Source organism: Waltera intestinalis, from assembly GCF_009695995.1.
Taxonomy (GTDB): Bacteria; Bacillota; Clostridia; order Lachnospirales; family Lachnospiraceae; genus Acetatifactor; species Acetatifactor intestinalis.
In genome coordinates this window covers 57,672-115,342 of record NZ_VUMU01000008.1, presented here as the reverse complement: position 1 = coordinate 115,342, position 57,671 = coordinate 57,672, and the positions used below count along the sequence as shown (strand labels likewise).

At 46.3% G+C, this 57,671-nt stretch carries 54 protein-coding genes, 1 tRNA gene and 2 pseudogenes (2 of these 57 cut by a window edge); 50 read left to right on the top strand and 7 right to left on the bottom strand.

Going from position 1 to position 57,671, the window contains the following annotated elements; genetic code table 11:
• The 5 genes from glyA to FYJ59_RS08385 all read left to right on the top strand — a co-directional run.
• Window positions 1-809: the 3' portion of a serine hydroxymethyltransferase gene (gene glyA / locus FYJ59_RS08405; RefSeq protein WP_154496439.1), read on the top strand. It extends 430 nt beyond the left edge of the window; 809 of the gene's 1,239 nt are visible here — the last part of the coding sequence; the start codon falls outside the window, past its left edge; the stop codon is at window positions 807-809.
• A gap of 28 nt (window positions 810-837) precedes the next feature.
• Window positions 838-2,478, top strand: coding sequence for a sulfatase-like hydrolase/transferase (locus tag FYJ59_RS08400; protein WP_205839498.1), 1,641 nt, complete (start codon window positions 838-840; stop codon window positions 2,476-2,478).
• Between the two features lie 119 nt (window positions 2,479-2,597).
• On the top strand, window positions 2,598-3,041 hold the full coding sequence (locus tag FYJ59_RS08395) for an ACT domain-containing protein (RefSeq protein WP_154496435.1): 444 nt from the start codon (window positions 2,598-2,600) through the stop codon (window positions 3,039-3,041).
• Window positions 3,042-3,077: 36 nt separating this feature from the next.
• Complete coding sequence (locus FYJ59_RS08390; RefSeq protein WP_154496433.1) at window positions 3,078-4,289, top strand: homoserine dehydrogenase; 1,212 nt, start codon at window positions 3,078-3,080, stop codon at window positions 4,287-4,289.
• 52 nt (window positions 4,290-4,341) lie between these two features.
• Window positions 4,342-5,661, top strand: a complete 1,320-nt coding sequence (locus FYJ59_RS08385; protein ID WP_154496432.1) for an aspartate kinase — start codon at window positions 4,342-4,344, stop codon at window positions 5,659-5,661.
• Window positions 5,662-5,703: 42 nt separating this feature from the next.
• On the opposite strand, the gene FYJ59_RS08380 is transcribed toward FYJ59_RS08385, so the two are convergent.
• A complete protein-coding gene (locus tag FYJ59_RS08380; protein WP_154496431.1) occupies window positions 5,704-6,255 on the bottom strand; it encodes a TetR/AcrR family transcriptional regulator C-terminal domain-containing protein in 552 nt (183 codons plus the stop codon).
• Window positions 6,256-6,469: 214 nt separating this feature from the next.
• On the opposite strand from FYJ59_RS08380, the gene FYJ59_RS08375 reads away from it, so the two are divergent.
• From FYJ59_RS08375 to FYJ59_RS08235, 29 genes and pseudogenes are all read left to right on the top strand, one after another.
• The gene (locus FYJ59_RS08375; RefSeq protein ID WP_154496430.1) at window positions 6,470-7,045 is read left to right on the top strand and encodes a manganese efflux pump MntP; all 576 of its coding nucleotides are present in this window, start codon (window positions 6,470-6,472) and stop codon (window positions 7,043-7,045) included.
• Window positions 7,046-7,090: 45 nt separating this feature from the next.
• Complete coding sequence (locus FYJ59_RS08370; RefSeq protein WP_154496429.1) at window positions 7,091-8,470, top strand: radical SAM protein; 1,380 nt, start codon at window positions 7,091-7,093, stop codon at window positions 8,468-8,470.
• Window positions 8,471-8,624: 154 nt separating this feature from the next.
• Window positions 8,625-9,017, top strand: coding sequence for a hypothetical protein (locus tag FYJ59_RS08365; RefSeq protein WP_154496428.1), 393 nt, complete (start codon window positions 8,625-8,627; stop codon window positions 9,015-9,017).
• 66 nt (window positions 9,018-9,083) lie between these two features.
• Window positions 9,084-9,914: a DUF5685 family protein gene (locus FYJ59_RS08360; RefSeq protein WP_154496426.1), complete on the top strand. Its 831-nt coding sequence runs from the start codon at window positions 9,084-9,086 to the stop codon at window positions 9,912-9,914.
• Between the two features lie 15 nt (window positions 9,915-9,929).
• Window positions 9,930-10,604, top strand: a complete 675-nt coding sequence (locus FYJ59_RS08355; RefSeq protein WP_154496425.1) for a DnaJ domain-containing protein — start codon at window positions 9,930-9,932, stop codon at window positions 10,602-10,604.
• 206 nt (window positions 10,605-10,810) lie between these two features.
• Entirely contained in the window at window positions 10,811-12,937 is a 2,127-nt protein-coding gene (gene nrdD / locus FYJ59_RS08350) for an anaerobic ribonucleoside-triphosphate reductase (protein ID WP_154496423.1), read from the top strand.
• Between the two features lie 32 nt (window positions 12,938-12,969).
• The gene (gene nrdG / locus FYJ59_RS08345) at window positions 12,970-13,491 is read left to right on the top strand and encodes an anaerobic ribonucleoside-triphosphate reductase activating protein (RefSeq protein ID WP_154496421.1); all 522 of its coding nucleotides are present in this window, start codon (window positions 12,970-12,972) and stop codon (window positions 13,489-13,491) included.
• A gap of 69 nt (window positions 13,492-13,560) precedes the next feature.
• Entirely contained in the window at window positions 13,561-15,975 is a 2,415-nt protein-coding gene (locus FYJ59_RS08340; RefSeq protein WP_154496419.1) for a histidine kinase N-terminal 7TM domain-containing diguanylate cyclase/phosphohydrolase, read from the top strand.
• A gap of 222 nt (window positions 15,976-16,197) precedes the next feature.
• A complete protein-coding gene (locus tag FYJ59_RS08335; RefSeq protein WP_154496417.1) occupies window positions 16,198-16,701 on the top strand; it encodes an SEC-C metal-binding domain-containing protein in 504 nt (167 codons plus the stop codon).
• A gap of 82 nt (window positions 16,702-16,783) precedes the next feature.
• Complete coding sequence (locus FYJ59_RS08330; protein ID WP_205839497.1) at window positions 16,784-17,386, top strand: HdeD family acid-resistance protein; 603 nt, start codon at window positions 16,784-16,786, stop codon at window positions 17,384-17,386.
• Between the two features lie 31 nt (window positions 17,387-17,417).
• Entirely contained in the window at window positions 17,418-17,852 is a 435-nt protein-coding gene (locus FYJ59_RS08325; protein WP_328597220.1) for a CBS domain-containing protein, read from the top strand.
• A gap of 35 nt (window positions 17,853-17,887) precedes the next feature.
• The gene (locus tag FYJ59_RS08320) at window positions 17,888-18,412 is read left to right on the top strand and encodes an adenine phosphoribosyltransferase (protein WP_022313203.1); all 525 of its coding nucleotides are present in this window, start codon (window positions 17,888-17,890) and stop codon (window positions 18,410-18,412) included.
• Between the two features lie 35 nt (window positions 18,413-18,447).
• Entirely contained in the window at window positions 18,448-20,766 is a 2,319-nt protein-coding gene (locus tag FYJ59_RS08315) for a RelA/SpoT family protein (protein WP_154496414.1), read from the top strand.
• Between the two features lie 56 nt (window positions 20,767-20,822).
• Window positions 20,823-21,488 (top strand): MBL fold metallo-hydrolase, encoded by a 666-nt coding sequence (locus FYJ59_RS08310; RefSeq protein ID WP_154496413.1) that lies wholly within the window; start codon window positions 20,823-20,825, stop codon window positions 21,486-21,488.
• Window positions 21,489-21,556: 68 nt separating this feature from the next.
• Entirely contained in the window at window positions 21,557-23,017 is a 1,461-nt protein-coding gene (gene hemZ, locus FYJ59_RS08305; RefSeq protein ID WP_154496411.1) for a coproporphyrinogen dehydrogenase HemZ, read from the top strand.
• 103 nt (window positions 23,018-23,120) lie between these two features.
• The gene (locus FYJ59_RS08300) at window positions 23,121-23,888 is read left to right on the top strand and encodes a zinc ribbon domain-containing protein (RefSeq protein ID WP_154496409.1); all 768 of its coding nucleotides are present in this window, start codon (window positions 23,121-23,123) and stop codon (window positions 23,886-23,888) included.
• A gap of 94 nt (window positions 23,889-23,982) precedes the next feature.
• Complete coding sequence (locus tag FYJ59_RS08295) at window positions 23,983-24,141, top strand: hypothetical protein (RefSeq protein WP_235897963.1); 159 nt, start codon at window positions 23,983-23,985, stop codon at window positions 24,139-24,141.
• Window positions 24,141-24,899 carry an SAM-dependent methyltransferase gene (locus FYJ59_RS08290; RefSeq protein ID WP_235897961.1) on the top strand — a complete coding sequence of 253 codons (759 nt, stop codon included), beginning with the start codon at window positions 24,141-24,143 and terminating at the stop codon, window positions 24,897-24,899. The genes FYJ59_RS08295 and FYJ59_RS08290 overlap by 1 nt, the downstream gene beginning before the upstream one ends.
• A 107-nt stretch (window positions 24,900-25,006) precedes the next feature.
• Entirely contained in the window at window positions 25,007-25,639 is a 633-nt protein-coding gene (locus FYJ59_RS08285) for a TetR/AcrR family transcriptional regulator (RefSeq protein WP_154496405.1), read from the top strand.
• On the top strand, window positions 25,617-25,799 hold the full coding sequence (locus tag FYJ59_RS08280; RefSeq protein ID WP_154496404.1) for a cysteine-rich KTR domain-containing protein: 183 nt from the start codon (window positions 25,617-25,619) through the stop codon (window positions 25,797-25,799). Before FYJ59_RS08285 ends, FYJ59_RS08280 begins: the two co-directional genes overlap by 23 nt.
• 615 nt (window positions 25,800-26,414) lie before the next feature.
• The gene (locus tag FYJ59_RS08275) at window positions 26,415-26,699 is read left to right on the top strand and encodes a hypothetical protein (protein WP_235897959.1); all 285 of its coding nucleotides are present in this window, start codon (window positions 26,415-26,417) and stop codon (window positions 26,697-26,699) included.
• 10 nt (window positions 26,700-26,709) lie between these two features.
• On the top strand, window positions 26,710-27,174 hold the full coding sequence (locus FYJ59_RS08270) for a GNAT family N-acetyltransferase (RefSeq protein ID WP_205839496.1): 465 nt from the start codon (window positions 26,710-26,712) through the stop codon (window positions 27,172-27,174).
• A gap of 7 nt (window positions 27,175-27,181) precedes the next feature.
• Window positions 27,182-27,568, top strand: coding sequence for a hypothetical protein (locus tag FYJ59_RS08265; RefSeq protein ID WP_205839495.1), 387 nt, complete (start codon window positions 27,182-27,184; stop codon window positions 27,566-27,568).
• A 64-nt stretch (window positions 27,569-27,632) separates the two neighbouring features.
• On the top strand, window positions 27,633-29,225 hold the full coding sequence (locus FYJ59_RS08260) for a methyl-accepting chemotaxis protein (protein WP_154496402.1): 1,593 nt from the start codon (window positions 27,633-27,635) through the stop codon (window positions 29,223-29,225).
• Window positions 29,222-29,683 carry a LytTR family DNA-binding domain-containing protein gene (locus FYJ59_RS08255; RefSeq protein ID WP_154496400.1) on the top strand — a complete coding sequence of 154 codons (462 nt, stop codon included), beginning with the start codon at window positions 29,222-29,224 and terminating at the stop codon, window positions 29,681-29,683. Before FYJ59_RS08260 ends, FYJ59_RS08255 begins: the two co-directional genes overlap by 4 nt.
• Complete coding sequence (locus tag FYJ59_RS08250) at window positions 29,667-30,110, top strand: hypothetical protein (RefSeq protein WP_154496398.1); 444 nt, start codon at window positions 29,667-29,669, stop codon at window positions 30,108-30,110. Before FYJ59_RS08255 ends, FYJ59_RS08250 begins: the two co-directional genes overlap by 17 nt.
• Before the next feature lie 14 nt (window positions 30,111-30,124).
• A pseudogene (locus tag FYJ59_RS14505) lies at window positions 30,125-30,220 on the top strand (DUF1697 domain-containing protein); the annotation flags it as partial.
• A gap of 707 nt (window positions 30,221-30,927) precedes the next feature.
• Window positions 30,928-31,298, top strand: a pseudogene (locus FYJ59_RS08240) (ATP-binding cassette domain-containing protein); the annotation flags it as partial.
• Between the two features lie 99 nt (window positions 31,299-31,397).
• On the top strand, window positions 31,398-32,999 hold the full coding sequence (locus FYJ59_RS08235) for a hypothetical protein (RefSeq protein WP_154496396.1): 1,602 nt from the start codon (window positions 31,398-31,400) through the stop codon (window positions 32,997-32,999).
• 358 nt (window positions 33,000-33,357) lie between these two features.
• On the opposite strand, the gene FYJ59_RS08230 is transcribed toward FYJ59_RS08235, so the two are convergent.
• From FYJ59_RS08230 to FYJ59_RS08215, 4 genes are all read right to left on the bottom strand, one after another.
• Window positions 33,358-33,828: a hypothetical protein gene (locus tag FYJ59_RS08230; protein ID WP_154496394.1), complete on the bottom strand. Its 471-nt coding sequence runs from the start codon at window positions 33,826-33,828 to the stop codon at window positions 33,358-33,360.
• Window positions 33,829-33,850: 22 nt separating this feature from the next.
• The gene (locus FYJ59_RS08225; protein WP_154496392.1) at window positions 33,851-34,144 is read right to left on the bottom strand and encodes a hypothetical protein; all 294 of its coding nucleotides are present in this window, start codon (window positions 34,142-34,144) and stop codon (window positions 33,851-33,853) included.
• Between the two features lie 19 nt (window positions 34,145-34,163).
• Window positions 34,164-34,451 carry a Dabb family protein gene (locus tag FYJ59_RS08220; protein WP_154496390.1) on the bottom strand — a complete coding sequence of 96 codons (288 nt, stop codon included), beginning with the start codon at window positions 34,449-34,451 and terminating at the stop codon, window positions 34,164-34,166.
• A gap of 98 nt (window positions 34,452-34,549) precedes the next feature.
• Window positions 34,550-35,836 carry a CapA family protein gene (locus tag FYJ59_RS08215; protein WP_154496388.1) on the bottom strand — a complete coding sequence of 429 codons (1,287 nt, stop codon included), beginning with the start codon at window positions 35,834-35,836 and terminating at the stop codon, window positions 34,550-34,552.
• Window positions 35,837-36,080: 244 nt separating this feature from the next.
• Here FYJ59_RS08215 and FYJ59_RS08210 point away from each other — a divergent pair, with 244 nt between their 5' ends.
• The 13 genes from FYJ59_RS08210 (at window position 36,081) to FYJ59_RS08150 (ending at window position 51,595) form a co-directional block, all read left to right on the top strand.
• Window positions 36,081-37,322 (top strand): C40 family peptidase, encoded by a 1,242-nt coding sequence (locus FYJ59_RS08210; protein WP_154496387.1) that lies wholly within the window; start codon window positions 36,081-36,083, stop codon window positions 37,320-37,322.
• A 201-nt stretch (window positions 37,323-37,523) separates the two neighbouring features.
• On the top strand, window positions 37,524-38,417 hold the full coding sequence (locus FYJ59_RS08205) for a transporter substrate-binding domain-containing protein (RefSeq protein WP_154496385.1): 894 nt from the start codon (window positions 37,524-37,526) through the stop codon (window positions 38,415-38,417).
• Window positions 38,418-38,555: 138 nt separating this feature from the next.
• Window positions 38,556-39,215 carry an amino acid ABC transporter permease gene (locus tag FYJ59_RS08200; protein ID WP_118546660.1) on the top strand — a complete coding sequence of 220 codons (660 nt, stop codon included), beginning with the start codon at window positions 38,556-38,558 and terminating at the stop codon, window positions 39,213-39,215.
• Window positions 39,196-39,870 carry an amino acid ABC transporter permease gene (locus FYJ59_RS08195; RefSeq protein ID WP_154496383.1) on the top strand — a complete coding sequence of 225 codons (675 nt, stop codon included), beginning with the start codon at window positions 39,196-39,198 and terminating at the stop codon, window positions 39,868-39,870. The genes FYJ59_RS08200 and FYJ59_RS08195 overlap by 20 nt, the downstream gene beginning before the upstream one ends.
• A gap of 37 nt (window positions 39,871-39,907) precedes the next feature.
• The gene (locus tag FYJ59_RS08190) at window positions 39,908-40,669 is read left to right on the top strand and encodes an amino acid ABC transporter ATP-binding protein (protein ID WP_154496381.1); all 762 of its coding nucleotides are present in this window, start codon (window positions 39,908-39,910) and stop codon (window positions 40,667-40,669) included.
• A gap of 72 nt (window positions 40,670-40,741) precedes the next feature.
• Window positions 40,742-41,323: a chromate transporter gene (locus FYJ59_RS08185; protein WP_154496379.1), complete on the top strand. Its 582-nt coding sequence runs from the start codon at window positions 40,742-40,744 to the stop codon at window positions 41,321-41,323.
• Complete coding sequence (locus FYJ59_RS08180; protein ID WP_154496377.1) at window positions 41,320-41,895, top strand: chromate transporter; 576 nt, start codon at window positions 41,320-41,322, stop codon at window positions 41,893-41,895. The genes FYJ59_RS08185 and FYJ59_RS08180 overlap by 4 nt, the downstream gene beginning before the upstream one ends.
• Window positions 41,896-41,984: 89 nt before the next feature.
• On the top strand, window positions 41,985-43,247 hold the full coding sequence (gene hisS, locus FYJ59_RS08175; protein ID WP_117466233.1) for a histidine--tRNA ligase: 1,263 nt from the start codon (window positions 41,985-41,987) through the stop codon (window positions 43,245-43,247).
• A gap of 26 nt (window positions 43,248-43,273) precedes the next feature.
• Window positions 43,274-45,037, top strand: coding sequence for an aspartate--tRNA ligase (gene aspS, locus FYJ59_RS08170; protein ID WP_154496376.1), 1,764 nt, complete (start codon window positions 43,274-43,276; stop codon window positions 45,035-45,037).
• Between the two features lie 25 nt (window positions 45,038-45,062).
• On the top strand, window positions 45,063-45,848 hold the full coding sequence (locus tag FYJ59_RS08165) for a 4'-phosphopantetheinyl transferase family protein (RefSeq protein WP_154496374.1): 786 nt from the start codon (window positions 45,063-45,065) through the stop codon (window positions 45,846-45,848).
• A gap of 24 nt (window positions 45,849-45,872) precedes the next feature.
• Window positions 45,873-47,621, top strand: a complete 1,749-nt coding sequence (locus FYJ59_RS08160) for an ABC transporter ATP-binding protein (RefSeq protein WP_154496372.1) — start codon at window positions 45,873-45,875, stop codon at window positions 47,619-47,621.
• The gene (locus tag FYJ59_RS08155; protein WP_154496370.1) at window positions 47,621-49,366 is read left to right on the top strand and encodes an ABC transporter ATP-binding protein; all 1,746 of its coding nucleotides are present in this window, start codon (window positions 47,621-47,623) and stop codon (window positions 49,364-49,366) included. Before FYJ59_RS08160 ends, FYJ59_RS08155 begins: the two co-directional genes overlap by 1 nt.
• 903 nt (window positions 49,367-50,269) lie before the next feature.
• Window positions 50,270-51,595 carry a glycoside hydrolase family 3 N-terminal domain-containing protein gene (locus tag FYJ59_RS08150; protein WP_205839494.1) on the top strand — a complete coding sequence of 442 codons (1,326 nt, stop codon included), beginning with the start codon at window positions 50,270-50,272 and terminating at the stop codon, window positions 51,593-51,595.
• A 228-nt stretch (window positions 51,596-51,823) separates the two neighbouring features.
• On the opposite strand, the gene FYJ59_RS08145 is transcribed toward FYJ59_RS08150, so the two are convergent.
• Window positions 51,824-51,895: transfer RNA gene (locus FYJ59_RS08145), tRNA-Gly, on the bottom strand.
• Between the two features lie 135 nt (window positions 51,896-52,030).
• Window positions 52,031-53,098 (bottom strand): acyltransferase family protein, encoded by a 1,068-nt coding sequence (locus tag FYJ59_RS08140; RefSeq protein WP_205839493.1) that lies wholly within the window; start codon window positions 53,096-53,098, stop codon window positions 52,031-52,033.
• 170 nt (window positions 53,099-53,268) lie between these two features.
• Here FYJ59_RS08140 and FYJ59_RS08135 point away from each other — a divergent pair, with 170 nt between their 5' ends.
• The 3 genes in view from FYJ59_RS08135 to FYJ59_RS08125 are tightly spaced (at most 40 nt apart) and all read left to right on the top strand, a layout consistent with a single transcriptional unit that may run on beyond the window.
• Window positions 53,269-54,876 (top strand): tetratricopeptide repeat-containing diguanylate cyclase, encoded by a 1,608-nt coding sequence (locus tag FYJ59_RS08135; protein ID WP_154496366.1) that lies wholly within the window; start codon window positions 53,269-53,271, stop codon window positions 54,874-54,876.
• A 40-nt stretch (window positions 54,877-54,916) separates the two neighbouring features.
• On the top strand, window positions 54,917-56,677 hold the full coding sequence (locus FYJ59_RS08130) for an ABC transporter ATP-binding protein (RefSeq protein ID WP_154496364.1): 1,761 nt from the start codon (window positions 54,917-54,919) through the stop codon (window positions 56,675-56,677).
• 24 nt (window positions 56,678-56,701) lie between these two features.
• Window positions 56,702-57,671, top strand: the 5' portion of a protein-coding gene (locus tag FYJ59_RS08125; protein ID WP_154496363.1) for an MBL fold metallo-hydrolase RNA specificity domain-containing protein. 632 nt of this gene lie beyond the right edge of the window; the window shows 970 of its 1,602 coding nt (coding positions 1-970); it begins with the start codon at window positions 56,702-56,704; its stop codon lies off the right edge, out of view.

Genomic DNA, 57,671 nt, shown 5'->3' with positions numbered 1-57,671 from the left:
ACGGTGTAGATGACAACGGATTCTTAGATTACGACAGAATGAGAGAACTGGCACTGGAATGCAAGCCTAAGATGATCATTGCCGGTGCTTCTGCGTATGCCAGAACCATTGATTTCAAGAAGTTCCGTGAAGTAGCAGACGAAGTGGGTGCCGTATTGATGGTAGATATGGCACATATCGCAGGACTGGTGGCAGCGGACCTTCATCCCAGTCCCATCCCTTATGCGGATGTAGTGACCACTACGACTCACAAGACCCTGCGCGGACCCAGAGGCGGTATGATCCTCTGCAATAAGGAAGCCAATGAGAAGTTCAACTTCAACAAAGCCATCTTCCCCGGCATCCAGGGCGGCCCTCTGATGCATGTGATCGCTGCCAAGGCAGTCTGCTTCGAAGAAGCATTAAGCGACGACTTTAAAGTATATCAGAAGAATATCATTGACAATGCCCAGGCATTGTGTAAGGGACTGATGAGCCGGGATATCAAGATCGTATCCGGCGGTACCGATAACCATTTAATGTTAGTGGATCTGACTCCTTACGGTCTGACCGGTAAGGCAGTGGAGAAACTGTTGGATGCAGCGCACATCACTGCTAACAAGAACACCATCCCCAACGATCCTCAGTCTCCGTTTGTGACCAGCGGTATCCGTCTGGGAACCCCCGCGGTTACTTCCAGAGGTCTGAACACCGAGGACATGGATCAGGTGGCAGAAGCCATTGCCCTGGTCATCAAGGGCGGCGAAGAGCAGGTTCCTGCAGCCAGAGCCATCATTCAGAAATTAACTGACAAGTATCCTTTGATCTAAAATGAGAAACGACAAAATTAAAAAAATTATGAAGGAAAGAATCAGGGTGGCAATTCCGGGACTGCTTGTCGCCCTGACGACTTGCTTTCTGCTGTTTATTTACGCGCCGCTGGAATTGTATGTTGCAAATCAGACAGAGTTCTGGTTTGACTTTTATAAAATCCTGAAAGCGGCAGCACAGAATTTCTTGATCTTTTATGCAATAAATGTTGTGGGAGTGCTTTTGAGCGCCTGTCTGTCCGAGAGACTTTGCCGCGTTGTCACCGTAACGGAACTGGTGGCACTATTGACTTTGTATGTGCAGGGGAATTTTCTGGTGAGTAATATGCCTCCTTTTGACGGTACCGAGATCGTCTGGGAGAACTATCGGAGCGAGAATATAAAGACAGCCATCGTGTGTATCCTGATTGCGGCAGCAGCTGTCGTGGTCCGGAAACTGTTCGGTGCGAAGCGTATGGAGACATTCTGTAAGGCAGCGAGTGCCGGACTGGGAGGAATCCTACTGTTAACTCTGGTCACGATCATTCTGACCACCGGTGCGTATCGGGAGAGAACCACGTATTACGCATTGGAGAATGGGCAGTACAGTTTATCCGAAGATACGAACTTTTTGATTCTGTTACTGGATGCGGTGGATGCAAAATCTTTTGAGAAAGTTATGGATTCGGATCCGGCGTATGAAGACACATTTTCGGATTTTACCTATTATCCGGATATGGTAGGAGCTTATCCGTGGACTGCCTTTTCCACACCCTATATTTTATCCGGAAAATGGTACGAGGGGCAGGATTATTATCTGGATTATACGGCATCGGCGGTGGATGAATCCCAATTGTTTTTTGAATTATCGAATCGGGGATATGATATTGCGCTATACGAATCTGATCCGTGGGTAACATCTTATACCTACCGGTTCTCCAATATGGTGGAGCTCCAGCATGAGGCATATGTATGGAAATATTTCAGACGGGCAATCTGTAAATTGGGTGGTATTCGCTATGCTCCGTTTTTTATGAAAGAATATTGTTACAAAGCAATCGAACAGACCCAGGGACAGCATAATGCTTTTGTGGATGAAAGTAATCCTCTGTATACTTGGGATTTGCGGGAATTTTCCGTCCATATGCAGGAAGAAGAGGTAACCTGTCGGGAAGAAAAATGTTTTAAGTATTATCATCTGCAGGGAGGACATGTTCCTTTTTTGTATGATGCAGATCTGAATACGGTGGGAGATTCTTCCTATGCAGAGACGTTGGAAGCCAATATTAAGGTGCTCGGTCAGTTTCTTCAGAAACTGAAACAGGCAGACGTCTATGATAATTCTGTAATTATCATTATGTCAGATCATGGTTTCAATCCGCAGGATGAGACTTCGGCATATGACAGGCAGAATCCGCTGTTCCTGGTAAAAGGAGCAGGAGAAAGTCATCCGCTGAAAAAGTCATTGGTTCCTGCATCCTACGAGGACTTGGAGGATGCTTACGTCCGATTGCTGGACGGAGAAAGTGGAGATGAAATTTTCCCTTATAAAGAGGGAGAAAACAGAGAACGCCGTTATATCTTTTATGAGAATACGAACCATGTTATGTATGAATGGATGCAGACGGGACCGGCATGGAATTTTGAGGATTACCGGGTAACCGGAGTAACCTATCAGCGTAAAAATTAAGGACAACCCCTATTTTGGATAAAAATAGGGGTTGTCTTTCGTACTTTACTGTGCTAGAATATCCCTCAGTGAAAAACAAGTGTCCGTACTACAGATACGAACTGCAGAAAGGATAACATATGGGAGAAACGACCAAGTATTTCGTGGTGAAGCAGAAGGCGATCCCCGAGGTGCTGTTAAAGGTAGTGGAAGCAAAGCGGCTTCTTGAGTCAGAGAAGGTTCTGACCATACAGGAAGCGGTTGATGCAGTTGGCATCAGCCGCAGTTCTTTTTATAAGTACAAGGATGATATCTTTCCGTTCCATGACAATTCTCAGGGAACGACCATCACGCTGACTTTCCAGATGGATGACGAACCGGGAATTCTGTCGGATGTGCTGAAGATCATCGCAGAGTACCGTGCGAATATCCTGACGATCCATCAGAGTATTCCCATCAACGGAATCGCATCTCTGACACTGAGTATACAGGTACTGCAGACTACGGGAGATATCTCCCGGATGATCGAACAGCTGGAGGGGCAGACCAGTGTGCATCATGTGAAAATACTGGCAAAAGAATAATGTCGGAACGAAAAAGATAAAAGTGAGGAGAATATTATGATCAATGTTGCAGTATTGGGCTACGGCACCGTCGGTAGCGGTGTGGTAGAAGTTATCGAGAAAAATAAGGACATGGTAAATAAAAAGTCCGCACAGGAACTGGAAGTGAAATACATTCTGGATCTGAGAGATTTCCCCGGAGACCCTTATGAGAATAAGGTCATTCATGATTTCAATACGATCTTACAGGATGACAGCGTAACCATCATCTGTGAGACCATGGGTGGTGTCGGAGCTGCTTACCAGTTCACGAAGCAGGCACTGGAACTGGGAAAGAGTGTCTGCACCTCCAACAAGGAGCTGGTAGCAAAGCATGGTCCCGAACTGTTGCAGATCGCCAGAGAGCATAACTGCAACTACTTATTCGAGGCAAGTGTGGGCGGCGGTATTCCCATTATCCGTCCGCTGAACTACTCCCTGACCGCAGAGAAGATCGAGGCTGTCAATGGTATCTTAAACGGTACCACGAACTATATCCTGAGCAAAATGGAAAAAGAAGGCGCGGATTTCGATACCGTTCTGAAGGAAGCACAGGACAAAGGCTATGCGGAGCGCAATCCGGAAGCAGATGTGGAAGGTTATGATGCCTGCCGTAAGATCGCGATTCTGTCTTCTCTGATGTTTGGTAAAAACGTGGATTCCGAGAAAGTCCCTACCGAGGGTATTACGAAGATCACCGCAGCGGATTTTGAATATGCCAATGCTGCAGAGTATACCATCAAGCTGTTGGGCAGAAGCCGTGCGATTGACGACGACACAGCGGAAGTTATGGTGGCACCGTTCATGCTTCCCAAGGACCATCCCCTGGCCATGGTATACGGAGTGTTCAATGCAGTATTTGTCACCGGCAATATGCTGGGAGATTCCATGTACTACGGACGGGGCGCAGGCAAGCTTCCCACCGCCAGTGCAGTGGTATCGGATGTCATCGACTGTGCAAGACATCAGGGCAAGGTGATCATGTGCTTCTGGGACAAAGAGGAAGTAAAGCTGGTAGATACACGTGAGTCCGTAAGAAGCTTTTTTATCAGAGCAAAGGCAGGAGCGAAAGGCGCGGTAGAGGCAGCTTTCCCCGGAGGCAGAGAACTGCATTTAGCAGACCGTAAGGAAGACTTCGGATACTTCACACAGCCCATGAAGGAGAGCGAGTTCCTGGCAAAATATGAAGCACTGGGTGAGCAGATGCTTGGCAGGATCCGCCTGGTGTAAGAAACAAGAATATTATAAAGAGTACTAAATATATATTTGAGGAGAAAATGTTATGTCAAAAGTAGTGAAATTCGGTGGAAGCTCTCTGGCAAGTGCAGAGCAGTTCAAAAAGGTAGGAAATATCATCCGCGCGGATAAGGAGAGGAAATATGTGGTACCTTCCGCACCGGGAAAAAGATTTTCCAATGATACCAAGGTGACGGATATGCTGTATGCCTGCTATGATCTGGCAGATCAGGGCAAGAGCTTCAAAGCAGAGCTGGATGCCATTAAGGCGCGTTACCAGGAGATTATAGATGGTTTACAGCTGGATCTGGATCTTAGTGAAGAGTTCAAGATCATTGAGAAGAATTTCAAGGCAAAATCCGGAAACAATTATGCAGCTTCCCGTGGCGAATATCTGAACGGTATCATCATGGCAAATTACTTAGGCTATGATTTCATTGATGCGGCAACTGTAATTTTCTTCGATGAAAACGGTGAGTTTGATGCAGCGAAGACCAACGAAGTACTTCGTGCCAGACTGGCAGAGAGCAAGGAAGCGGTAGTTCCCGGATTCTACGGTTCGATGCCTGACGGAACGGTAAAGACCTTCTCCAGAGGCGGATCCGATATTACCGGTTCTATTGTGGCTAAGGCTGCCAAAGCGGATGTCTATGAGAATTGGACGGATGTGTCCGGTTTCCTGATCGCAGATCCCAGAATCATCGATCATCCCGAGGCTATTGAGACCATCACCTACCGCGAACTTCGCGAGCTGGCATATATGGGAGCTACCGTACTGCATGAGGATGCCATCTTCCCGGTACGCCAGGAGGGTATTCCCATCAATATCCGCAATACCAATGCGCCGGAAGACAACGGTACCTGGATCGTGGGAAGCACCTGCCAGAAGTCCAAATATGTCATCACCGGTATCGCCGGTAAAAAAGGCTTCTGCTCTGTGAATATTGAAAAAGATATGATGAACTCCGAGATCGGTTTCGGCAGAAAGGTACTGCAGGCGTTTGAGGAGAACGGAATCTCCTTTGAGCATGTTCCCTCCGGTATTGATACCATGACCGTATTCGTACATCAGGACGAATTCATGCACAAGGAGCAGAAAGTCGTAGCGGGAATTCACAGACTTGCAAATCCCGATATGATAGACATTGAATCGGATCTGGCGTTGATCGCCGTGGTAGGCCGTGGCATGAAGTCCACCCGAGGTACAGCAGGCAGAATCTTCTCCGCACTGGCACACAAAAATATCAATGTCAAGATGATCGACCAGGGATCCTCTGAGCTGAACATCATCATCGGTGTGGCAAATGATGATTTCGAAACCGCGATCAAGGCAATTTATGATATCTTTGTAATTACAAGACTATAATCGATAAGATATAAAAAAGGCAGGTCATTAAGACCTGTCTTTTTATATCTCCGGATACTGGATCATGTCCAGGATCGGCGTCCGCATTATGTACTGATAAGCTTCGAAAATCTTCTCCGCAGGCACATTCTTGGGAGAAGAGAGCCAAAGCTTCAGGATCTCGATCAGTAATAGGGCATTATAATGCGCCAGCGACTGCGGAGTGATCAGATCGCAGGGCATTTTCTTCAGGGGATGTCTGGAGAGAATACAGAAAAAAGTCTTTTCACAGTAATGGGCAAAAAATTCTCCGAAGCTGTTCTGACCTGTGATCTCAAAAAGTCTGCGGTAATATTCCTTATTTTTCTCAAAGCAGATAAACATCAGTTTAATAGCTTCCTGTTCCATGTCATTTTCAATCATGACTTCGACCTTGCTGCCGATATCCCGGTCGAACAAGAACTCGATCACTTCGTATTTATCCTGAAAATAATTATAGAAAGTCGGGCGGATCACATGAGCACCATCCGTGATCATTTTGATGGATATCTTCTGAAAAGGCACGGTAAGCACAAGTGTCCGAAAGCTGTCTGCCAATAATTCCTTTGTCTTCATCACATGACTCCTTTTCCCATAAAAAGAACCAAGATAGAAATATTATAAACAAAAAATTACCGTTTCTCAACCCAAAACGACACTTTCCACAAAATGTCGCGGATTGTTTACATTTATCGGAATAATGTAAAAGCAGGAAAAACTCTGTGCCGGGGTTGTATCTTACTATATGTCCGGAAATAGCATATCATAATCGCAGAAAGGAGATATATGGATGGCGTGGTATGAAATACTGATCGTATCGTTAGGACTTTCCCTGGATGTTCTTACCTATGCATTATATAAAGGTGCAATGCTTTCTAAACTGGATAAAAAACAGATCCTGAAAATGACTCTGTTGTTCACTGGCTGGCAGAGCGGAGCGATGCTATTAGGAAGCCTGATCTCGGAGATTCCCTATATAGCCATGAATTATCAGCGGACAGAGAGATTGTTCCGGGCAGCCTCCGCTGTTATTTTTTTCCTGATCGCGATCTGGCTGATCGTACGGGCATCCCGGATGCGGGATCCGGTAGAACGCAGGGAGGATGTATTTGCCTGGAAGCAGCTATGTGTCTGGGCCATGCTTACCAGTGTGGACTCTTTTCTGTCGGGAATCGGCATGGGATTTTTAGACGCCGGAGTAACCGTACAGATCATACAGCTGGCGATCATGGCTGCGTTAGCCGTGGTTACCGGTATCTATGCAGGATACCGGATCGGATGTCACGGGAGAAGCCGTGTGTTGATCAGTGGTGCGATCATCTTCCTGTTGGCAGGGATCGATGTGTTGTTCCGCTATTACAGCTAGAAACAGGGATATTTATGTAAAAATACAAAAGAGAGGTAGATTAATATGGCAGACGTAAAACACAAGGTAGAGAGAGCTGCTTTCGGTGCAGCGATCGATGGGATTTTAAAGTATGTGAATAAGGATGAAGAGGACAGGGAAAAAGCTTTCTTAAAGCTGGTGGATCTGTCCGAAAAATTTATGGGAAATACGTTTTCGAAGGAAAGCTACGATGCGGCGAGACGTATGATCCGGGAACCGGACAGCAAATGGATGCAGTATGTGAACCGCATCTTAAATGAAGTAGATCCCCATGTCATCAAAATGTCTGCGCTGGACTATGGCTTTGAGGCTGCCTTCTGTGGCAAAAAAGAGATCAATGAGATGCGCATCAAGCATCAGTGTAATATTCCCTGGCTGATCCTGATGGATCCCACCAGTGCCTGCAATCTGCATTGTACCGGATGCTGGGCAGCAGAATACGGCAACCGCCTGAACTTAAGCTTTGAAGATATGGACCGTATTGTTACCCAGGGTAAGGAGCTTGGCATTTATCTGTATTTCTTCACCGGTGGCGAACCTCTGGTGCGTAAGGACGATATCATCCGTTTATGTGAGAAGCATGATGACTGTGGCTTCCATGCATTTACCAACGGCACCCTGATCGATGAAAAATTCTGCCAGGATATGAAGCGTGTAGGCAATTTCTCCGTAGCTATCAGCCTGGAAGGCTTCAATGAAGTAAACGATCTGCGCCGTGGCAAGGGCGTGTTTGATAAGGTCATGCATGCCATGGATCTGATGAAGCAGTACGGTCTGATCTTCGGTACTTCTATCTGCTACACCAGCAAAAACTATAAGGTAGTCACCAGTGATGAATTCCTGGATATGATCATTGAAAAGGGCGCCAGATTCAGCTGGTACTTCCATTATATGCCGGTAGGAAATGAGGCATCCTGTGAGCTGCTTCCGGATCCGGATCAGAGAGAGTATATGTATCACCGCATCCGTGAGATCCGTGCAATGAAGGGCGGTAAGCCCATCTTCGCCTTTGACTTCCAGAACGATGGTGAATATGTGGGCGGCTGTATCGCAGGCGGCAGAAACTACTGTCATATCAATCCCAATGGGGATGTGGAACCCTGTGTATTCATTCATTATTCCGGTGCCAATATCAAGGAGGTGGACCTGCTGACCGCACTAAAGCAGCCTCTGTTCATGGCGTACCGTGAGAACCAACCGTTTAACTGTAATCACTTAAAACCCTGCCCGATGCTGGAGAATCCGGAGATCTTACAGCGCATGGTACATGAGACCGGAGCTCATTCCACCGACTTACAGTCACCGGAATCCGTGGAGCATCTGTGTGGGAAATGTGCGGAGTATGCAAAAAAATGGGACGTGCGTGCACAGGAGCTGTGGCAGAAGGATCGGAATAATAAATAATAGTTCTTTTACAAAAGTTTATATTTAGTTAATTGCTTTTTGCTTTTCGGCAGACCATAATGTAGGTAATGTTCAGAGCCGGCTTCGCGAACGAGGCTCTGAAAGATTTGGATAATGTGTCCCCTGCATGGTGGCAGACGAAAGGTGGTACTTCATGAAAGAGAAGTTACAGCGTTTCATGTGGGGGCGTTATGGCAATGACCGCTTCAATCAGTTTTTGATGATTGTAGCTTTGGTCTGCCTGGCGCTCTCTTTTTTGGGTCTGAGAATATTTTATGTGCTGGCTCTTGCCCTGTTGGTCTATGTCTATTACCGGATGTTTTCCAGGAATATGAGCAAGAGAAGTGCGGAGAACCAATGGTATCTCAAAAAAGAAATGAAGGTGCGCAGCTGGTGGCAGCGCCGGAAGAAACTTTTTGCCGGACACAGGGATTATAAGATCTTTAAATGTCCGAAATGCGGACAGAAGCTCCGGGTGCCCAGACACAAAGGCAAGATTGCGATCCACTGCAGAAAATGCGGAGAGGAATTTATCCGCAAGACCTGACAGGACAGGCAGGATTACAAATGGAAAATAAGCAAAACCGGGAAATAAGAAAGGATGGTGAGTCAGATGTTCGGATACATTGTGGTCAATCAGTCGGAGATGAAATTCAAGGAGTATGATGTGTATCGATCCTATTACTGTGGATTATGCCAGAGCCTGAAGGAGCGTTATGGTGTGCTGGGGCAGCTTTCCCTGAATTATGATATGACTTTTATTCTGATGCTGCTCACCGGACTGTATGAACCGGAAGATGTCGTAGGACAGTGCAGATGTGTGGCACATCCTTTCGAAAAGCATCAGATCAGAAGAAATCTTTTTACCGATTATGTGGCGGACATGACGGTGTTGTTTACCTGCTATAAGGCAGAGGATGACTGGGAGGATGAGCATAGTCTGAAAGGACTGGCATACAGTTATCTATTGGGGAAAAAGTGCCGGAAAAAGCCTTTGCTCTATGCGGATAAGGTGAGGAGCATCTCTCTGGCCATGCAGGATTTTGCGGATGCGGAGAAACAGGGAAATGCGGACATCGATACCATGGCGGGACTGTTTGGAAAAGTCATGGCACAGATCGTATCCTGCCGCGAAGACGAGTGGAAGGATAATTTGGAGAGACTTGGATTTTTTCTGGGAAAGTTCATTTACCTCATGGACGCCTATGAAGATGTAGAGCAGGACATTAAGAAGGGGACCTATAATCCGCTAAAGAAACGATATGAAGAACCCGGATTTGAAGAAGAATGCAGACAGATCCTGACCATGATGATGTCTGAATGCTGTAAGGAATTTGAGCAGCTTCCTATTTTACAGAATGTGGATATTCTGCGGAATATTCTGTATTCCGGAGTATGGTGCCGCTATGGGATCGTACGGGAAAAACGGGAAAAGACAGTGTAAACGAGGTAACAGGAAATGACTTATGATCCGTATAGTGTCCTGGGAGTGAGCAGAGATGCTTCCGAGGAAGAAATCAAAAAAGCATATAAGACCCTGAGCAGGAAATATCATCCCGATGCCAATATCAATAATCCCAACAAGGCTCAGGCGGAAGAAAAGTTCAAGGAGATTCAGGCGGCGTATCAGCAGATCATGAAGGAACGGACAGAAGGACAGAGTTATGGCGGATTCAGCCAGGGCTTTGGAGACTTCTGGCAGCAGGCAGGCTGGCAGCAGACTTCCGGATATGAGGAAGAGCCGAGACTGCGGGCAGCCGGTAATTATATCAGAAACGGTTATTACAGAGAGGCCAGAAATACCCTGGATGGCATGGGAGAGCATGAGAAGACGGCCGGATGGTATTATTACAGCGCCATGGCCCATATGGGACTTGGTAACAATGTGGCAGCACTGGAGCATGCAGGTAAGGCAGTGGCACTGGAGCCTCAGAATATAGAATACCAGATGCTTCTGCAGAGACTTCAAAGCGGCGGACAATGGTATGAGAGCAGACAGGCAGCTTATGGTTATCCCAATGCGAGTGGGAATGACTTGTGCCTGAAAATCTGTCTGGCGAACGTGTTCTGCAATCTGTGCTGCGGTGGTGGCGGTCTGTGCTTCGGAGAATATGGTGGAAGAGGAATGTTTTAAAAAAGGTACTTGCTTTTTCCAGGTTTCCTCACTATAATAAATATACAAGATGTAGATGCGAAATGAATTGTAAAGCACAAAATCTAGTAACATGCTATGATTTGCGTAGACAGTCGTATCGGGAACTTGCTTCCGATGCGGCTTTTCTTTCAGCTTATGCAGGAATTCGCATCTCGATGGGAATGATATAAAGTGAGGGAACAGCAATGAAGATTCAGAAGAGAGACGGCAGAGTAGTGCCTTATGAAGAGGACAAGATCCGGGAAGCGATCCATAAGGCGAACAACGAAGTGGAGGAGCGGTATCGTGCCAGCGAGGGGTTGATTGAAGAGATCCTGGAGGATGTGCAGCAGGAGGGCAGACAGATCCAGACCGTGGAGCATATTCAGGATATGATCGAGGAACATCTGGTAGAGCACAACAAATATACCCTGGCGAAGAAGTATATCGTATACCGTTACCAGAGAAGTCTGCTCCGCAAATCCAACACCACGGATGAATCTATTTTAAAACTGATCCGGAATGAGAATAAGGAGCTGGCAGAGGAGAATTCCAATAAAAATACCCGCCTGGCATCCACACAGAGAGACTATATTGCAGGTGAAGTGTCCCGTGATGTTACCAGACGTCTGCTTCTGCCGGAGCATATTGCTATGGCACATGACAACGGTGTGCTGCATTTCCATGATGCGGATTATTTTATCCAGCCGATCTTCAACTGCTGTCTGATCAATATCAAGGATATGCTGGACAACGGTACTTCCATCAACGGCAAAATGATCGAATCTCCCAAGAGCTTTCAGGTGGCATGTACCGTGACCACCCAGATCATCGCAGCCGTAGCCAGCAATCAGTATGGCGGTCAGAGCGTGAATATCAAGCATCTGGGAAAATATCTGCGTAAGAGCAGGGAAAAATTTGCAAAACAGCTGGAGGACGAGTTCGGAGATACCCTGGATCAGGCAGCCAAGGATAAGATCGTACAGATGCGCCTGCACGATGAATTAAAATCCGGTGTGCAGACCATCCAGTACCAGATCAATACCCTGATGACCACCAACGGACAGTCTCCTTTCGTGACATTGTTCCTGCATATTGACGAGAACGACGAATATGTGGAAGAGACCGTACAGATCATTATGGAGATCCTGCGCCAACGCATTGAGGGAACCAAGAATGAAAAGGGGGTCTATGTGACTCCCGCATTCCCGAAATTAGTCTATGTGCTGGATGAAAATAACTGCTTAAAGGGCGGAAAATACGACTATGTGACCAAGTTCGCCGCACAGTGCTCCGCTAAGAGAATGTACCCCGACTATATCTCTGCCAAGAAGATGCGTGAGAACTACGAGGGCAATGTATTTTCCTGCATGGGCTGCCGTTCCTTCCTGTCTCCATGGAAGGATGAAAACGGAGAGTACAAGTGGGAAGGCCGTTTTAATCAGGGCGTTGTCAGCATCAACCTGCCCCAGATCGGTATCCTGGCAAAAGGAAACGAGGAGAAGTTCTGGAAACTGTTGGATGAGCGTCTGGAGCTGTGCTATGAAGCACTGATGTGCCGCCATAAGGCGCTGGAGGGCGTGGTATCCGACGTGAGTCCCATCCACTGGCAGTACGGCGCTATCGCCCGTCTGAAGAAGGGTGAGACCATCGATAAATACCTGCACAACGGTTATTCCACCATGTCTTTGGGTTATATCGGATTATATGAGATGACCTATCTGATGAAGGGCTGCAGCCAGACCGTGGAGCCCGGTAAGGAATTCGCCTTGCGCGTTATGGATTATATGAAGGATCGCTGCGCAAAATGGAAAGAGGAGACCGGCATTGCTTTCAGTCTCTACGGAACTCCCGCAGAGACACTTTGCTACCGTTTTGCAAGAATCGACCGTGAAAAATACGGTGATATTTCCAATGTCACCGATAAAGGATACTATACAAATTCTTATCATGTGGATGTACGGGAGAAGATCGACGCATTTACAAAATTTAAGATCGAGAGTGAATTCCAGAATAAATCTTTGGGAGGCGCTATCTCTTATGTAGAAGTCCCGAACCTGACCAATAATGTGGAAGCCATCGAGGAAGTGATCCGCTTCATCTATGACAATATCCAGTACGGAGAGTTCAATACCAAATCCGATTACTGTCAGGTATGTGGCTATGATGGTGAGATCATGATCAATGATAACATGGAGTGGGAATGTCCCCAGTGTCATAACAAGGATCATGCAAAGATGAATGTCACTAGAAGAACCTGCGGTTATCTGGGAGAGAACTTCTGGAATGCCGGCAAGACCAAGGAGATCAAGGCAAGAGTTCTTCATCTGTAATGTGCAGATAGTACAAGGGAAGGAAATGTCCTATGAATTATGCAACGATCAAGAAAACAGATGTGGCAAACGGTCCCGGTGTGAGAGTGTCGTTGTTCGTCAGCGGCTGTACCCATCATTGTAAGGGATGCTTTAACAGCGAAGCCTGGGACTTCCATTACGGACAGGCTTACACAGAGGAAACAGAGCAAGAGATTCTGCAGGCACTGGCCCCGGACTATATCCGGGGCTTGAGCTTACTGGGAGGGGAACCCATGGAGCCTGAGAACAGAGGAGCCGTACTTTCTCTGGTGAAGAAAGTAAGAGAGCAATATCCGCAGAAGACCATCTGGTGCTATACGGGATATCATTTTGACAGGGATCTGCTTCGTTGGATGGAAGAAGGAGATCCGGTGATCACAGAGCTTCTGCCGCTTTTGGATGTGATCGTGGATGGAGAATTTATCGAGGAGAGGAAGAATCTGCGGCTGGCCTTCCGGGGATCGGAGAATCAGAGGATCTTGGATGTGCAGTTGTCTTTAAGAGAAAAATGTGGTAAACTCTTAGCTATATAGAGGATATGGGACGAATGGGGATAACGTTCCAGCACAAGGGAAATAAAGCATGAGGGAGTAAAATTAAGTATGGAGAGTTTTCTGGATACGATATGGAATAGAAACCTCTATATTGGTATTCCGTTGGGAGCTTTTTGCTGCTCCCTTTTTCTGTTGTTCTGTTTTTTCAATACCATGAGGAACCGGACAATCCGCGGTCTTCGGCTGGTGCTGACCGCCTGCCTGATCTGGACGGGCAGTGTGAGCCTTATGAGACTTGGGATATTTCCCGGAATTACTTTCTGGCATAATTTCGCCCTGCTTGGTCTTTTGATGATCCCGGTGTTCATGTATGTGTTTCTGTTTGGATTTTTGGAGATTACGGAGCATGATGCCCTGATCTACATTTATGGTGTGCTGACGCTGGCACTGGTGTTGGGAAATGCAAGGAGTGGTACTATCCTGCCGGCACCGGAGCTTGTGGACCGCGCGGATGGCACCTGTGTTTATGTGTATCATGCAACTGTCGGAACCGGTGTTCTCACAGCCATGGAGATCGCAGTAATGATCTATGCCACTTATCTTGTACATTGTAAGGTAGGAGACAATAAGGAGCTGCGTAAAAAGCTGTTTCCTCTGCTACTGGGAACGGTGTTTATTCTTGGAGGAAATCTGCTCTGCATGCTGCCCGGAAATGTATTTCCTTTTGATATGTTGGGCAGTGTGGGAATGGCAATATGCATGGTATATATCATGTACAAGCAGTATCTGTTTGATTTTTCATATCGGGCAACGGTAGGTGCGGTGTATTTCCTGGCAGTGATCGTAGCAGCGATTCCGGTGGTGACCCTGTCTTATAATCTGGAAATCGTGACAGGGAGCCTTGGACAGGCTGCAGTGCAGAGGCTGATCTTGTGTATTGCCCTGCAGTCGGGATGGACAGTATTTGTGATCCTTTTTGCCAGGAAGCAGCTGGAGAATATTTTATATCAGAAGCAGAAGCATATGTTGGAGGGAATCCGGCAATTTCAGGACAGGTCGGCATCCATTTTGAGCCGCAGAGAGCTGTTTGCTACACTGCATGATATTCTGGGAGATGCGATCCTCGGATGTGAAGCCAGGATCTTCGAGAAGAATTCGAATGGAGAAGGGTATCACGAAGCGGTACAGAGTGGACACATTCCGTTAAGTGAGGAAGAAGTAGACACAATCTGTGATCTGGTGAAACAGGATAATATGCCGGAACGGACAGTGATCGCAACCTTAAGATATGATAATCAGATCTGCGGGTTTATCTATATGGAGCGGATGCGGGCAAATAAGCTCAATTATCCGGAAGTGGACTGCATAAGACAATTGGCGAATATTGCATCCGGAAGCCTGAAAAATATTGATGCCTATGAAAGGGTATATCAGGTATCTATTCACGATGAACTGACAGGTCTGTACAACCGCACTTATTGCAACAGATGTCTGCAGAAGGAGGGCGCTCTCGGAGCTGCGAGAGGCTTCCTGTATATGGATATGGACAATTTTAAATTGTATAACGATCTGTACGGAGAGCAGACCGGAGACCGGATCTTAAAATGGTGTGCGGAGAAATTGCAGGAAAATGCAGAGAACGGCAAAGTATTCCGCGTCGGCTCCAATGAATTCCTGATCTCTGTGCCGGAGACCGGCAGTAAGACGTTGGTGGCACTGGCGGAAAAGCTGACCCATGCAGTGCAGGAGAATGACTTGGACAAACCACAGGTCATGCAGCCGATCACCTTCAGTGTCGGCGTGGCATGGTATCCCGAACTGGCGTCGGATGCACCTGATCTTTTTCAAAAAGCTAAGCGTGCAGCTTTTTATGCAAAGCAAAACGGCAAGAACCGGATCCAGGTATATGAAGAAAATATTGACGAGGAGCGCAGGAATAAAGGGACCGGATATGAACAGGTGGCACCTACGGTGTATGCACTGGTGGCAGCCATCGATGCGAAGGATTCCTTTACCTTCCAGCATTCTACCAATGTATCACAGTATGCGGTGCTGCTGGCACAGAAGCTGGGACTGCCGGGAGATGATATCCATACGGTAAAGGTGGCTGGATTATTACATGATATCGGTAAGATCGGGATTCCTGAGAGTATCCTGAAAAAGGCGGGAAAGCTTACGAATGAAGAATATGAGATCATGAAGAGCCATGTGCAAAAGTCCATCGAGATGATCCACTATCTTCCGAATATGAACTATGTGATCCCTGCGGTCGTGTCACATCACGAGAGGTATGACGGCAAGGGATATCCCAGAGGACTGAAGGGAGAAGAGATTCCTCTTCTGGGAAGAATTCTGACGGTGTGCGACAGTTTTGATGCAATGACATCCAAAAGATCTTATAAGGAAGCGCTCAGCGTGGAATATGCTATGGGAGAACTTGAGAAAAATAAGGGAACCCAGTTTGATCCGAAGGCAGCGGATGCATTTATTGAACTGATCAAAGAAGGAAAAGTTCCATTGTAAAAAAGAGGCACCGAAGGGTGCCTCTTTTCAAAAGGGGAGGATTAAGTATTATCGTATCTTTCGTAGGATCAAAGGAGGGGGTCCGATGATAGTAGTAGTCTGACCGGAATCTGTCTGATTATACATAGGTCATTGATATTTTTTTGTTGTTTTTAAGGACGAGATGTATTATTATATATTATTATAATCATATTAATCACATGTAAGGATGGTATTACAATTATGAATTTGATGGAACAGTGGAGATCAGTAGCATATAATGAGGCAACCGGTAAAGAGAAGCTGCAGCAGCTTTGGGCAGCTTATTTTCAGGAGGAGAAGGAGATCTACGCACAGCTTCTGAAGAACCCCGATGAAGTAGTAAAGGGCACGGTAAAGGAACTGGCGGACAAGTATCAGGTATCCCTGATGACCATGACCGGATTCCTGGATGGCATCAACGACAGCCTGGTAGAGAAGAACCCTCTCGATGATCTGGAAGAGGATACAGAGGTAAACTTAGGCTTTGATAAGGCTCTTCTGTACAAGAACATGGTAGCGGCAGAGGCTGACTGGCTGTACAATCTGGAAGAGTGGAACGCTATTTTCGATGAAGAGACCCGTAAGGAACTCTACAAAGAGCAGAAGTCTTCCACTACGATTGTGAAGGAGCAGAAGGTTTATCCCAATGACCCCTGTCCCTGCGGAAGCGGCAAGAAGTATAAAAAATGCTGCGGCAGAAAGTAAATTGAACACAAAGGGGGTTTTCCGCAGGTTTGCAGAGAGCCCCTTTTTCGTTTTAGGAGTTTTAGGAAAGGAAGGGTTACATATGAAAATGCTGAAAGAATTGAAATGGGAAGCAATTCTTACCGGTGTGCTGTATATTCTCTTAGGGATCGTGGCACTGGTGATCCCGGAGGCCATGCAGAAGACACTGGGGTATCTGATCGGTATCGTACTGATCGTGGCAGGTCTCATTTCCATCATCTGCTATCTGCTCAGAGATGCCAGAGAGAATTATTATCACAATGAGTTTGTATTCGGTCTGGTAGGCATGGTGGTAGGTGCGGCAGTGCTGTATAAGGTGGAAGTGATTATTTCCCTGATTCCCTTTATTCTGGGAATTCTGGTGCTGTTCAGCGGATGCAGCAAGTTACAGGATGCTATTGACCTGAAGCGACTTGGTTATAGTAGCTGGGCAGGGATGCTTGTTATGGCAGCTATCAATATTATTCTGGGAATCGTACTGATCTGCAATCCTTTCAAGGCAGCGATCGTATTATTCCGTGTACTGGGTGTGGGACTGATCATAAGCGGTGTCAGCGACTGCTTTTCTACGATTTATTTTGCGCGTAAGTTCCATAAATTCAAGCTGGAACAGGATGCCGTTGACAGCACTTTTGAAGAGGTCGATTCTGATAAACAGGATTAGTAAAACATAAGAAGCAGGCAGGAGGAACATTGTGAATATTGCATCTTTTTTGTCCCCGAAGGAGGAGGTTACTTTTCTTCGGGACGATATGACCATCAGGCAGGGGTTGGAGAAGATGAAACGCTACGGCTACACGGCGGTACCGGTGATCGATGCCGAGGACAGGTATGTGGGTGTAGTCAGTGAGGGAGATTTTCTGTGGAATATCTTAAGCCACAACAGTGAACTGGACAGCATTACCATGAAAAGTCTGGAGAAGCTGTCGATAAGGGATATCATCCAGAGCGGCAAGATCCGTCCGGTATGTATCGATACGAATATGGAAGAACTGCTGGGACAGGCACAGATGCAGAACTTTGTACCGGTGATCGATGACAGAAATGTATTCATCGGAATTATTACCAGAAGCGAGATCATCAAATATTTTATTAAAAAACAGATTGAAGCAGCAGAAAAGCAGCTATAATTCGTTAAATAAATAAGAGAAAGGTGTGTAGAATCATGAAAAAGTTGGAAGAATATGTAAAGAGCATTCCCGATTTCCCGGAGAAGGGTATCATTTTCCGTGATGTCACAAGTGTACTGCAGGATGCGGACGGACTGCACCTGGCGATCGATACCATGCAGGAGAAGATCAAGGATCTGGATTATGATGTGGTAGTAGGTCCCGAGTCCCGCGGATTTATCTTCGGAACACCGATCGCATACAATAATCATAAGCCCTTTGTATTGATCCGTAAAAAGGGAAAGCTTCCCAGAGAGACCGTATCTGCCACGTATGATCTGGAATATGGTTCCGCTACCATCGAGATGCACAAGGACAGTATCAAGCCCGGTCAGAAAGTTCTGATCGTGGATGACCTGATCGCTACCGGGGGTACCACCGAGGCTATGATCAAACTGATCGAGTCTCTGGGTGGTGAAGTAGCCGGCGTGGTAGTGCTGATCGAACTGGCAGGACTGAAAGGCCGTGAGCGCATTAGCAAATATCGTCTGGAGTCAGCCATCTGCTACGAGGGAAAATAAGACATCGATAAAAATAATATGGAGCTGTTTCGTCTATGACAGAAGAGAAGAACGAAGTCATTTTTGATGATGACAAGATAAGTAAATCAGAAGAATTCGTGAATCCGGATGAATTATATCAGGAGCTTATTCAATGTGTGCAAAAATATCATCCCAGTGATGATATTTCCATGATCGAGAAAGCCTATAAGGTCGCCAGCGAGGCTCACAAAAATCAGTTTCGGAAGTCCGGAGAGCCTTATATCATCCATCCATTGAATGTGGCAATCATTCTGGCGGATCTGAAGCTGGATAAAGAGACCATCGTGGCAGGTATCCTGCACGATGTGGTGGAAGATACCGTGATGACGGAAGAGGATCTTAGGAGAGAATTCGGTGATGATGTAGCACTTCTGGTAGACGGAGTGACCAAACTGGAGAAGATTCCGCTGTCCGGCAGCAACGGAGAACAGTCAGATGCCAAGCTGGAGATGCAGGCAGAGAATCTGCGTAAGATGTTCCTCGCCATGGCGAAGGATATCCGCGTCATTATGATCAAGCTGGCGGATCGTCTGCACAATATGCGCACGTTGAAGTACAAGACGCCGGAGAGCCAGCAGAGGATTGCCAAGGAGACGCTGGAGATTTATTGCCCCATCGCCCAGAGACTTGGTATCAGCAAACTGAAGATCGAACTGGATGACTTGTCGCTGAAGTATCTGGAGCCGGATATCTATTACGACCTGGTGGATAAGATCGCTGTCCGTAAGAGCGTCCGTGAAAAATATATCCAGGGTATTGTGGATGAAGTCAGTGAACATATTAAGAATGCCGGCATCGAAGCCAAAGTCGATGGCCGTGTAAAGCATTTTTTCAGTATTTATAAGAAGATGAAGAACCAGCACAAGACGCTGGATCAGATCTATGATCTCTTCGCTGTGCGTATCATCGTGGAGACGGTGAAGGACTGTTATGCGGCACTGGGTGTGATCCATGAAATGTATAAACCTATTCCGGGGCGCTTCAAGGATTATATTGCCATGCCCAAAGCAAATATGTACCAGTCCCTGCATACGACGTTGATCGGCAGCAACGGACAGCCTTTCGAGATCCAGATCCGTACCTTTGAAATGCACCGCGTGGCGGAATACGGTATTGCCGCCCACTGGAAATACAAGGAGGCTTCCGATGGCAAGAAGCCGGAGGTACAGGAAGAAGAGAAGCTGGTATGGCTGCGCCAGATCCTGGAGTGGCAGCGGGACATGTCGGATAACAAGGAATTCATGAACCTGCTGAAGAACGATCTGGATCTGTTCTCCGACAGCGTATACTGCTTTACTCCTACCGGTGAGGTCAAGAACCTTCCGGCAGGATCTACCCCGATTGACTTTGCTTACAGCATTCATTCCGCCGTGGGTAACAAGATGGTGGGAGCGAGAGTCAACGGGAAGCTTGTGACCATTGATTATAAGATCAACAACGGAGACCGGATCGAGATCATCACTTCGCAGAACTCCAAGGGTCCCAGCCGTGACTGGCTGAATGTGGTAAAAAGTACCCAGGCCAAGAATAAGATTAATCAGTGGTTCAAGAATGAGTTAAAGGAAGACAATATTTTAAAGGGCAAGGATCTGCTTTCCGGCTACTGCAAAGCCAGAGGCATCAACCTTGCAGGTCTCCAGAAGCAGGAGTATATGGATGCCATTATGCGCAAGTATGGATTCCGGGACTGGGATTCTGTGCTGGCGGCTATAGGACACGGTGCTCTGAAAGAAGGGCAGATCGTCAACAAGATGCAGGAGCTGTACGACCGTGACCATAAGAAAGAGATGACCAACGAGGAAGTTCTGGCAAGCATTGCGGAGAACAATGCGGCAAATGCGCAAAATGGTGCGAACAAGCCTGTCCTCATGAAGTCCAAGAGTGGTATCGTGGTAAAGGGTATCGCGGATCTGTCGGTGCGCTTTTCCAAGTGCTGTTCTCCTGTGCCGGGGGATGAGATCGTGGGTTATGTGACCCGTGGAAGAGGTATCTCTATTCACCGTACCGACTGTATCAACATCATCAATCTGCCGGAGATGGAGAGGGCGAGACTGATCGATGCGGAATGGCAGCCGGAGGAGGCACATGCGGAGAAATATCTGGCGGAGATCAAGATCTATGCCAACAACCGTAACGGATTGTTAGCGGATATTTCCAAGGCGCTGACGGAGAAAAATATTGATATTATGTCCATGAACACCAGAACCAACAGACAGGGACTGGCAACGCTGCAGACGACCTTCGAGATCAGCGGCAGAGAGGAACTGAACCGTATCATTGACAAGATCCGGGGCATCGAGAGCGTCATTGACATCGAGAGAACCACAGGCTGATAAGGTGATGTCCGGAAAACGGCGGAACCTGTCGGGAAACAGAAAGTGAGATTATTATGAGCAATATCCGTATCGGACATATGACGCTGGGAATCTATCAGACCAACTGTTACTTTGTATACAGAGAGAACAGTGATAAAGTGCTGGTATTCGACCCCGCGGATCATGGAGAGAAAATTGAGGAGGCGCTTGGGCAGCATGGACTACATACAGCAGCGATCCTTCTGACCCATGGACATTTCGACCATATCGGCGGCTGTGAGGAATTGAAGGCGGCAGCGGATGCCTATGCCGGGGAGCATGGAGAGAACCCCGTGAAAATATATGCCGGGGAGGCGGAGAAAAAGTTTCTTCTGGATACGAAGAGCAACCTGTCGAAAGATATGGGACGCCCGGTAACGGTCACCGCGGATGTGTATCTGAAAGATGGCGAGGAACTGGATCTGGATGGCATCCGGATCAAAGTTCTGGCAACGCCCGGACATACCGCAGGCGGTGTCAGCTATTATTTCCCAGAGGGAGGGTTCTTAATCTGCGGGGATACCCTGTTCCAGGAATCCGTGGGCAGAACCGATTTCCCCACCGGCAGTATGAGTACGCTGGTGCGTTCTGTGAAGGAGAAGCTGTTTACTCTGCCGGAGGAGACGGTAGTCTATCCGGGACACGGCGACAGCACCACCATCGGACATGAGAAGAAATATAATCCGTTTTGCGTTGATTAAATCAAAAAGTATTCGGGCACAGAAAGAGTTATCTCTGTGCCTGTATTTATGTAAATGAGGAAAATACAATGAAAGTAGTGAAATTATCCCATCCTAACTATGAATATGATGTACATTCTTTGGTGAAGGCTTTTTATGCGGAGGATCAGGTCACGGTCATCACCCCGGAGACAAAACCGGAGAAGCTGGCAGAGCTGGAACCGCTGGTCAGTCTGGAAATCGAACTGGCCGAGACCGGAGCGAAGATCCGTGTGGGAGAAGAGGATTTTCTGTGGGATGCAGAGACAGCAAACCTTGCAGATGGGTATAAAAATGGTCTGAAACGTTTCCTGTACCGCACCTTAAGCAAGGTGACCGGGCAGAAACTCCCATGGGGAAACCTTACCGGCATCCGTCCCACGAAGATCGCCTACGGTATGCTGGATGAGGGCAGAAGCGATGCAGAGATTCTGGATTTCATGGAGCAGAGCCATTATGTCAGCGAAGAGAAGGCACTTTTGGGAATCGATATTGCGAAGAGAGAGCGGGATCTGTTAAAAGAGATTCATTATGAGGGCGGCTACAGTCTGTACATCGGGATTCCGTTCTGCCCTACAACCTGTCTCTATTGTTCCTTTACCTCTTATCCGATCGCTGCATTCCGCAGGCAGGTGGATGCCTATGTGGACGCTGTGATCAAAGAGATGGATTATGTGGCGGAGAATTTTAAGGACAAGGTACTGGATACCGTCTATATCGGCGGTGGTACGCCCACCACACTGGAACCGGAGCAGCTGGACCGTCTGATCACGGCATTAAAGTCCAAGTTTGATTTCTCTACCGTGAAGGAATTCACTGTGGAAGCCGGTCGTGCCGACAGCATCACCAGAGAGAAGCTGGAGGTACTGCATCGTCACCGGGTCAGCCGTATCTCCGTGAATCCCCAGACTATGAAGCAGGAGACACTGGATATCATCGGCAGAAAGGCCAGCGTGGAACAGGTACTTACGGCATATCGGCTGGCGAGAGAGGTCGGATTTGATAATATCAATATGGATCTGATCCTGGGATTGCCGGGAGAACTGGAGGCGGATGTACAGCGCACCGTCGAAAAGATCGTGGAGCTGGCCCCGGACAGCCTGACCGTTCATTCCCTGGCGATCAAGCGTGCATCCCGCCTGAACCAGTGGATCCAGGAGAACGGCGTCTCCATGCTCCATAATACAGACGAGACCATGAAGATCGCGGCGGCGGGAGCTGAGAAGCTTGGAATGAAGCCTTATTACCTCTACCGACAGAAGAACATGTCCGGCAACTTCGAGAACACCGGCTACGCCCGTCCCGGCAAATACGGACTGTACAACATTCTCATCATGGAGGAGAAACAGACCATTGTTGCTCTGGGCGCCGGAAGCATCACCAAGCGGGTCTTCCCCGATGGACGGATCGAACGGTGCGATAATGTCAAGGATGTAGGGCTGTATATTGAGAAGATTGATGAGATGATACAGCGCAAACAGCAGTTATTCTCAGAAGAAATAAAGTCATGACCATAGAGTGATAATCAAATCATATAGACAGGGTATGGCAACAACAGGTTGCTTTTCATAATATGGATTTGTCGATATGATATGGCTATGGGAGGTGACGACTATGGATACAAAAAATATTATTTTAAAACTTCGTACGGAAAGAGGAATGTCACAGGACGAGCTGGCAGATAAAATCATGGTTACAAGGCAGGCGGTATCACGCTGGGAAAATGGAGATACCATTCCCAATACTGATACACTTAAGCTCTTATCGAAAGAATTTGATGTTTCCATCAATACGCTTTTGGGAGAACCCAGAAAGCTGATCTGTCAGTGCTGCGGAATGCCAATTGATGATGATTCCATATTGGGACGTGATAAGGATGGCACATTAAATGAGGAGTATTGTAAGTGGTGCTATGCAGATGGAACGTACACATATAACGATATGGATGAATTGATGGATGTGTGTGTAAAGAATATGGTAAATGAAAACTTTACCGAAGAACAGGCACGTTCTTATCTGAAAGAAATGCTTCCAAAGTTAGATTACTGGAAAAGGTATGATGAACTTAGTGACAATGGGCAGTTTGAAGAGTTTAAAAAGCAATTGATAAATGAAATAAATGAGTTGCATATAGACGGACTTCCAAGGGTAGACAAACTAAATGCACTTGTGGGGAAATATGTGAATCTGGAATATACTCTGCCGAATGGTCAAAAAGTGAAATTCCTTGATGATCAGAAAACCTATCTGGGGAATCAGCTGGAGTCTGAATTCGGAGGAGACAGGTGTTTCGGTATTCTGGCAAATATGGATTTTATTCTGGTATGTACATATGAGAAGAATGGTGAAAATCCGGAGCTTCTGATTTACAAAAAGAGATAATATAAGCATAAAAAAGTATTGACAAATTAAGCAGGCAAGCGAGTATGGTATCCGTTATCATGGACTGCCGGAGGGAGAAGATGCATCGTTCTTTTTGTGTAAAGAACTTGTACCCGGTTATCTTGATGGGATAACCGGAGAGTATGCAACACCGGAAGGCTATCTTGTAGATGGGCAGGAGGCAGAAGAGTTTGATAAGCTGTTTCCATATAAAGAGAAAAAGGAACTACCGGGACAGGAGGCACAAATGTAATGAAGTCAATGAATAAGGACTGGTATAAAAAAGGTTGGACAATGGATATTCAAAATATGTCATGGGTAGAAGATACAAAAAGCGAGGTTGATTTTTTGATTGATCAATTAAAGCTTCAAGGTAATGAAAAGATTCTTGATCTTGCCTGTGGATATGGAAGACATTCTCTGGAATTAGCCAGACGTGGATATGATGTGACAGGTATTGACATTACATCAGAATATATTGAATATGCAACCGGGCAGGCGGAAAAAGAAGGGTTGAAAGCAAAATTCTTATGTATGGATATTCGTGAAGTGAATATGAAAGAAAAGTTTGATGTAGTGATCAATATGGCGGATGGAGCAATCGGATATCTGGAAAATGATATGGAAAATATGAAAATATTTGAGGTTGTGTCTAATGCTTTGAAAATAGGCGGAAAGCATTTTATGGACATTATGAATGGGAGTTATGCCGAAACCCATTTCCCATGTAAGTTATGGGACGAAGGTGAAAAGTGTCTTACATTATCTGCATTTGAGTGGGATAAAAAGAGTAAAATCATGTTATACGGACAAGTAGATTATCCTTATGGAGAACCATTGTGTAAACCAGAAATGAAAGAAGGAAATCCTATCAGACTGTACACGATATCTGAAATATCGAAGATTTTTTCGACGTTAGGCATGAGTGTCTGCAAAAGCTATGCTGATTATACCGGTAAGGCATCATCGGATAAAGATATTCAGTTAATGGTTTATTCTGTACGAGGTTGAAGATTGTAGAAAGTGAAAAATAGATACTTGTCATTGACATGTATGTATAAAGTGATATACTATAAATAAGTTTATAGTAAACTAATTTATAGTATCGGAGATTTTATATGCCAAGTAGTCCAAAAATAAAAAAAGAAGATATGTTGCAGGCTGCACTGGAGCTTGTTTCAAAAAATGGATATGCCGCTCTTAACATAAAAGCTGTAGCCGGGGAACTGGGATGCTCTACAGCACCGATTTCATGGCAGTTTGGTGGAATGGATGGATTGCGTGAGGAATTGATTCCTTTTGCGGAGCAGTATGTGGAGGATAAGTATTACAGTCGGAATGAAAACGAACTTGCAACATTCGAACAAAGAGGAAAAGGAACCATTGACTTAGCATTAGAAAATCCTAATTTGTTTCGTTTCCTTTACATGGGAGAGCGAAGCCAACTACTAAGTACAGGCTTCGAGTTACAGACGAATAATCAGGATGTCGTTAATATGTATCAGGAGATGGCAGAACTGCTTGGGATTACACTAAAACAGGTAATGGATTTTGCGATGACAATGATGGTGTATACACAGGGGATAGGAACCCTTATTGCATCAGGAATCGTCAAGGATACGAAAGAAAATATGTATCATATGCTTCATAATACAGGCATGACATATTTAAAAGGCTTAGGTGTGAAGGATAGCACTTTATGGGCTTTATCAGGAGGTGACAGGTCAGATGAAAGCAGCAGTAACAGATAAATGGATACTGTGTCCGGTATGTAAAGCAAAGACACGGACACAGATACTGGATGATACGGAGTTAAAACATTTTCCGCTGTTTTGTCCAAAATGTAAAGAAAATTTTATTATCAATGTAAAGGATCATATAGTGGATTATCAATCTATTGCCAGACGCTAAGACGCAGAGCAGAAACGAAATGCTTTTTGCCTGCGTCTTTTTTATTGGAGAGTGTATTATGAATAAAAACTTGAATTACTGGGGATTGATTTTTATCATTGTGATTTTAATCCCTAATATTGTGTTTACAATAACATGCAAAGATGGATTCGAAAATCGGTACCAGAATAAATTAGTTGAATCTCTTGAGCAGATTGGGCGGTTTGGCTGTTTTTTCAGCATGTTTCTTATAATTCCTTTTATGAACAGTGGGTATTGGTTTAAACAGGGGGAAACAGTATATCTGGTTCTGGGAGTGATACTCGTAGTATTGTATTGCTTAGGCTGGATAGTATTCTGGAAAGAGGATTCTATACGAAAGTCCTTATATTTATCAATTATCCCATCTTTGCTATTTATTGAAAGCGGTATTATAAGCGGCAATATCTTACTATTGATTTTTGCGGTTATCTTTGCTCCGTGTCATATCCTAATAAGCTATATGAATGCAGTTTTAATATGAGTTAATAAAGAAAAGGGAAAAATCTGCCGTTGTATGGTATAGGTCCGGTTATTATATTTGGGCAGTTACAGAGTGGTACAAAAGTTTGAATTAGCAGAAGGAGCCTGTTTGTTTTGGCATATGGTCTTGTTATATGCTGCTTTGCAGCGGCAAGGGACGGATTGGATAAAACAATTCAGTATACGATAGATGGAAGCTGCAATCCTGGAATATTTTCACTTGTGAGCGTTCCAAACATCGTTGGATGTATCGGAGCTGCAATTATAATGATTGCAGCAATAGCAACACCAATTGCAAAATCACAGCATATGCGAGAGATATGGTTTTATGTGATGTCAAGTGGGGTGATGCTAAAGATTGTAGTTATGGAGATCGCAAGAATAATACAAATGTTTTAGGAGTGTTTTCATGAGAGTAGAGACTGAAGGAATGTATCTTTATCCTTTAAGTGATGAAGAAATGCGTTTGGTTATTGAAAAAGAATCTGATCCTGAGATGAAACAGGCTTATACAGAGATGCTTGAAGGGAGTCTTTCTAATCCTGATAAGAGAATATGGTATGCCATCTGGAATATGGAATTAAAAGATGAGCCGGGAATTATAGTAGGTGATTTTTGTTTTAAGGGTTTTAGTGATGATGGAGTGATTGAAATTGGATATGGTCTGAAAGAAGAATACAGGCATCACGGATATATGACAGAAGCAGTAAAAGCAATCACAGAATGGGCATTGTCACAGGACGGTGTAAAGCAGGTGGAGGCAGAAACAGATGCGGAAAATATAGCCTCACAGAAAGTCCTTTACCGGTCAGGATTTGTCAGTAATGGCAAGATGGGAGAAGAAGGACCAAGATTTGTATATGAAGGCAGGTGATAACCATATGAAGAATAAGTTATTTTTGATGATCTCGGTAATTATGGTATGTTCATTGACCGCATGCGGGCAGCGGGAAACCGGAACTATGACGAATACCGGAAATAGTACAGAGCAGGTCGTTACGAGCGAAGATAATAGTGAGCCGGCAACAGCAGAAGACAATAATATGGAGCAAACAGAGGCGAAGGAACAAAATCAATTACAGGATGTGAAGTCGTCATATAAAGAATTCAGAGATGTATTAGATGAAATTGATTCGGACATTCAGCCGGGAACAGCCGGAAATGGATTGATTTCTGTTAAGGTTGCTGCGCATTTGCTTGACTGGGGAGTTGGAACCAGTATGACGACAGATGAATCGGGAGTGGAATGGAACAAAGCTGTAAAATAGTAGAAGAGAAATATCATGCATCTTGGTACCAATTTTGTGCATGTTGGTTGTCTGTATATAGACAATGAAATCAATTAACGATAGAGTGATTATGGTGGTAAATTATCTAAAAAGTATATGGAGGTTAGCTGATATGGAAGAACGGGGAGGAGTTCTGGTACAGAATGAAAAACACGCGAATAAATCGGTTGCCAAGGTCATGAGAATTACATTCCTGATTTTCTCGATTGTATTTCTTTTAAATGTATTGGGGATTTTTGTTGTAGATATGAAAATAATGGCAATTGCATATATATTGGGGTCAATCTTATTGTGGGCTCCGACAATCATTGTGAATATTGCAAAATTAGATGGTGCATATGTCAAATATGTGCTGGCAGTCTGTGCTGTGATATTTGTAACCATTGTGACATCAACTCTGGGATATCATGCAGTACTTTTATATATCTATGCAATTGCGATAGGCAGCCTGTATTTTTCTAAGAGGATCAATGTTTTGACTACCATATTGTCTGTAATAGGAGTATCGGTGGGGCAGATCATCTGTTATGCATTTGCAATTTTACTGGATAAGAATTTTACAACGTATTATAAACTGATTGTGTATGGAATTCTACCCAGGGCAATGGTGCTAATTGCAATTGCGGCTATTTTTACAATGCTTTGTGAACGAACAGCCGGAATGCTGTCAAATCTGATGAATGCTGAAGAACAGGAACAGATGATACAGAATATAAAGGCAATGCACAAAAAATCGCAGGAAACGTCCAGAGCACTTATGGATATGGTACAGGAGTTGTCTGAAATAACGGAAAGCTCGACGAAATCCAATGAGCAGATTGTGAGCGAAACCGGAAATGTATTGGAAAGCTTTAGCAGTAATACAAAAGAAATTATAAGTGCGAATGAACGTACTCAGGATATTAATGCACGATTAGCGGAGCTTGCTTCTAGCAATGTTAAGGTTTCCGAACTTGCAAGAAAAGTGAATGAATTGTCAAAAGACAATCAGAGCAATATGGATCATGCAACAGGCAGCATGAAACAGATTCATATGAGCACAAATAAGTGCAAAGAAATTATAAGCAGACTGGGTGAAGAATCAAAAGAAATTCTTGGAATAACCCGGACGATATCTGAAATCTCCCAGCAGACGAATATCCTTGCACTTAATGCAACGATTGAAGCAGCCAGAGCCGGTGAACATGGAAAAGGATTTGCTGTAGTTGCCCAGGAAATCCAGAAACTTGCAGAACAGACCAAAAAAGCGGTAGATGATATCGGAAAAATTGTAACAGAATCTGTAAAAAATACGGATGGTGCAGTATCTGTTATGGAACAGAGTGTAAAGCTCACAGAAGCCGGAATGTGTAGCATTCAGAAGGTCGGTGATTCTACCTCCATGATAACTGTATCGAATGAGCAGATGACCGGACAGATTATGGAAATGGATAAGACTGTAGAAGATATAAGGATTCATAGCAGTGAAGTGGCATCCTCCATGGAGCAGGTAAATGCCAATACACAAAGCAATTATCAGGCAATTGAACATGTAACCGCAGCAGCACAGGAAAATAGTGCAGGTGCACAGGCTATAGAGGATATGGTTGTGAGAATAAGGACATTAGCTATGGAACCGGAAAGGGAAGATGCATGAGAATAACGGAAAAACTCGTAAATAGTCCAGAGGAAGAGGGGGTGACTCTTGAGTACATAAAGCTTACAAAGGACTTTGAAGAAATAAAAGAATATGTACAGCATAAGGGGGACACTCTGACCGGATATAAGCAGACTAAGGAAAAGGTATCCGTCAGAATAGAGGATGTTCTGTATTTTGAGACTGTGGATGGTCTGGTGTTTGCATATACAGTAGATTGTGTTTATGAAATTAAAGGAAGACTGTATCAGGTGGAAGAAAAGATCAACAAAAGAAATATATGCAGAGCATCCAAAACGATGCTTGTCAACATGGAACATATTATTTCCGTTAGAACCGCATTGAACGGACGGTTATATGCCAGAATGGAAAATGGTGAAGAAATACTGATAACGAGAAGGTATGCAAGGGAAGTTGAAGATTGTTTTATGGAGGATGAAGATGAGGAAAGAATTTGATCCTAAAAGAGAGTTTTTGCTTGATTACATAACGGTTGTGGCAGAGTGTACATTTGCAATTGCTGTGATCGGCAGTCTTTTTGCAAGGAATAACAGCATCAGTTTTCTCTATTTTTTCCTACCGTTTGGGTTGGCACTCATTTGTATGATTCCATGTATTCCTATCTATCTGAAGGAAGACATGACGATTCCTCAGGTCATGTGTCAGAGAGGAATAGAGCTTGTAGTTCTGGAAATTGCAATGTGTGCCGTGATTTATCTTATTATGGGTGACAGTGTTTCCATAGTAGTGTACGTTGCAATAATGATTTCCACAGCAGTTTGTGATGTGTTGTCATATCTTGTGAAGTGGTATCTGGAAAAAGAAGAGGCAGATAAGATAAACCGAAGGATTGCAGAGCACAGAAGAAAAAAGGAGAATGAATAAAAGGAAGTCTATTTATGCATATCGCTTTGCTGTGGGGCATCAACATCAGCGGCAAAAATAAAGTGCCGATGGCAAACCTAAAGAAATCCTTTGAAGCCCTCGGCTGGAGCCATCGTCATGCTCCACTTGCAGATATTGCAGGAGGAACGATACCTTGTGAACATCTTCGGTGCGCCGTATCAGGAGTATTGCCGCCGTGTATCCCGGTATTTGGGCGGAAAATAAAGACCTTTTCAGGAGGACAGATCATGTCAAAACGAACACGACAATACATCGCCATTCTGGCTGCGCTTGCCGCCTACTACCTCGTTCACGAGGGCGCACATCTGCTGTATGCCCTGCTCACCGGCGTATTTAAGCAAATTAGGCTTATGGGGCTTGGCGTTCAAATCGACGTCTGCGCCGAACGCATGACAGACACGCAGCTCGGCATCTTCTGCCTTGTGGGTGCGCTGGCGACTTTCTGCGTTGGATACCTGCTGACAGCGCTTGCAAAGAACATCTGCTGCGCTCAGAGTAAGCTGCTTCGTGCAGTGCTTTACTACATAACGATTGCTTTTCTGCTGCTCGATCCGCTGTACCTCAGCGTCCTGTACGGCTTTTTCGGCGGCGGGGATATGAACGGTATCGCCCTTCTTTGTCCGGAGTGGGCGGCAAGGTGCCTTTTCGGTGTGCTGCTTCTTATCAATAGTTTGGTATTCTGGAAGAGGATACTGCCGGTCTATCAACAGTCTTTTTCGGAGTAGCACCCGATAGTAGAAACTATGAAAACCGCATCCGAAAAAAAGCAATAAGTGTTGCGGTAAAGGAGAAAAATATGCTGAAGATTGAACATTTGTCAAAAGATTATGGGGCAAGATAGCTGTAGACGATTTGAATCTGCACATTGCCCCCGGTGAAATTTATGGTTTTATTGGTCATAACGGTGCAGGTAAGACAACAACCCTGAAATCTGTGGCCGGTATTTTGCAGTTTGATACGGGAGAAATTTATATTGACGGCAAATCCATCCGGACACAGCCGCTGGAATGTAAGCGCAGCTTTGCCTACATCCCAGATAATCCTGATCTGTACGATTACATGACAGGAATCAAATATCTGAATTTCATTGCAGATATTTTCAATGTCAGCGCTACAGACCGACAGACACGCATCCGTAAATACGGAGATCTATTTGAATTGACAGGCGATCATCAAGAGCGGAAAGCTGATTCGCTCAGGTACCATGGAGGCAGTCAAAGGCGATGATTCTCTGGAGGATGTATTCCTGGAGTTGGAGGGAGAATCATGTTAAAACTTTTGCTGAAGAAACAGTTGCTTGAAATTTTTCAAGTCTATTTTTATGATGCTAAAAAGAATAAGGCTCGTTCCAAAGCGTCAACTGCTATGTACTTCGCTTTGTTTATTTTGCTGGTTTTTGGACTTTTGGGTGGAATTTTTACATTTCTTGCCGCAAAACTATGCACCCCACTGATTGAAGCGGGCATGGACTGGATGTATTTTGCGCTGATGGGTTTGATTGCCGTGCTGCTAGGTGCTTTCGGAAGCGTGTTCAATACTTATGCTGGTCTGTATCTGCCAAAGGACAATGATTTGCTTCTGTCTATGCCAATTCCTGTTTCGGCATTGGTGGGCGCACACCTGTTCGGGGTCTGCCTGATGGGACTTTTGTATTCTGCCGTTGTCATTGTGCCGGCAATCATTGTCTACTGGACCATAGCAGGTGTTTCGCTACCGGTGGTCTTTGGTGGTTTACTGATGACCTTGTTAATTTCTGTATTTGTATTGATCATCTCCTGTGTGCTGGGATGGTTGGTGGCCCAAATCAGCCAGAAGCTAAAACACAAGAGCCTGGTTACTGTGCTAATTTCGTTGATAGTTATCGGCGTATATTATTTTGTATATTTCAAGGCGCAGAGCATGATTCAGGATTTGCTGGCAAATGCCGCGGTTTATGGCGCACGGATCAAAGGTGTTTTCTATCCCGTGTATCTGTTCGGCAGTGTTGGAATTGGCGATGTCAGGGCATCCATCCTTGTATTTGCGACGGTTGCTGCGTTATTTACACTGATGTGGATATTGCTTTCTCACAGCTTTTTGCAGATTGCAACCACTACGGGTAAAGTGGTGCGCAGAGAATACCGGGAGACGCACAACGGACAGCGAAGCACCAACACGGCATTGCTGTGCCGGGAGTTTTCCCGTTTTGCTGCAAGTCCCAGCTATATGCTCAACTGCGGTCTTGGCAGCTTCCTGATGCCGGTCTGTGCGATTGCTGTTCTGTGGAAGGGCAGCGAATTGTTTGCCATGCTGAATGCCATCTTTGCTGAAATGCCCGACTGTGTACCATTCCTACTGTGCGTGATGCTTTGCAGTTTTGCCTCCGTGAACTTTATGACCGCACCCTCGGTATCCTTGGAGGGGAAAAGCCTTTGGCTGCTGCAATCTCTCCCGGTAGAGCCATGGAGGATTTTTCAGGCAAAAATCAGGATGCAACTTTTCTTGACCGATTTGCCCCTGCTCCTGTGTATTGTTTGCACGGCGGCAGTTTATCCCCTACATCTGATGCAACTGCTGATGCTTCTTCTTTTTGCTGGTTCTTATACGCTGTTTATGGCACTGGTTGGCTTGTCCCTTGGCGTCAAAATGCCGACATTGACATGGACGAACGAGATCGTGCCCATCAAGCAAGGAGGCGCGGTCATGATCATATTGTTTGGCGGCTTCGGATATATCGTGCTGCTGTTCGTGGGATTTATGCTCCTGCCCGGATGGATGCTGGGCTTTTGCGGATATATGAGCTGCTTTGTGGCTGCAAATCTTTTCTTATCCGTCTTGGCCTATCTGTGGCTGCGGAAAAAAGGTGTTGCCCGTTTTTCGGCTCTTTAATGGAAAAACAATAAATTATAGGAGCGATATTATTATGAAATGTCCAAGTGTAAAATGCTGTAAGGAAAAGGGAATCGATGGTTGTTATGATTGTATGGAATTAGAAAAATGTCAAAAAGTTTTTTACAATCATAAAAATAATGGAGCAAATGCGGCAAAAGCGCAGGATTTATTATGGTGATTTGGGAGAAAAGAGCAATTTATGATTGAGTATAAGAGCCTGATTCAGTGTGTTTGCTGCGACAGGGTATAATGCAGTACTTGGAACAAAGCTGTAAAATAGGATATATAATGAATAAACCGTATCCTATCAAAAATACTCCCCGGATGATTCGGGGAGTATTTTTAATAGGAGATATTAGTGATCTTTTTTTGTCTTGGAACGCACAATGGTATACGCCGGAATGACCAGAGTAAGGATACCGATATATCCGATAATGCTGGTACCCTTCTGAAGCAATGCCTTCATGCCGAAGGAGGCACCAAAAGCGGCGATACCTAACAGGATGACGGTGATGACTGCACGGCGCAGCTGCTGGTTTTCAATAAAGGAGAACAGTTTATTAAAACGTACGCAACCGGCATTTGCAAGTCCGGCGGCACTGGTAAGTACTGCAAGTGTCATCAGCGCTACGAAGACATAGGTCAGCCAGGGGAATCCCAGTCTGCCCAGTACTGCCATGATAGGAACCGGTACAACGCCGGGATTACAGAGATCCGGGATCACCGTAACATAACAGAACAGGGTAAAAGCAATGGCGATCATCAGAATGACAGTGATGATATAGCCGGCAATGATTGCCTTTTTTGTTGCGGCTCTGTCTTCCAAAATATCAGCAACAGACATAACATTAAAACAGATCGTAAACAATACTGATAAATTTACCGGCCTTTTCCCCATAACAGGACAGAACAAACGGTTTGTAACTTGTGGTACCGTGACTGCGGGCATATTCCGTCATATAGAACATAACACCACCGGTAACCAGCATGGCAAGCAGTGGCATGAATAAGCCGACCCAGCCGTATTTTACATAATAAGTGACACTGAAAGCTCCCGTGGCAAAACCCGGACCAAAATGGCCGCCGAGCCATACGGCGGCAACACCAAGATATGAAGTCGCAAAAAGATTCTGTTTTTTCATGTGCAATCCCCCTTACTATTTATTCGTGGTCAAAAGAAATTCTGGTGACCACAGCATCCTTGAAGTTATCAGCCATTGCCACATGTAGCGGATGGGTCAGATAATCCTTAAGCTGTGTGGCATTATCCAAATGAATCGTGGCCATGATATCTGCGTTGGAATCACGTTCAACACAGTTGCGCCAGACGAAAGGCTCTGTCAAAAAAGGCAGTTCCTGCTCCAGCTGGCGGTAAGTTTCACGCATATTGAGCTCAATGGCATCCACATCAGTTCCCGCTTTGAATTTTAGTAACACGTAATGTACCATATAATACCTCCATTTGAATGCTTCAACGCATTAGCGTTTTAATTGACAAAAGCATTATACGACAAGAAAGAAAATAGAGCAATATTTTTTGAATATCGCTATTTAAAATTATGGAGTACCTGATCTTTGGTGAGTACGAAATCTCCCAGGGTCTCTGTGCTCCATTTTTGCAGGTCTTCCAGGCGTAGGGTTACGCCGCCGTAGTTACGGATGCCATGGGATGCAGCAAGATCCTCCGTATAATCCTCTAACAGGTATACGTTCTGAAAACGTACCGGCCCTGCAGTATACTGACAGACAAGAGGAAGTGCTCCGGTATGTTCTCTGTCTATCGTAATATCATCTTCTGTGACATGGAAGGTGACCCAGGCAAGCGCTTCCAACATGCTGATGGCTTTCTTTTGGGAGGATACATAATTTCCCAGAGAGTAATAGCACAGGGCTTCGTTGCCGTTTTCTGCGGTGATCCATTCCACAGGCTCTACTACATGAGGGTGGGTTCCGATGATGACATCAGCCCCGGCTTCGGTCATGGCCTCAGCCCACTTTTTCTGATAACTTGATGCCTTGGATGAATATTCGGTTCCCCAGTGAGGGCAGACGATCACAATGTCAGCAAGCTTTTTGGCCCGGGAGATGTCCTCTAAGACCTGAGGGTTCAGCGTGGTAAAATCCATCTGCCCGGTCTGTTCATTTACGGCACACAGAAGATTCAGATGCCCCAGAAGATTTAAGGGCAGTGTCTCTGTATTGGCACCGTAAGTATAGTTCAGGATTGCAAAGGTCACATCCTCTACGGTAAGCAAAGGAATATCGTCTGCCTGAGAAATATCTTCGTGGATACCAGTCACAAGAATATCAGGATGCTGCTCTTTCCAGAATTGTGCACAATACAATAAGCCATCCAGTTTTTGGTCTGCGGTATGATTGGAAGCATGCAATACCACATTGAAGCCTGCATCTGCGATTGCATCCCCGACCTCAGTAGGGGAGTTGAAATAGGGAAAACCGGAAAAACCACGGGAATTTCCGCCAAGGATGGTCTCCTGATTGATGATCTTCACATCTGCGGTATCCAGAAAAGGGCGGATCCCATCGAACAGCATGGAATAATCATAGGTACCGTCCTCCTGTCTGCCACTGGCCACGATCCCCATGTGCATCAGATTATCCCCTACGGCCATGAGTGTAATATCATGCTCCCAAAAAGGCGTGGGAGTAGGAAGCGGTGTGGGAGAAGGCACCGGAGTGGGAGTAGCCGTAACAGCAACGGGACGACCTCCGGTAGCAGCCGGTCCTAAAAAATAATAGCCAATGATACCGGCGAATAATATCAGCGGAACAAGGATCAGGAGAAGGTATAACCGGGAATTTGTTTTTTTCATAAATGAATTCCTGCCTTTCTGCAACCTGCAAAGCGGCGGCGCAATCTTATGTGTAAAAATACTATAGGTATTATAGCATTTACAACGAACTCATGCAAAACAATATAAGCTGGAATTCAGCAGGAATTCAGCTGCCTGAATTTTTTAAGATATTTAGCAAAATTTGTGGACTGGTGTTGTCGTATGTGTTATAATTCCGAACGTCATCAGAAAACCAAAGTTGCAGGAAGTAACAGGGATTATAATGAAAAAAAGAATGTTCATGGCACTGGCGGTCGCACTCACCGGAGTCAGTATGGTGGTGGCAGCAGGAAACGGAGAACTAAAAATACAGAGTGAAGCCTCGGTACAGAAAGTACATGCGGCAGAAATACATCAGATCGGTGTCGAGCCGATCCCGGCTACCGGACAGATTACCATAGAGGATCTTCTGGCGGTACAGGGTGGCGAGACGGAGGATCCCAGAGCACTGGAAGGGGTGTCGGATCCGGAGGATGTCCCGGTAGACGAAGCTTCCGTAGAGGATACGACCGCAGATGAATATGCGTCGTTAGCGATCGCCAATGTGACGAATTACGTCAATGTTCGGACAGAACCGAACACGGACAGTGCCGTAGTGGGCAAAATCTATGACGGAGCGGTGGCACAGATCCTGGATGTGGCAGGAGAGGATCAGGACTGGTTCCGGATCATCTCCGGTAATGTGGAGGGTTATATCAAGGCAGAGTTTTTCATCTATGGAGATGCAGCAGCTGAGGTTGTAGACAATTATGTGACCAGATATGCTGTTGTTACCGCAGACCGTCTGAATGTGAGACGGGATCCTGCCACAGATGCAAAAAGAATTGGTTACATTGACAATGGAGAAAAGGTAAAAATTCTGGAAAATGACGGAGACTGGTTGAAGGTACAGTACACCGACAGCAAGGAAGGCTATATCTCTGCGGAATATGTGACGATCTCGGAAGAATTTATCTATGCGAAGACAATAGAAGAGGAACAGGCGGAAATTGCCGCACAGAAGGCATTGCAGGCAAGAGAACAGACTGCCGAGCAGGATGCCCCGGAGGTGATCACGAACATCACACTTCCCACTACAACCTATACCTCAAATGCGGAGCTCAGACAGGGAATCATTGATTATGCCATGCAGTATTTGGGCAACCGGTATGTACACGGAGGTTCCAGTCTGTCAGGGGGTACGGATTGTTCCGGATTCACCTGCTTTATCTATGCGGAGTTCGGCTATTCTATCAGCCGTACACCGGGAGGACAGTATTCCGGTGCCGGACGCAGCATCAGCTCTGAAGAGCTTCAGCCCGGAGATATTGTATGCTATAGTTCCAATGAAGGGAAGAGCTGTACCCATGTAGGACTGTATATCGGTGACGGACAGATTATTCATTCCGCTAATTCACGGAAAGGTGTCATCATCAGTGCAGTGGATTACAGCCCCATTATTGGTATGAGAAATGTTATTGATTAGCCACATTCGTATTTAAATTATGGAGTACCCGGTCTTTGGTGAGCACGAAATCTCCCGGAGTCCCGGTGCTCTATTTTTGCGCAGTGAAAATAATAAAAATAATTTACTGCTTTCCTATTGACATAGTATGAAATAGGGAATATAATCCTCACATAACTTGATGCGACACTTAAGCAAGACAGCAAAGAGGAGGAAAAGATTATGAAAAGAAAAGCATGGAGAAATGTATTAGCACTGGCACTGACAGGAGTATTGGCACTGGGATTGACCGCATGCGGCAGCAGTGACAGCAAAACCGCAGACGCAGGAAGCGCAGCGGCAGCAGACGGCAAGGCAGTATACCGCACACTGGATGAGATCAAGGAGAGCGGAACCATTAACATCGGAGTATTCTCCGATAAAAACCCGTTCGGCTATGTGGATGAGAACGGTGAATATCAGGGCTATGATGTGTATTATGCAAGAAGACTCGGTGAAGACCTGGGGGTAGATGTGAATTTCGTATCTACAGAGGCAGCCAATCGTATTGAGTATTTACAGACCGGTAAGGTAGATGTGATCCTGGCGAACTTTACCGTAACTCCCGAGAGAGCAGAGGAAGTGGATTTCGCTTCTCCTTATATGAATGTGTCACTTGGCGTGGTATCCAAGGATGATAATGTGATCACTTCCTTAGACAACTGGAATGCAGATGATTCCATCATTGTAATCTCCGGCACTACCGCTGAGACATATCTGATCGCAAACTATCCGGATATTCCTTTACAGAAGTTTGATTCCTATGCAACCGCAAAAGAAGCTTTCGAGAACGGCACTTCTGTTGCATGGGCAAATGATAACACCGAAGTTATCGCATTCGCTCTGCAGAACGAAGGATATACCGTAGGTATTCCTTCCCTGGGCAGTGCAGACACCATTGCTCCCGCTGTTTCCAAGGGCAACACCACACTGCTTGACTGGATCAATGATGAGATCGTAGCTTTGGGTGAGGAGAACTTTTTCCATGCAGATTACGAAGCAACTCTGGCAGACACCTATGGTCTGGACTATGAGGACAGCCTGGTAGTAGAGGGCGGCAAAGTAAACGCACAGTAAGGTACGATGGGAATAAGATGATATAGAGGGGACTGCGGGGCACGTAAGCTGCCGCCGCAGTCTTTTCTTGCATCTGAGAAATACATTTGATATAATCTAAAAGATTATTTTGAACTTTACCGGAAAGGACATAGATACATGAACTGGGAATTTATTGAAAAATATCTGCCCATGTACGAAAAGGCAGCACTTCTGACCGTGAAAATAGGTATCGTTGGCATCCTGTTTGCGATCCTGGTGGGGCTCATCTGTGCAGCGGTTCAATACTATAAAGTGCCGGTGCTGCGGTGGATCGTGGCAGTCTACGTGGAACTGAGCCGTAACACACCGCTTCTGGTGCAGCTGTTTTTTATCTATTACGGCTTCCCGAAGATCGGGATCCGGATGTCGGCGGAGCTGTGCGGTGTAGTCGGTCTGGCATTTTTAGGCGGCAGCTATATGGCAGAAAGCTTCCGCAGCGGTCTGGAATCCGTAGAACCCATTCAGAGTGAAAGTGCCATCAGTCTGGGAATGAATTCCCGACAGGTGTTGGGATATGTGATCCTGCCCCAGGCAATGTCCACCAGTATTCCCGCATTTGTGGCAAATATCATTTTCCTGTTAAAAGAGACCAGTGTGTTCAGCGCCATCAGTCTGATGGACCTGATGTTCACCGCCAAAGACCTGATTGGTCTCTATTATAAGACTACGGAGAGCCTGTTCCTCCTGGTAGTATTTTATCTGCTGATCCTGTTGCCTGTATCGATCATAGGATCACTGGTGGAGAGGAGGATGCGTTATGCCGGATTTGGGGATTGATGTTTTATTCAAAGGCACAAATATGCTCCGCCTCTTACAAGGATTGTGGGTAGCCATGAAGATCAGTATTGTGTCCATTCTGATCAGTATGCCCCTGGGTATTCTGGTAGGGGCACTGATGACGGTAAAAAATAAAGTGGTGAAAGCGATTTTCCGTGTCTATCTGGAATTCATACGTATCATGCCGCAGCTGGTATTATTGTTCATCGTATATTTCGGTTCCACCAGAGCACTGGGATGGAACTTATCCGGTGAGGTGGCATCCGTGATCGTATTCGTCCTGTGGGGAACTGCAGAGATGGGAGATCTGGTGCGCGGAGCGCTGATCAGCATCCCAAAGCATCAGTATGAAAGCAGTGAGGCACTGGGACTTAGTAAGATACAGACATATCTGTACATCATCATTCCCCAGACTGTGCGGCGACTGATCCCATTGTCTATCAACCTGATCACCCGTATGATCAAGACTACCAGTCTGGTACTGATGATCGGCGTAGTGGAGATGTTAAAAGTAGCGCAGCAGATCATTGAGGCGAATCGTATGAGCAGTCCCAATGCTGCTTTTGGCGTATTCCTTGTAGTATTCGTTTTGTATTTCTTTGCCTGCTGGCCCTTCAGTGTACTGGCGAGGGTTTTGGAAAAGAAATGGAATTAAAGATGGATCAGGGTTGGAATAAGAATGGAGTGAAGACATGGCAGAGACATTGTTGAAAATAGAGAACCTGACAAAAGAATACGAAGGGCAGAAGATTCTCGATGGAATTCATCTGGAAGTGAAAAAAGGAGACGTACTGGTAGTGGTAGGTCCCAGCGGCTGCGGTAAGAGTACCCTGCTTCGATGCATTAATGCACTGGAGCCCATTCAGGGTGGCACGATAAAACTGCAGGGAATGGATATCCGTAAGGGCAGCAAAAATATCACCACCCTGCGGCAGAAGATCGGCATGGTATTCCAGAGCTATGAACTGTTCCCGCATCTGACGGTGATCGACAATATTACGCTGGCACCTGTGAAAGTACAGAAGCGTGATAAGACAGAAGTGCGAAAAGAAGCTATGGAGCTGTTAGCGCGAGTAGGTCTGGCTGATAAGGCGAAGAGCTATCCCAGACAGCTGTCCGGTGGACAGAAGCAGAGAGTAGCCATTGTAAGAGCACTCTGTATGCATCCGGAGATTCTCTTATTCGATGAGGTAACGGCAGCACTGGATCCGGAGATGGTACGAGAGGTGCTGGATGTTATGCTGGATCTGGCAAAGCAGGGTAAGACCATGCTCATCGTCACCCATGAGATGCAGTTTGCCAAGGCGGTAGCGGATAAAGTTATTTTCATTGATCAGGGAAAGATCGTGGAGGAAGCTGCTCCGGAAGAATTTTTTGAACATCCGAAGACAGAGAGAGCAAAACAGTTTTTGAATGTGTTTACGTTTGAACAGGTGGAGCATCATGTAGAGTAAATAAATGATACAAAGGGCCTTCCGGAAAGCTCCGGAGGGCTTTTACATGTTAACAGAAACAGGAGATAAGATATGCCGGAAAAAGATACCCAAAAGTACAGACAGAGATTATGGAAAATATTTCTGTCCACATTATATTTAAGTGCATTCACCTTTGGTGGGGGGTATGTCATCGTTACGCTGATGAAGAAAAAATTCGTGGATGAATACCACTGGATCGGAGAAGACGAAATGCTGGATCTGGTGGCCATTGCCCAGTCCTCGCCCGGTGCGATCGCAGTCAACGGAGCTATCGTGGTGGGGTACAAGCTGGCCGGGATCCCGGGGACACTGGTGGCGATCCTGGGAACGATCCTGCCCCCTTTTGCTATCATTTCTGTGATCTCCATCTGCTACAATGCATTCCGCAGTAACTTCTTTGTGGCGCAGATGCTGTCCGGGATGCAGGCAGGAGTGGGAGCGGTAATTGCCTCCGTGACCTATGATATGGGAGCCCCGATCGTAAAAGAAAAAGATCCCATGTCACTTGTCATTATGCTGGGAGCTTTTCTGGCAGCATGTATTCTGGAGATCAATGTGATCTACATTGTGATCGTCTGCGGACTGCTGGGTGTGGCCCGGACACTTCTTGCCAAAAGGAGGGCCGGAAAATGATCTATCTGCAATTATTTTTAAGCTTTCTGCAAATAGGAATGTTCAGCTTCGGCGGCGGTTATGCCGCAATGCCGCTGATCCAGGGGCAGGTGGTCACGCTCCATGGGTGGCTTACCATGTCGGAATTCACGGATCTGATCACGATATCTCAGATGACACCCGGACCCATTGCAGTGAATTCCGCTACTTTTGTGGGAATGAAGATTGCCGGGATTCCCGGAGCCATGGTGGCAACGGCCGGATGTATTCTGCCCTCCTGCATCCTCGTGACGATCCTGGCAAGACTATACCTGAAGTATCGTAACCTGGATCTGTTACAGGGTGTACTGAAGTCCTTAAGACCGGCAGTGGTGGCAATGATCGCATCGGCAGGAATATTGATCCTCAAAGATGCATTCTGGGGAAGTGGGGAGAGCATCTTACTGACGGGAACTGAGTGGAGTATGGTCTTGATCTTCGTTATCTGTGTGCTGCTGCTTCGGAAGACGAAAATGAATCCCATCTGGGTCATGGTGCTGGCAGGTGTCATGAAAGTAGGGATTTCTATGACAATTCAGGGGACCTGTTTCTAATAAAAGCAGGAACCGGGAGGGTTGACAGCCAAACGGAAAAAAAGTATCATATATAAGATATAAATTCAAGAGCGGAAGGGTAGAATACCATGGCACTTAGCAAGAAGCCCACAACGGGCATGAAAGATATCCTGCCGGAGGAGATGCAGATCCGTGATTACGTGATCAGCGTCATCAAGGACACCTACGGCAAATTCGGTTTTACTTCCATTGAGACTCCCTGCGTGGAAAATATTGCAAACTTAAGCAGTAAGCAGGGCGGCGACAATGAGAAGCTGATCTTCAAGATCTTAAAGCGCGGCGAGAAACTGAACGTGGCAGCCGCAACCACAGAGGAAGAGGTAGTGGACAGTGGTCTGCGTTATGACCTGACGGTGCCTTTGGTACGTTATTATTCCAACAACGCGGCATCCCTGCCCTCTCCTTTTAAGGCATTGCAGATGGGCAATGTATGGAGAGCGGACAGACCCCAGAGAGGAAGATATCGTCAGTTCATGCAGTGTGATATCGATATCCTCGGTGAGCCGTCTAACTTAGCAGAGATCGAACTGATCCTGGCGACCACCACCACACTGGGCAGGCTTGGATTTAAAAATTTCCAGATCCGTATCAATGAACGTCGTATTCTGAAGGCAATGGCTGCTTACAGCGGATTCCCCGAAGAGTCCTATGACAGCGTATTCATTACTCTGGACAAAATGGATAAGATCGGCCTGGAAGGTGTGGAAGCAGAGCTTTTGGAGAACGGTTTTGACAAGGCATGTGTAGACAAGTATCTGGAACTGTTCAAGGGACTGGAAAGTGCCGAGGACGGTGTGGCTTATCTGGCGGATACCCTGGAAGGATTCTTAGAGCCCGAGATCGCCCAGAGTCTCAGAGAGATCATGGACAGCGTCAGAGCGACGAAGGCTTCCGATTTCGAGATTGTGTTCGACGCTACGCTGGTAAGAGGCATGTCTTATTATACCGGAACCATTTTTGAGATCGCCATGCCGGAATTCGGCGGCAGCTGCGGTGGCGGCGGACGTTACGACAAGATGGTCGGTAAATTCACCGGCAATGATGTGCCCGCCTGCGGATTCTCCATCGGCTTCGAGCGTATCATCATGCTGCTCATGGAGAGAGGCTTCCAGGTGCCCACGAGACCGAAGCAGGTGGCATATCTGATCGAGAAGGGTGTAAGCGGCGAAAGACTGTGTGAAGTGATCGCACAGGCGCAGGAAGCCCGTAAGGACGGTACCCAGGTACTGGTAGCCCGCATGAACAAGAACAAGAAGTTCCAGAAGGAACAGCTGAATAAGGAAGGCTACGAAGAATTCGTGGAATTCTATAAAGAAGAATTAAAGAGATAAAAGTAACAGATGAAGGAGCAAAAGCAATGATTCAGTCCAGAACACATAACTGTAATGAACTTCGGATCGGCAACGTCGGTGAGAGAGTCACACTGGTCGGCTGGTTCGAGAACATGAGAAAAGTCAGCAAAAATCTCGGCTTTGTCATTCTGCGTGATTTCTACGGAACCACCCAGCTGGTAGTAGAGACCGAGGAAATGATGAATGTCATGGATGGCATCAACAAGGAGTCCACCATCTCCGTGGAAGGCGTGGTAAGAGAGCGTTCCAGCAAAAATACTAATCTGCCCACCGGTGAGATTGAGGTAGTACCCGATAAGATCGAGATTTTGGGAAAATGTATTTACAATGCACTTCCCTTTGAAATCAATCAGTCCAAGGATGCAGACGAGAATGCCCGTCTGAAATACCGTTACCTGGATCTGAGAAATCCGAACATGAAGAAAAATATCGTGATGAGAAGCCAGATCGTGGCAGAACTGCGTCAGAGAATGTATGCTTTGAATTTCATGGAGATCACGACTCCTATCCTGACCTGTTCCTCTCCGGAAGGAGCGAGAGATTATCTGGTTCCCGCCAGAAATCATCCCGGCAAGTTCTACGCTCTGCCCCAGGCACCCCAGCAGTTCAAGCAGATCCTGATGGCATCCGGTTTTGATCGTTATTTCCAGATCGCTCCCTGCTTCCGTGATGAGGATGCGAGAGCAGACCGTTCTCCCGGAGAATTCTATCAGCTGGATATGGAGATGGCATTCGCTTCCCAGGAAGATGTATTCTCCATCGTAGAGCAGGTGCTGCCTCCCGTATTTGAAAAGTATGGCATTTATAAAGAAGCTTCCAAGGCGCCTTTCGTACGCATCCCTTATCTGGAGGCTATGGATAAGTACGGCTCCGATAAGCCGGATCTGCGTATTGATCTGGTGCTGACAGATGCTACGGAAGTAATGCAGGGCTGCGGCTTTGCAGCTTTTGAGGGTCAGACTGTAAAGGCTATCGTTGTAGATGACTTCACCGCTACCCGTAAGCAGATCGACGCGATCTGTGCAGAGGTAGAGGTACAGACTGCACGCAAGGGCTTCTGGTTCCGTGTAGATGAGAACGGAGAGTTCGTAGGCGGTATCGCCAAGTTCTTACAGGACCGCAAGGAAGAAGTCATCAAGGCGTTAGGTCTTAAGAACGGTGACTTTGTCGGTCTTGCCGCAGGCAAGAAGCTGGAAGCACAGAAGACAGCAGGTGTCTACAGAAAGCTGTTGGGTGCAGCCAGCGAGAAACATATGAAGAAGGATTGCTATGAGTTCTGCTGGATCGTGGATTTCCCGATGTATGAGATCGGCGAGGAGTCCGGAGAACTGGAATTCTGTCATAATCCGTTCTCCATGCCCCAGGGTGGTATGGACGCGCTGAACAATCAGGATCCCTTAGAGATCCTGGCATACCAGTACGATCTGGTCTGCAACGGTGTAGAGCTGTCCTCCGGTGCGGTGAGAAACCATGATCCGGAGATCATGATCAAGGCATTCGAACTGGTGGGCTTAGGTGAAGCCGATGTGAAGGCTAAGTTCCCTGCCATGTACAATGCATTCTGCTACGGAGCACCCCCCCATGCAGGAATCGCTCCCGGCGTAGACCGTATGATCATGCTGATCTGTGGTGAGGAAAGCATCCGTGAGATCATTCCTTTCCCGATGAACAAGAACGCAATGGATATTATGATGGGAGCACCGGGTACGGTAGAACAGAAGCAGTTAGACGAACTGCATCTGGCGATCACTGCAAAACCGGAAGAATAATCATAAGGCTGTCGCAGGAATTTTCATGCGACAGCCTTTGTGTTGGATGGATATGGCGATCTGCCGGGAGAAGGACATGGCTGTAGGAATTTATGTATTGCATCTGCATTCCTGTGAGGAAGAGACGAGACAGAGTTTCTTACGGGAAGCATTGGAATGTGTGGATCCGGTGCGACGGAGCAAGACAGAACGGTTAAAGGGGACCGGAGCGAAAGTAGCCAGTCTCGGCGCCGGAATGCTGTTGCAAAAGATAGCAATGGATCTGACAGAAGGCATTGAGAATACCGATATCCTGTTCCTGGAAGAGGATGAACTGCTTGCAGTGCTGCAGGCGCGGATGCTCAGAGAGCAGACGTCCCCCTTCTCTTTTTCCTATGAATATGGAGAACAGGGCAAACCGCAGATTGTAAATTTTCCGAAGAAATTTAATCTGTCTCATTCCGGAGACTATGTGGTCTGTGGGGTCAGCGACGGAGAAGTGGGAGTGGATATCCAAAAATGGGTCCCCTTCAAAGATCGTACGGCAGAGCGTTTTTTCGCAAAGGCAGAGTGGAAACTGCTGCAGGAGACGGACGTGGAGAAACGGACCGAGCTGTTCTACCGCTTGTGGAGCAGAAAAGAAGCCTACGGCAAATATACCGGACAGGGGATCGGCAGCGTCGTGGGAGAAGACTTTTCCGACGAGCGCAGATGGAAGGAAAAGAAGATATGTTTCCGGGAACAGATTTTGGAAGCGGGGTATTCGCTGGCGGTCTGCTACGGAACAGCAGAAGTGTTAAATTCAAGGAAAACGGGAAATAGTAAAACATAGAAAATGCATAGAAATGAGGACTTTATGAAGCGATTAATGATGTACCTAAAGGATTACAAGAAAGAGTCTATCCTGGCACCGTTGTTCAAGCTGCTGGAAGCATTTTTTGAACTGTTGGTTCCTCTGGTAATGGCAAATATTATTGACTATGGTATTTCCAACCGGAACATGGGTTATATCGGGAAAATGGGACTGCTCCTGCTGCTCCTTGGCGTAGTGGGACTGGCTTCGTCCATTACGGCACAGTTTTTCGCAGCCAAGGCGGCAGTGGGATTTTCTACCCAGCTGCGTCAGGCATTGTTTGATCATATTGAGGATCTGAGCTTTACGGATATTGATAAGGCGGGAACTTCCACCATGATCACCCGTATGACCAGTGATGTGAACCAGGTGCAGTCCGGCATCAATATGACCTTACGTCTGTTCTTACGTTCCCCGATCATCGTATTCGGTGCCATGATCATGGCATTTACCATTGATGTGAAATGTGCACTGATCTTCGTGGTGGCAATTCCATTATTGTCCGTTGTGGTATTCGGTATTATTTTATCCACGATTCCCATGTACAAAAAGGTGCAGTCCAAACTGGATCAGGTGCTGGGCATTACCAGAGAGAACCTGACCGGTGTCCGTGTCATTCGTGCGTTCCATCAGGAAGCAAAGGAGGCGGACCGTTTCCGGGAGAATAACGAAGCATTGTCGGCCATGCAGATCTTCGTGGGCAAGATCAGCGCCTGCATGAATCCTGTGACCTATATCATTGTAAACGGAGCCATCATTGCTCTGATCTATACCGGTGCCGTACAGGTCAATATCGGTAACTTAAGCCAGGGTGAGGTGGTAGCGATCATCAACTACATGAACCAGATCCTGGTAGAGCTGGTGAAGCTGGCAAACCTGATCGTGACCATGACCAAGGCTTTGGCATGTGCAGAACGTGTAGCTTCCGTTTTCGATATCGGCGCAGATGCTGCATATGTGGGAGCGCAGGATCAGAAACTGGCGGATAAGGTAGATAAGAGCGCACCTTTCTTAGACTTCAAACATGTATCCCTGACTTATCAGGGAGCCGGAGCACCTACCTTGCAGGATATGAACTTCACCGTAAACCGTGGCGATACCGTAGGTATCATTGGAGGTACCGGTTCCGGTAAGACCTCCCTGGTGAATCTGATCCCCGGTTTCTATCCGGCGACAGAAGGTGAGATCCTGTTGGAAGGCAGAGATATCCGGACCATGAGTGATGAGGAATTGCGCGGACGTATCGGTGTCGTACCGCAGAAGGCAGTCCTGTTCAAAGGAACGATCCGCAGCAACCTCCAGTGGGGCAAGCCGGATGCTACCGAAGAGGAGATGTGGAAAGCACTGGAACTGGCACAGGCATCGGAAGTGGTAGACGTTAAGCCCGGAAAGTTAGATGCAACTGTGGCACAGAACGGTAAGAACTTCTCCGGTGGACAGAGACAGCGTCTGACAATTGCAAGAGCCTTGGTCAGAAATCCCGAGATCCTGATCCTGGATGACAGTGCCTCCGCACTGGACTATGCAACGGATGCAAAACTCCGTGCAGCAATCCGTACTTTGGAAGATAAGACCACAACCTTTATCGTATCCCAGCGTGCCTCCACGATCCGCCATGCGGACAAGATCATCGTCCTGGATGATGGGGAGATCGCAGGTATGGGAACCCATGATGAGTTGCTAAAGGATTGCACCGTATATCAGGAGATCTATTATTCCCAGTACCCTGAACAGAGAGGAGGTGTTCGGTAATGCAGAAGAAAAATAACAAAGAGACAATGAAGCGGGTGTTGAAATATATCCGCAAATATACACCGGCACTGGTACTCTCCCTGTTGTTAGCAGGTCTGACTGTATTACTGACCTTATATATCCCTATCCTCACCGGTAATGCGGTGGATCTGATCATCGGCAAGGGACAGGTAGATATGGCCGGTATCTTTGCCGTTATGAAAAAAATTGCCATCGCAATGATCATCACAGCAGTAGGCCAGTGGATCATGAACACCTGCAACAACTATATTACCTATCATGTGATCCGGGATATCCGTACGGATGCTTTTGCGAAGCTGGAGATCCTGCCCTTAAAATATCTGGATGCCCATGCTTACGGTGATATCGTGAGTCGTGTCATTGCGGACGTGGATACTTTCGCAGACGGTCTGCTGATGGGATTTACCCAGTTATTCACCGGGGTACTGACGATCCTGTGTACGCTGGGATTCATGCTGGTGACCAATGTGCCCATCACACTGGTAGTAGTATGTATCACTCCGGTATCCTTCCTGGTGGCAAAATTCATTGCAACCAAGACCTACTTCATGTTCAAGGAGCAGTCCGAGACCAGAGGCGAGCAGACCTCCCTGATTGAGGAAATGATTGACAACCAGAAGATCGTAAATACCTTTTCCAGAGGAGAAGCGGTGAAGAGCAAGTTTGGAGAGATTAACGGCAGATTGCAGAAATGCTCTCTGAAAGCTATCTTTTTCTCCTCCATTACGAACCCGGCGACCCGTTTTGTTAACAGTCTGGTATATGCCGGTGTCGGTGTGTTCGGTGCGCTTGTAGCGATCAAAGGCGGTATCAGCGTAGGTCGTCTGTCCTGCTTTTTAAGCTATGCGAACCAGTACACCAAGCCCTTCAATGAGATCTCCGGCGTGGTAACAGAATTGCAGAACGCTTTTGTCTGTGCCGGACGTATCTTCGAACTGATCGACGAGGAACCCCAGGTGCCCGATGCTGCGGATGCAAGAGTATTAGAAGAGGCTCAGGGCAACGTAGATCTGAAGGATGTATATTTCCAGTATGTACCGGAGAAGAAGCTGATCCAGAACTTTAACCTGCAGGTAAAACCCGGTCAGAGAGTTGCTATCGTAGGTCCTACCGGATGCGGTAAGACCACCGTCATCAATCTGCTGATGCGATTCTATGATGTGAACTCCGGCTCCATTAAAGTGGACGGCACCGATATCCGGGACATCACCAGAGGAAGCCTCCGTACCAATTACGGTATGGTATTACAGGAGACCTGGCTGCGTTCCGGCACCATCCGTGACAATATCTGCATGGGTAAGCCGGATGCCACAGAAGAGGAGATCATCCGGGCGGCGAAGGCTTCCCATGCCCACGGCTTCATTAAACGCCTGCCCAATGGGTATGACACCGTGATCACCGAGGACGGAGGCAGCCTGTCCCAGGGACAGAAACAGCTCTTATGCATTACCAGAGTAATGCTGTGCCTGCCTCCCATGCTGATCCTCGATGAGGCAACCTCCTCCATCGATACCCGTACCGAGATCAAGATCCAGAATGCATTTGCCACGATGATGGAAGGCCGCACCAGCTTTATCGTAGCCCACAGACTCTCCACCATCCAGAGCGCTGATGTCATCCTGGTAATGAAAGACGGCAATATCATCGAACAGGGCAACCATGAAACCCTCCTGGCACAAGGCGGATTCTACGCGAACCTGTATAATAGCCAGTTTGCCGTGTAACGAGACATGCAAAGGCAAGGAAACTACCACTCAATGGGGAGCTTGCTCACCAGGGAGTGGTAGTTTTTTTGACTTTATACGGCATGGCTCGTTACACTTTCCCCGGCAGCGGCGCGCCCTTTTCCCTTTTCTTTTCCAAAAAAGACAGAAAATATGTCAGAAAATATCAAAAAATGTAAAAATATACCAACACAATCAAAATATTGAAAATAAATTAAAATATTTCGAGAAATGTGTTGACAAATACGCAACCTTGTATTATATTAAACTTAACAAAAGAGAAACGGAACAACCCAACAGAGAAGGTTGTGAGAGAAGTACAAAAGAATCTATAGAAAGAGAGGTATAGTCCACCTAACAAGTAAAGTCCTACCACAGTCTTCCATGATGTACAACTGAATAGAACTACCAAAGAGAACCAATTTATATAGAGAACATCAAGTACACAGAAGAAAAAGTAATGAACAACAGAAGATAAGAATTATCTCACATTACAGTACATACGTACAAAAGAAAAGTGGAAAGAGAACAAAAGACAAAATGGAAGATCAAATTTAAGAAAGAGAGGGCAAGCCATTGGAGCCTGTAGTCTGAGAGGGCGTACTGATTGAAAGAATGATCGGTACGCTCTCTTATTGTTGTACAATTATTCAGATGGAATAACTATTCAGATGGAACAACTATTCAGAGCCTCATTCGCAAAATCGCATCTTCGATGCTTTCCTTTTGCTCATTGAGGCTACTTCGCCAAATAAAAATTAGAAAATGGTCTTACGAATGCCAGCATTCGACGCCCATTTATCAATTTTTACATGGCTCTGAATAGTTGTACAATTTTCCAGTGGAAAAACCTATCGATATCATGTACAATAGGAAAGTAGTACAGATAGAGGAGTTATGAAAATGGATACAAACGAACAGAGACAGGAAAGTCAGCAGAACAGACGGGAAGAAAGACATAAGAGACGGCAGAGAAGCCAGATCATTGCATATACAGTCGTAGGAATCATGATCCTGGTGCTGGCTGCGGGAATTGCTTTTGCTGTAAGTAAGATCACTGGCATGAACCACGATCGGCAGGAACAGCAGAACAGGCTGGATGATATCATAGCTTCCGAGGAGACCATCACGGCGCCTACGGAACCGGTGGAGACTGTACCGGAACTGACAAATGAACAGAAGCTGGATAAGATCATAGACGAAGCCATCATTCAGAACATGCCCCTGGAGGACAAGGTAGCAGGACTGTTTATCACCACGCCGGAATCCATCACCGGTGTATCTGCGGCAGTGCAGGCAGGAGACGGAACCAAGGATGCGTTATCCAAATATCCGGTAGGCGGTATCGTCTATGCGGCGAAAAATATTCAGTCTGCAGATCAGTTAAAGCAGATGATCGACAATACGAAGCTGTATACAAGCTATCCACTGTTTATTGCGATCGACGGAGAAGGAACCGGAACCGACGCTGTGGCAGCGGCAGGTCTTGGAACGAAGACTGATTCCCCGGAGACTATCGGCGCATCCGGAGATACCAATAACGCCTATACTGCCGGAACCACAGTGGGCAGTTACCTGGCAGAACTTGGTTTCAATCTTGATTTTGCCCCTGCGGCAGATCTGAAAGTAGTGGATGGAAATGCGGCAGGCAGCAGCTCCTACGGCACGGATGCGGCAACGGTAGCATCTTTTGTGACCGGCATGCAGACAGGATTGCAGGAACAGAAAGTAACAGCAGCCATCGGACATTTTCCCGGTATTGGCAGTACGACCCAGAGTACGAAGGATGGCATGGCTTCTACGGACAGAAGTGCGGAAGATTTCAGAGCCAATGAATTTGCGGTATTCCAGAGCTGTATTGATTCCGGTGAGACCAAAATGATCACCGTCAGCAATATGGCAGCACCTTCCCTGACAGGAGATAATACGCCTTGCTCATTTTCAAGTGCGGTGGTAACGGATATTTTACGAAATGAACTGAATTTCCGCGGTGTGATCGTATCCGGTGCCATGAACCAGACAGCGATCACGAATTACTACGGTGCCGATGAAGCCGCAGTACTGGCACTGCGTGCCGGCTGCGACATGATCTATGCGCCGGAGAACTTCGAGACCGCATACAACGGAGTACTGGAGGCTGTCCAGAACGGAACCATCTCCGAGGACCGCGTGAACGATTCCCTGCGTCGGATCTACCGCATCAAATATGCTGATAAAATCGAACAATAGACAAACAATCAGTAGGAAGGCGGCTGCAAGAAAGTGCAGTCGTCTTTTTGCTTATATCTTATGCACCATGAAAACGGAAATGCGGGTCTTAACAAGCGCGAGACGGCGCACGAGGTCCGGTGGACCTCGGCCTGCGCGGACCGGAGCGGAGCGTAGACATCGAACTTTCGAGCCCAGACCAACGCTCGAAAAAAAGAACGATACCGATTTGGTATCGTTCTTTTTTCAAGCGCGAGACGGGGATCGAACCCGCGACCCCCTCCTTGGCAAGGAGGTGCTCCACCGCTGAGCCACTCGCGCATGTCTTACAGGCAAGTTATAATATACTATAAGGTGTTCTAAATGTCAACAGAAAAAGTGTGCATCTTTTTGAATAATTGCATATACAATTCATAAAATAATTAAATGACAGAAGCAGTGCTACAAGGGAAATGCTTAGTGCAGCAGTTTCTTCCGCAGCCATCCGGAGAATTTTTGTTCCACAACGATCCAGGACAGGTAAGCCAGCCCGATACTCAGCGCCACACTTAAGATCACCCCGATGACAGACATTACAGAGAGGGTGGAGAAGTCAAACACCGCCCGGTCTAAGAACATTACCGGATAGTAATGCACCAGATACAGGGAATAACTGATATTTCCCATAAGGATGAAAAAGCGGGGCAGAGAGAGCTTCAGTCCGGCCAGGAAAGCTAAAACCAACAGTACAAGTGCCGGAAGTCCCCACAGCGGAAGCCTGCGGAAACCGATCACATTGATTCTGGGGGTGAAAAATGCCAGCAGACAAAAAATCACCGGAATGCCTACCGCAGACAGCACACTTACAGCCATAGGAAACGGATGCTCCAAATGCCTGTGATATAAAAAACGCAGCAGATAATAGGCGAGGATTCCGAAAATGAATTCCAGCATGACAGGATCGCCGTAAAAAATAAGAACAGGAGAAAGTAACCCGCCTATCGGAGACTGCCAGGAGGAAATCAATGGAGCGAATATCTGGACTGCTCCTACCAGAACTGCCAGGAATGCACTGCAGATCAGGCCGCGGTATTTCATGCTGATATGAAAGGCAATGAAAAATAACAGATAGAACAGCATTTCACAGTTGATAGTCCATCCGATTCGCACCAGAGGCTGGATAATTCCACCACCGATATCAAAAGGAACAAACAGCAGGCCCTTGACCAGGTGCGAAAGATTGTGTCTGGTCTGCTGGAACATGGATGGAAACAATAACAGCGACAGATAAGTCACAAGTGTCATCAGATAATACAGCGGCAGAATTCGGATCAGACGTTTCCGGAAGAAGTATTTTGTACTTTTTTCTGTGGTGAACATGATCATAAACCCACTGATGCAGAAAAATATGTCTACCCCGAATGCACCGAAATTTAAGAAACGGATATGCTGAAACACCACAAAAAGAGCAGCCAGACCGCGTAAAGCCTGGATGCTGTCAAAATGCAGATCTTGAAATCTCTTGTTTATTGCGATATTTTCCATAAAAATCATACCTTTTTCTTACTTATTTCTGAAACATATTCTCATTTTAACATTTTTTTATAGAATAGGGAAACATTTTATCTATTCCGTAAAATAACTTGCGCACCGGGGTATAAAATAATACAATGATAAGGAGTAAAGCATTGGGGAATTGACAGGATGGAACAAATATGAGTGTAGACAGACAGCAGATGTTAGAGACAGCAGAACGGTTAAACCAACAGATGGCAGATGGGATCCCTTATACTTGGGAGACACTGGAACAGGCATTATCCTTTGTGACGGAGAAGAGGGATAGGGGAATCCATGGAAGGATCTGTTATTTCGCAGCATTTTATCATCTGGATACAGGGAATCAGGAACAGTGTCTGAAGTATCTGGACGAAAGTGTGAGATGCCTGCTGGGAACGGATCAGGAGATTCACGTAGCCAGGGCCTATAATATGATCGGTATCGTGGCACATATGCAGAACAATCTGTCTCTGGCCATGGAACAGTATGGCAGGGCATTGGATTATACAGCGAAATACAATGATAAGATGGTACATAGTATAGTATTAAGTAATATGGCGGATGCATATTATCTTATCGGAGTCTATGACAGAGCCGTGCAATGTTATAGGGAATGCATCCGTGAATTTGAAAAAGCAGGTGATGACAGCATTTACAGCCGGATCAATTTCCGGAAAATGCTGTCAGAGTATGGCTGTTGTCTTCTGCATCTGGATATGGATCAGGAGGCAATGGAGGTATACCGCAAACTGGAAGAAACCGGAAAAAGCGAAGAGATCATTCGGGAAACGAGACTTGCGGCGAATGTGTTTTTCACGTATCTGGCAGAAAGTGAAGGACACCGGGAAAAAGCGGCAGACCATGTAAGACAGGCTGTGATGGCATTGGAAGATATGCGTCAGGTATCTTCCGAATATGACAGTATTCAGAATCTTCTCCAATACGTGGAAAAGACCGGTAATATAGAATTGCTGCAGGAGATATTGGATTGTCTGGAGCCTAAGGCGGCAATCGAGCAGAATAGGAGCCTGCTGCTACAGCTTTTAATGTTGCGGTTGCGTTATTGCAGTGCACAGATGTCTATAGAGGAATTTCGTCAGTCTACAGAGACTTTTTTCCACATCAAGGAAAGCAGCGAAATGATCGAGAGCAATCAGGTCATGTATATGCTGGAGCTGCGTAAGCGCCTGCAGGCGGTGGAAGAGGAGCAGCGGGAGCAGACGAAGAAGAGAAACAAATTACTGTATCAGTCAGAGCATGACGAATTGACAGGACTGTACAATAAGAGAAGTCTGAACCGTTATCTAGAGGATGTCTTTGAAGCCTGCAAATTAAATGAGAAAGAGCTGGGAATTCTATTTTTGGATATTGACTATTTTAAACAGCTAAACGACCGGTACGGGCACGGAAAAGGGGATGAAGGAATCTGTGCAGTGGCAGATACGTTGAAAAGAATATTTCCGGAGGACTATGTGGCACGTTACGGTGGGGATGAATTCCTCGTAGTGATGACAGGGCGTGATCTGACCTATGTAATGGAACATGCGGAATTGTTGTGTGCCGGTATCCGGGAATACAAAATTCCCAATGAAGATTCCGAATTGGAACCGTGGCTTACGATTTCTGTAGGTGGTGTCTGTGCTATTCCGAAGGAACCAAACCGAGTGTGGGATTTCCTGTCTGCAGCGGACAATACATTGTATGAACAGAAGAAAGAACAAAAGGGGAAAGTTCGTTTTTATCAGGGAGAGGGAAAATATTTATAAGAAACATTTATAGAAATGATCAAAAAGGAATTTAATAGCAATGGAGAATAAACAATATACTACCCGCGAACTGTTTTGCAGATTTGCACCTTATTTTAAAAAATATCGTTTTACGCTGTGCATGGATCTGTTCTGTGCGGCACTGACTACGGTCTGTGAACTGGTACTGCCACTGATCATGCGCTATATTACCAATGAGGGGCTGCGGGATCTGGCTGCCCTGTCGGTGAAGACCATATTTACGCTTGGCATTTTGTATTTCGGACTTCGTATCGTGGACTGCATCGCCGGCTACTATATGTCCGATATGGGACACGTCATGGGAGCGAAGATCGAGACGGACATGCGCAGAGATGCGTACAATCATTTGCAGAAGCTGTCCAATACCTACTATAACAATACCAAGGTCGGTCAGATCATGGGGCGGATCACCAATGACTTATTCGATGTGACAGAATTCGCCCATCATTGCCCGGAGGAATTTTTCATCGCCGGGATCAAGACGGTGATCTCTTTTGTCATTCTGGCAAATATCAATCTGCCGCTGACTTTGATGATCTTTTTATGTGTACCGCTTATGTGCGGCGTGTGCATGATCCTGAATTTCCGGATGCGGAGCGCTTTCCGTAAGCAGCGCAATCAGATCGGCGAACTGAATGCCCGGATCGAGGACAGCCTCTTAGGACATAAGGTCGTTAAGGCATTTACCAATGAAGAAGTGGAGAATGAAAAGTTCGAGAAGGACAACGGTACCTTTCTGGATATTAAGAAGCTGACCTACCGCTACATGGCAGCATTTAATACCACAGTCAAGCTGTTCGACGGACTGATGTATCTGGTAGTCCTGGTGGCAGGCGGTATCTTCATGGTAAGAGGTAAGATAGCTGCCGGTGATCTGGTGGCATATATGCTGTATGTGTCCACACTGATCGCAACGATCCGTCGTATCATCGAATTCGCCGAGCAGTTCCAGAGAGGTATGACCGGCATCGAGCGTTTTCTGCAGATCGTGGATGCGGATATCGAGATCTTTGACGAGCCGGATGCGGTCGAACTGAAAGATCCGAAGGGAGAGATCTCTTTTGAAAAAGTAAGCTTTGAATATCCGGATGATCACAATAAGGTATTTACGAATCTGAACCTGCAGATCCATGCGGGGGAAAAGGTGGCAATCGTCGGACCCTCCGGTGGAGGAAAGACGACACTGTGCAATCTGATCCCCAGATTCTATGATGTCTCGGAAGGAAAGATCCTGCTGGACGGTCAGGATATCAAGCATTTTACGTTGAAGAGCCTGCGGGGCAATATCGGTATCGTGCAGCAGGATGTATATCTGTTCTCCGGTACGATTTATGAAAATATCTCCTATGGACGTCCGGGAGCTTCCAAAGAAGACGTGATCGAGGCGGCAAAACGCGCCGGAGCACATGATTTTATCATGGAACTGAAGGACGGCTATGATACTTATGTGGGAGAGCGGGGCGTGAAGCTGTCCGGGGGACAGAAGCAGCGGATCAGCATCGCCAGAGTATTTCTGAAGAATCCGCCCATTATCATACTGGATGAGGCTACTTCCGCACTGGATAATGAGAGTGAATTTGCGGTGGCGAAGTCCTTAGGAGAGCTGTCGGAGGGACGCACGACCCTGACCATAGCCCACAGACTATCCAGTATCCGCAATTCGGACCGGATCCTGGTGCTGACGGACGATGGTATCGTGGAGGAAGGCGATCACGACCAGCTCATGGAGCAGAAGGGAATTTATTATCAGTTCTACGAAACAGCCAATGCTTTAAAATAACATTACAAAAACGGAGGTAGAGCTATGAAACTTGTGTTTGTGGGGGCAGACCATGAAGTAACCGGAAGCTGTCATTATCTGGAGGTTGCCGGGAAACATATTTTAGTGGACTACGGTATGGAGCAGGGTGTCAATGTATTTGAAAATGTGCCGCTGCCGGTGGCGGAATCCATGATCGATTATGTATTCCTGACTCATGCTCATGTGGATCATTCGGGTCTTCTGCCGCTTCTGTATGCCAGAGGCTTCAGAGGACAGATCTATACCACGGATGCTACGGCGGATCTGTGTAGCATTATGCTGCGTGACTGTGCACATATCCAGAGTGCCGAAGCGGAATGGAAGAATCGTAAGGCAAAACGTTCTGCGAATAATGCAGTGGTGGAGCCGCTGTATACCATGGAGGATGCAGATGGTGTGATCCGCCGGTTCGTTCCCTGCCATTACAATACGATCGTGGAAGTATGCGAGGGAGTAAAAATCCGTTTTACGGATATCGGACATCTGCTGGGTTCTGCCAGCATCGAAGTCTGGCTGACGGAGGACGGCAATACGAAAAAAATCGTATTTTCCGGCGATATCGGCAACAAGCACCAGCCGTTACTTAAGGATCCGACACCTACGAAGGAAGCGGATTATGTCGTGATGGAGTCTACCTACGGTGACAGACTGCATCCGAAGGATAAGCTGGATTATGTGGCAGAACTGACCAAGGTGCTACAGGAGACCTTAGACCGGGGCGGTAACGTGGTAATCCCGTCTTTTGCTGTGGGCCGTACCCAGGAGATTTTGTATTTCCTGCGGAAGATCAAGGTAGGGCGCCTGGTAAAGGGTCATGAAGATTTCCCGGTGTATGTGGACAGTCCCATGGCGGTAGAGGCTACCGGTGTATTCCAGGAGAACAGGTGGGAATGCTTCGATGATGAGGCGATGGAATTCGTAAAAGAGGGCATTAATCCCATTGCTTTTTCAGGATTAAAGCTGTCTATCACCA

Coding starts and splice junctions, on each gene's coding strand:
- FYJ59_RS08400 (WP_205839498.1), top strand. CDS start 838: ATGAAGGAAAGAATCAGGGTGGCAATTCCGGGACTGCTTGTCGCCCTG.
- FYJ59_RS08395 (WP_154496435.1), top strand. CDS start 2,598: ATGGGAGAAACGACCAAGTATTTCGTGGTGAAGCAGAAGGCGATCCCC.
- FYJ59_RS08390 (WP_154496433.1), top strand. CDS start 3,078: ATGATCAATGTTGCAGTATTGGGCTACGGCACCGTCGGTAGCGGTGTG.
- FYJ59_RS08385 (WP_154496432.1), top strand. CDS start 4,342: ATGTCAAAAGTAGTGAAATTCGGTGGAAGCTCTCTGGCAAGTGCAGAG.
- FYJ59_RS08380 (WP_154496431.1), bottom strand. CDS start 6,255: ATGAAGACAAAGGAATTATTGGCAGACAGCTTTCGGACACTTGTGCTT.
- FYJ59_RS08375 (WP_154496430.1), top strand. CDS start 6,470: ATGGCGTGGTATGAAATACTGATCGTATCGTTAGGACTTTCCCTGGAT.
- FYJ59_RS08370 (WP_154496429.1), top strand. CDS start 7,091: ATGGCAGACGTAAAACACAAGGTAGAGAGAGCTGCTTTCGGTGCAGCG.
- FYJ59_RS08365 (WP_154496428.1), top strand. CDS start 8,625: ATGAAAGAGAAGTTACAGCGTTTCATGTGGGGGCGTTATGGCAATGAC.
- FYJ59_RS08360 (WP_154496426.1), top strand. CDS start 9,084: ATGTTCGGATACATTGTGGTCAATCAGTCGGAGATGAAATTCAAGGAG.
- FYJ59_RS08355 (WP_154496425.1), top strand. CDS start 9,930: ATGACTTATGATCCGTATAGTGTCCTGGGAGTGAGCAGAGATGCTTCC.
- nrdD (WP_154496423.1), top strand. CDS start 10,811: ATGAAGATTCAGAAGAGAGACGGCAGAGTAGTGCCTTATGAAGAGGAC.
- nrdG (WP_154496421.1), top strand. CDS start 12,970: ATGAATTATGCAACGATCAAGAAAACAGATGTGGCAAACGGTCCCGGT.
- FYJ59_RS08340 (WP_154496419.1), top strand. CDS start 13,561: ATGGAGAGTTTTCTGGATACGATATGGAATAGAAACCTCTATATTGGT.
- FYJ59_RS08335 (WP_154496417.1), top strand. CDS start 16,198: ATGAATTTGATGGAACAGTGGAGATCAGTAGCATATAATGAGGCAACC.
- FYJ59_RS08330 (WP_205839497.1), top strand. CDS start 16,784: ATGAAAATGCTGAAAGAATTGAAATGGGAAGCAATTCTTACCGGTGTG.
- FYJ59_RS08320 (WP_022313203.1), top strand. CDS start 17,888: ATGAAAAAGTTGGAAGAATATGTAAAGAGCATTCCCGATTTCCCGGAG.
- FYJ59_RS08315 (WP_154496414.1), top strand. CDS start 18,448: ATGACAGAAGAGAAGAACGAAGTCATTTTTGATGATGACAAGATAAGT.
- FYJ59_RS08310 (WP_154496413.1), top strand. CDS start 20,823: ATGAGCAATATCCGTATCGGACATATGACGCTGGGAATCTATCAGACC.
- hemZ (WP_154496411.1), top strand. CDS start 21,557: ATGAAAGTAGTGAAATTATCCCATCCTAACTATGAATATGATGTACAT.
- FYJ59_RS08300 (WP_154496409.1), top strand. CDS start 23,121: ATGGATACAAAAAATATTATTTTAAAACTTCGTACGGAAAGAGGAATG.
- FYJ59_RS08290 (WP_235897961.1), top strand. CDS start 24,141: ATGAAGTCAATGAATAAGGACTGGTATAAAAAAGGTTGGACAATGGAT.
- FYJ59_RS08285 (WP_154496405.1), top strand. CDS start 25,007: ATGCCAAGTAGTCCAAAAATAAAAAAAGAAGATATGTTGCAGGCTGCA.
- FYJ59_RS08280 (WP_154496404.1), top strand. CDS start 25,617: ATGAAAGCAGCAGTAACAGATAAATGGATACTGTGTCCGGTATGTAAA.
- FYJ59_RS08270 (WP_205839496.1), top strand. CDS start 26,710: ATGAGAGTAGAGACTGAAGGAATGTATCTTTATCCTTTAAGTGATGAA.
- FYJ59_RS08265 (WP_205839495.1), top strand. CDS start 27,182: ATGAAGAATAAGTTATTTTTGATGATCTCGGTAATTATGGTATGTTCA.
- FYJ59_RS08260 (WP_154496402.1), top strand. CDS start 27,633: ATGAAATCAATTAACGATAGAGTGATTATGGTGGTAAATTATCTAAAA.
- FYJ59_RS08255 (WP_154496400.1), top strand. CDS start 29,222: ATGAGAATAACGGAAAAACTCGTAAATAGTCCAGAGGAAGAGGGGGTG.
- FYJ59_RS08250 (WP_154496398.1), top strand. CDS start 29,667: ATGAGGAAAGAATTTGATCCTAAAAGAGAGTTTTTGCTTGATTACATA.
- FYJ59_RS08235 (WP_154496396.1), top strand. CDS start 31,398: ATGTTAAAACTTTTGCTGAAGAAACAGTTGCTTGAAATTTTTCAAGTC.
- FYJ59_RS08225 (WP_154496392.1), bottom strand. CDS start 34,144: ATGAAAAAACAGAATCTTTTTGCGACTTCATATCTTGGTGTTGCCGCC.
- FYJ59_RS08220 (WP_154496390.1), bottom strand. CDS start 34,451: ATGGTACATTACGTGTTACTAAAATTCAAAGCGGGAACTGATGTGGAT.
- FYJ59_RS08215 (WP_154496388.1), bottom strand. CDS start 35,836: ATGAAAAAAACAAATTCCCGGTTATACCTTCTCCTGATCCTTGTTCCG.
- FYJ59_RS08210 (WP_154496387.1), top strand. CDS start 36,081: ATGAAAAAAAGAATGTTCATGGCACTGGCGGTCGCACTCACCGGAGTC.
- FYJ59_RS08205 (WP_154496385.1), top strand. CDS start 37,524: ATGAAAAGAAAAGCATGGAGAAATGTATTAGCACTGGCACTGACAGGA.
- FYJ59_RS08200 (WP_118546660.1), top strand. CDS start 38,556: ATGAACTGGGAATTTATTGAAAAATATCTGCCCATGTACGAAAAGGCA.
- FYJ59_RS08195 (WP_154496383.1), top strand. CDS start 39,196: ATGCCGGATTTGGGGATTGATGTTTTATTCAAAGGCACAAATATGCTC.
- FYJ59_RS08190 (WP_154496381.1), top strand. CDS start 39,908: ATGGCAGAGACATTGTTGAAAATAGAGAACCTGACAAAAGAATACGAA.
- FYJ59_RS08185 (WP_154496379.1), top strand. CDS start 40,742: ATGCCGGAAAAAGATACCCAAAAGTACAGACAGAGATTATGGAAAATA.
- FYJ59_RS08180 (WP_154496377.1), top strand. CDS start 41,320: ATGATCTATCTGCAATTATTTTTAAGCTTTCTGCAAATAGGAATGTTC.
- hisS (WP_117466233.1), top strand. CDS start 41,985: ATGGCACTTAGCAAGAAGCCCACAACGGGCATGAAAGATATCCTGCCG.
- aspS (WP_154496376.1), top strand. CDS start 43,274: ATGATTCAGTCCAGAACACATAACTGTAATGAACTTCGGATCGGCAAC.
- FYJ59_RS08165 (WP_154496374.1), top strand. CDS start 45,063: ATGCGACAGCCTTTGTGTTGGATGGATATGGCGATCTGCCGGGAGAAG.
- FYJ59_RS08160 (WP_154496372.1), top strand. CDS start 45,873: ATGAAGCGATTAATGATGTACCTAAAGGATTACAAGAAAGAGTCTATC.
- FYJ59_RS08155 (WP_154496370.1), top strand. CDS start 47,621: ATGCAGAAGAAAAATAACAAAGAGACAATGAAGCGGGTGTTGAAATAT.
- FYJ59_RS08150 (WP_205839494.1), top strand. CDS start 50,270: ATGGATACAAACGAACAGAGACAGGAAAGTCAGCAGAACAGACGGGAA.
- FYJ59_RS08140 (WP_205839493.1), bottom strand. CDS start 53,098: ATGGAAAATATCGCAATAAACAAGAGATTTCAAGATCTGCATTTTGAC.
- FYJ59_RS08135 (WP_154496366.1), top strand. CDS start 53,269: ATGAGTGTAGACAGACAGCAGATGTTAGAGACAGCAGAACGGTTAAAC.
- FYJ59_RS08130 (WP_154496364.1), top strand. CDS start 54,917: ATGGAGAATAAACAATATACTACCCGCGAACTGTTTTGCAGATTTGCA.